48 protein-coding genes and 2 tRNA genes (1 of these 50 only partly in view) are annotated in these 57,204 nt (G+C 72.6%); 14 read left to right on the top strand and 36 right to left on the bottom strand.

The features are described 5' to 3' along the window. Positions 1–475 precede the first annotated feature (475 nt). From ACZ7G3_RS05550 to era, 6 genes are all read left to right on the top strand, one after another. Positions 476–1,549, top strand: coding sequence for a PhoH family protein (locus ACZ7G3_RS05550; protein ID WP_426598696.1), 1,074 nt, complete (start codon positions 476–478; stop codon positions 1,547–1,549). Between the two features lie 12 nt (positions 1,550–1,561). After that, complete coding sequence (ybeY, locus tag ACZ7G3_RS05555) at positions 1,562–2,059, top strand: rRNA maturation RNase YbeY (protein ID WP_426598695.1); 498 nt, start codon at positions 1,562–1,564, stop codon at positions 2,057–2,059. Beyond that, entirely contained in the window at positions 2,056–3,360 is a 1,305-nt protein-coding gene (locus ACZ7G3_RS05560; RefSeq protein WP_426598694.1) for a hemolysin family protein, read from the top strand. The genes ybeY and ACZ7G3_RS05560 overlap by 4 nt, the downstream gene beginning before the upstream one ends. Next, positions 3,357–3,716 (top strand): MmcQ/YjbR family DNA-binding protein, encoded by a 360-nt coding sequence (locus tag ACZ7G3_RS05565; protein WP_426598693.1) that lies wholly within the window; start codon positions 3,357–3,359, stop codon positions 3,714–3,716. The genes ACZ7G3_RS05560 and ACZ7G3_RS05565 overlap by 4 nt, the downstream gene beginning before the upstream one ends. A 128-nt stretch (positions 3,717–3,844) precedes the next feature. Beyond that, positions 3,845–4,198: a cytidine deaminase gene (locus ACZ7G3_RS05570; RefSeq protein WP_470923398.1), complete on the top strand. Its 354-nt coding sequence runs from the start codon at positions 3,845–3,847 to the stop codon at positions 4,196–4,198. Between the two features lie 258 nt (positions 4,199–4,456). After that, positions 4,457–5,410, top strand: coding sequence for a GTPase Era (era, locus tag ACZ7G3_RS05575; RefSeq protein WP_345625763.1), 954 nt, complete (start codon positions 4,457–4,459; stop codon positions 5,408–5,410). A gap of 482 nt (positions 5,411–5,892) precedes the next feature. On the opposite strand, the gene ACZ7G3_RS05580 is transcribed toward era, so the two are convergent. Beyond that, a complete protein-coding gene (locus ACZ7G3_RS05580; RefSeq protein ID WP_470923972.1) occupies positions 5,893–7,026 on the bottom strand; it encodes a carbohydrate kinase family protein in 1,134 nt (377 codons plus the stop codon). A 453-nt stretch (positions 7,027–7,479) separates the two neighbouring features. Between ACZ7G3_RS05580 and ACZ7G3_RS05585 the strand changes: the two genes are divergently transcribed. Further along, a complete protein-coding gene (locus ACZ7G3_RS05585; protein ID WP_470923400.1) occupies positions 7,480–8,835 on the top strand; it encodes an MFS transporter in 1,356 nt (451 codons plus the stop codon). Between the two features lie 21 nt (positions 8,836–8,856). Here ACZ7G3_RS05585 and ACZ7G3_RS05590 read toward each other — a convergent pair whose 3' ends face one another. The 5 genes from ACZ7G3_RS05590 to ACZ7G3_RS05610 form a co-directional block, all read right to left on the bottom strand. Then, the gene (locus ACZ7G3_RS05590) at positions 8,857–9,855 is read right to left on the bottom strand and encodes an adenosine deaminase (RefSeq protein WP_470923402.1); all 999 of its coding nucleotides are present in this window, start codon (positions 9,853–9,855) and stop codon (positions 8,857–8,859) included. A gap of 20 nt (positions 9,856–9,875) precedes the next feature. Continuing rightward, positions 9,876–10,781, bottom strand: coding sequence for a ribonuclease Z (locus ACZ7G3_RS05595; protein WP_470923404.1), 906 nt, complete (start codon positions 10,779–10,781; stop codon positions 9,876–9,878). A gap of 14 nt (positions 10,782–10,795) precedes the next feature. Further along, complete coding sequence (locus tag ACZ7G3_RS05600; RefSeq protein ID WP_426519766.1) at positions 10,796–11,149, bottom strand: histidine triad nucleotide-binding protein; 354 nt, start codon at positions 11,147–11,149, stop codon at positions 10,796–10,798. Positions 11,150–11,476: 327 nt separating this feature from the next. Continuing rightward, positions 11,477–14,683 carry a S41 family peptidase gene (locus tag ACZ7G3_RS05605; RefSeq protein WP_470923406.1) on the bottom strand — a complete coding sequence of 1,069 codons (3,207 nt, stop codon included), beginning with the start codon at positions 14,681–14,683 and terminating at the stop codon, positions 11,477–11,479. 79 nt (positions 14,684–14,762) lie between these two features. Beyond that, positions 14,763–15,278: a hypothetical protein gene (locus ACZ7G3_RS05610; RefSeq protein WP_426598686.1), complete on the bottom strand. Its 516-nt coding sequence runs from the start codon at positions 15,276–15,278 to the stop codon at positions 14,763–14,765. A 71-nt stretch (positions 15,279–15,349) separates the two neighbouring features. On the opposite strand from ACZ7G3_RS05610, the gene ACZ7G3_RS05615 reads away from it, so the two are divergent. Continuing rightward, positions 15,350–15,706, top strand: coding sequence for a hypothetical protein (locus tag ACZ7G3_RS05615; protein ID WP_470923408.1), 357 nt, complete (start codon positions 15,350–15,352; stop codon positions 15,704–15,706). A gap of 220 nt (positions 15,707–15,926) precedes the next feature. On the opposite strand, the gene ACZ7G3_RS05620 is transcribed toward ACZ7G3_RS05615, so the two are convergent. From ACZ7G3_RS05620 to hrcA, 4 genes are all read right to left on the bottom strand, one after another. After that, positions 15,927–16,676, bottom strand: coding sequence for a 16S rRNA (uracil(1498)-N(3))-methyltransferase (locus ACZ7G3_RS05620; RefSeq protein ID WP_470923410.1), 750 nt, complete (start codon positions 16,674–16,676; stop codon positions 15,927–15,929). Then, positions 16,673–17,797 (bottom strand): nitronate monooxygenase, encoded by a 1,125-nt coding sequence (locus tag ACZ7G3_RS05625; RefSeq protein WP_470923412.1) that lies wholly within the window; start codon positions 17,795–17,797, stop codon positions 16,673–16,675. Before ACZ7G3_RS05625 ends, ACZ7G3_RS05620 begins: the two co-directional genes overlap by 4 nt. A gap of 100 nt (positions 17,798–17,897) precedes the next feature. Beyond that, positions 17,898–19,037, bottom strand: coding sequence for a molecular chaperone DnaJ (dnaJ, locus tag ACZ7G3_RS05630; RefSeq protein WP_470923414.1), 1,140 nt, complete (start codon positions 19,035–19,037; stop codon positions 17,898–17,900). Continuing rightward, entirely contained in the window at positions 19,038–20,054 is a 1,017-nt protein-coding gene (gene hrcA, locus ACZ7G3_RS05635; RefSeq protein WP_398130541.1) for a heat-inducible transcriptional repressor HrcA, read from the bottom strand. It abuts the gene before it with no gap. Between the two features lie 184 nt (positions 20,055–20,238). Between hrcA and ACZ7G3_RS05640 the strand changes: the two genes are divergently transcribed. Both ACZ7G3_RS05640 and ACZ7G3_RS05645 read left to right on the top strand, forming a co-directional pair. After that, positions 20,239–21,063, top strand: a complete 825-nt coding sequence (locus ACZ7G3_RS05640) for an MBL fold metallo-hydrolase (protein ID WP_470923416.1) — start codon at positions 20,239–20,241, stop codon at positions 21,061–21,063. An 84-nt stretch (positions 21,064–21,147) separates the two neighbouring features. Continuing rightward, on the top strand, positions 21,148–21,960 hold the full coding sequence (locus tag ACZ7G3_RS05645) for a DUF3097 domain-containing protein (RefSeq protein ID WP_426598681.1): 813 nt from the start codon (positions 21,148–21,150) through the stop codon (positions 21,958–21,960). A 142-nt stretch (positions 21,961–22,102) separates the two neighbouring features. On the opposite strand, the gene hemW is transcribed toward ACZ7G3_RS05645, so the two are convergent. From hemW to lepA, 4 genes are all read right to left on the bottom strand, one after another. After that, positions 22,103–23,335 (bottom strand): radical SAM family heme chaperone HemW, encoded by a 1,233-nt coding sequence (hemW, locus tag ACZ7G3_RS05650; protein ID WP_470923419.1) that lies wholly within the window; start codon positions 23,333–23,335, stop codon positions 22,103–22,105. 27 nt (positions 23,336–23,362) lie between these two features. Continuing rightward, positions 23,363–25,726, bottom strand: coding sequence for a SpoIIE family protein phosphatase (locus ACZ7G3_RS05655; protein ID WP_470923421.1), 2,364 nt, complete (start codon positions 25,724–25,726; stop codon positions 23,363–23,365). Positions 25,727–25,997: 271 nt separating this feature from the next. Next, positions 25,998–27,875, bottom strand: a complete 1,878-nt coding sequence (locus tag ACZ7G3_RS05660) for an AMP-dependent synthetase/ligase (protein WP_470923423.1) — start codon at positions 27,873–27,875, stop codon at positions 25,998–26,000. A gap of 327 nt (positions 27,876–28,202) precedes the next feature. Beyond that, complete coding sequence (gene lepA / locus ACZ7G3_RS05665) at positions 28,203–30,071, bottom strand: translation elongation factor 4 (protein WP_426598676.1); 1,869 nt, start codon at positions 30,069–30,071, stop codon at positions 28,203–28,205. Between the two features lie 308 nt (positions 30,072–30,379). Between lepA and rpsT the strand changes: the two genes are divergently transcribed. Beyond that, positions 30,380–30,646, top strand: coding sequence for a 30S ribosomal protein S20 (gene rpsT / locus ACZ7G3_RS05670; RefSeq protein ID WP_055416861.1), 267 nt, complete (start codon positions 30,380–30,382; stop codon positions 30,644–30,646). Positions 30,647–31,083: 437 nt separating this feature from the next. Here the strand turns inward: rpsT and holA are convergent, their stop codons facing one another. From holA to leuS, 9 genes are all read right to left on the bottom strand, one after another. Then, positions 31,084–32,073: a DNA polymerase III subunit delta gene (holA, locus tag ACZ7G3_RS05675; RefSeq protein WP_426598675.1), complete on the bottom strand. Its 990-nt coding sequence runs from the start codon at positions 32,071–32,073 to the stop codon at positions 31,084–31,086. A gap of 75 nt (positions 32,074–32,148) precedes the next feature. After that, on the bottom strand, positions 32,149–32,394 hold the full coding sequence (locus ACZ7G3_RS05680; RefSeq protein WP_426519800.1) for a hypothetical protein: 246 nt from the start codon (positions 32,392–32,394) through the stop codon (positions 32,149–32,151). A 195-nt stretch (positions 32,395–32,589) separates the two neighbouring features. Then, positions 32,590–33,471, bottom strand: a complete 882-nt coding sequence (locus ACZ7G3_RS05685; RefSeq protein ID WP_426598674.1) for a YceI family protein — start codon at positions 33,469–33,471, stop codon at positions 32,590–32,592. Positions 33,472–33,705: 234 nt separating this feature from the next. Continuing rightward, positions 33,706–34,533, bottom strand: a complete 828-nt coding sequence (locus ACZ7G3_RS05690; protein ID WP_470923426.1) for an arylamine N-acetyltransferase family protein — start codon at positions 34,531–34,533, stop codon at positions 33,706–33,708. A gap of 4 nt (positions 34,534–34,537) precedes the next feature. Beyond that, on the bottom strand, positions 34,538–37,237 hold the full coding sequence (locus ACZ7G3_RS05695; protein WP_470923428.1) for a ComEC/Rec2 family competence protein: 2,700 nt from the start codon (positions 37,235–37,237) through the stop codon (positions 34,538–34,540). Beyond that, complete coding sequence (locus ACZ7G3_RS05700) at positions 37,234–38,430, bottom strand: ComEA family DNA-binding protein (protein ID WP_470923430.1); 1,197 nt, start codon at positions 38,428–38,430, stop codon at positions 37,234–37,236. The genes ACZ7G3_RS05695 and ACZ7G3_RS05700 overlap by 4 nt, the downstream gene beginning before the upstream one ends. Positions 38,431–38,584: 154 nt before the next feature. Then, complete coding sequence (locus tag ACZ7G3_RS05705) at positions 38,585–39,430, bottom strand: DegV family protein (protein WP_426598671.1); 846 nt, start codon at positions 39,428–39,430, stop codon at positions 38,585–38,587. A 73-nt stretch (positions 39,431–39,503) separates the two neighbouring features. After that, positions 39,504–40,271, bottom strand: a complete 768-nt coding sequence (locus ACZ7G3_RS05710; protein ID WP_470923432.1) for a hypothetical protein — start codon at positions 40,269–40,271, stop codon at positions 39,504–39,506. 404 nt (positions 40,272–40,675) lie between these two features. Then, positions 40,676–43,576, bottom strand: coding sequence for a leucine--tRNA ligase (leuS, locus tag ACZ7G3_RS05715; RefSeq protein WP_470923433.1), 2,901 nt, complete (start codon positions 43,574–43,576; stop codon positions 40,676–40,678). Positions 43,577–44,166: 590 nt separating this feature from the next. Here leuS and ACZ7G3_RS05720 point away from each other — a divergent pair. Together ACZ7G3_RS05720 and ACZ7G3_RS05725 are read left to right on the top strand one after the other, a co-directional pair. Continuing rightward, positions 44,167–45,399 carry a cytochrome b/b6 domain-containing protein gene (locus tag ACZ7G3_RS05720; RefSeq protein ID WP_470923435.1) on the top strand — a complete coding sequence of 411 codons (1,233 nt, stop codon included), beginning with the start codon at positions 44,167–44,169 and terminating at the stop codon, positions 45,397–45,399. 253 nt (positions 45,400–45,652) lie between these two features. Further along, a complete protein-coding gene (locus ACZ7G3_RS05725; protein WP_470923436.1) occupies positions 45,653–47,263 on the top strand; it encodes an NADH-ubiquinone oxidoreductase-F iron-sulfur binding region domain-containing protein in 1,611 nt (536 codons plus the stop codon). A 76-nt stretch (positions 47,264–47,339) separates the two neighbouring features. Here the strand turns inward: ACZ7G3_RS05725 and ACZ7G3_RS05730 are convergent. From ACZ7G3_RS05730 to ACZ7G3_RS05775, 10 genes are all read right to left on the bottom strand, one after another. Continuing rightward, a tRNA-Ala gene (locus ACZ7G3_RS05730) sits at positions 47,340–47,412 on the bottom strand. Positions 47,413–47,548: 136 nt separating this feature from the next. Then, positions 47,549–47,782 carry a hypothetical protein gene (locus tag ACZ7G3_RS05735; protein ID WP_003976229.1) on the bottom strand — a complete coding sequence of 78 codons (234 nt, stop codon included), beginning with the start codon at positions 47,780–47,782 and terminating at the stop codon, positions 47,549–47,551. Positions 47,783–47,785: 3 nt separating this feature from the next. Further along, on the bottom strand, positions 47,786–47,959 hold the full coding sequence (locus tag ACZ7G3_RS05740) for a hypothetical protein (protein WP_426598666.1): 174 nt from the start codon (positions 47,957–47,959) through the stop codon (positions 47,786–47,788). Positions 47,960–48,160: 201 nt separating this feature from the next. Beyond that, a tRNA-Ala gene (locus ACZ7G3_RS05745) sits at positions 48,161–48,233 on the bottom strand. A 119-nt stretch (positions 48,234–48,352) separates the two neighbouring features. After that, positions 48,353–49,024: a histidine phosphatase family protein gene (locus ACZ7G3_RS05750; RefSeq protein WP_426598665.1), complete on the bottom strand. Its 672-nt coding sequence runs from the start codon at positions 49,022–49,024 to the stop codon at positions 48,353–48,355. After that, positions 49,021–49,467, bottom strand: a complete 447-nt coding sequence (gene rsfS, locus ACZ7G3_RS05755; RefSeq protein WP_398130560.1) for a ribosome silencing factor — start codon at positions 49,465–49,467, stop codon at positions 49,021–49,023. The genes ACZ7G3_RS05750 and rsfS overlap by 4 nt, the downstream gene beginning before the upstream one ends. 83 nt (positions 49,468–49,550) lie before the next feature. After that, entirely contained in the window at positions 49,551–51,413 is a 1,863-nt protein-coding gene (locus ACZ7G3_RS05760; RefSeq protein WP_470923440.1) for an LCP family protein, read from the bottom strand. A 17-nt stretch (positions 51,414–51,430) separates the two neighbouring features. Then, positions 51,431–52,141 (bottom strand): nicotinate-nucleotide adenylyltransferase, encoded by a 711-nt coding sequence (gene nadD / locus ACZ7G3_RS05765; RefSeq protein WP_426598663.1) that lies wholly within the window; start codon positions 52,139–52,141, stop codon positions 51,431–51,433. A gap of 57 nt (positions 52,142–52,198) precedes the next feature. After that, a complete protein-coding gene (locus ACZ7G3_RS05770) occupies positions 52,199–52,366 on the bottom strand; it encodes a hypothetical protein (protein WP_426519830.1) in 168 nt (55 codons plus the stop codon). Between the two features lie 123 nt (positions 52,367–52,489). Next, a complete protein-coding gene (locus tag ACZ7G3_RS05775; RefSeq protein ID WP_426598662.1) occupies positions 52,490–52,651 on the bottom strand; it encodes a hypothetical protein in 162 nt (53 codons plus the stop codon). A gap of 142 nt (positions 52,652–52,793) precedes the next feature. Here ACZ7G3_RS05775 and ACZ7G3_RS05780 point away from each other — a divergent pair, with 142 nt between their 5' ends. Then, a complete protein-coding gene (locus ACZ7G3_RS05780; protein ID WP_426598661.1) occupies positions 52,794–53,954 on the top strand; it encodes a M48 family metallopeptidase in 1,161 nt (386 codons plus the stop codon). A 319-nt stretch (positions 53,955–54,273) separates the two neighbouring features. Here ACZ7G3_RS05780 and ACZ7G3_RS05785 read toward each other — a convergent pair whose 3' ends face one another. From ACZ7G3_RS05785 to ACZ7G3_RS05795, 3 genes are all read right to left on the bottom strand, one after another. Then, positions 54,274–55,344, bottom strand: coding sequence for an SCO2583 family membrane protein (locus ACZ7G3_RS05785; RefSeq protein WP_426603288.1), 1,071 nt, complete (start codon positions 55,342–55,344; stop codon positions 54,274–54,276). Between the two features lie 85 nt (positions 55,345–55,429). Then, positions 55,430–55,999 carry an SCO2584 family spore wall biosynthesis protein gene (locus tag ACZ7G3_RS05790; protein ID WP_470923443.1) on the bottom strand — a complete coding sequence of 190 codons (570 nt, stop codon included), beginning with the start codon at positions 55,997–55,999 and terminating at the stop codon, positions 55,430–55,432. Positions 56,000–56,152: 153 nt separating this feature from the next. Further along, positions 56,153–57,204, bottom strand: partial view of a glutamate-5-semialdehyde dehydrogenase gene (locus tag ACZ7G3_RS05795; protein WP_470923444.1) — the 3' portion only. It continues 235 nt past the right edge of the window; only the last 1,052 of its 1,287 coding nucleotides appear in the window; its start codon lies beyond the right edge, outside the window; its stop codon occupies positions 56,153–56,155.

The raw sequence follows: 57,204 nt of genomic DNA on the forward strand, positions 1-57,204 counted from the left end.
CACGGATCACGGACGGTACGCGCGCCGGTTCGGGCCGGTGCACGTCGACTTCGGGACGCGCGGGCGCACGCCAAGGCGCCGTACCGCCGGTTCCGGGACGTGATCCGCGCGCAACGCGGATCAGGGATCAGGGATCCGGAACCACGGATCACGGACGGTACGCGCGCCGGTTCGGGCCGGTGCACGTCGACTTCGGGACGCGCGGGCGCACGCCAAGGCGCCGTACCGCCGGTTCCGGGGCGTGATCCGCGCGCAACGGTGAGTACCGGCCGGGCGGGCGGGGAGCACCGGCGGGGCGGGCGCGTGAGCATCGGCCGGGCAAGCGCGTCCGCACCGGCCGGGCAAGCGCGTCGGCACCGGTCGGATAAAAGGTCTCGGCGCTGTCGGCGGGGAGTCGTACGCTGGAGGAAGCAGACCACACCCGTCACGCGGCGCACGCCGCAGAGGAGGATGTGCAGGCCTCGAGCGCCGGCCCATGACTCAGACACCCTCAGCTCACACCCCCGCGCAGGGACAGGCGAGAGCACAGTTCACCGTCCCCGCCCAGCACCCCATGGTGACCGTGCTGGGATCAGGCGACTCCCTGTTGCGCGTGATCGAGAAGGCCTTCCCGGCGGCCGACATCCACGTCCGGGGAAACGAGATCAGCGCGGCCGGCGACAACCATGACGTCGCCCTCATACAGCGCGTGTTCGACGAGATGATGCTGGTGCTCCGCACCGGACAGCCGATGACGGAGGACGCAGTGGAACGCTCGATCGCCATGCTCAAGGCGAGCGAGAACGGGGAGAGCGACGGCCAGGAGACCCCGGCCGAGGTGCTCACGCAGAACATCCTGTCCTCGCGCGGCCGCACGATCCGCCCCAAGACGCTGAACCAGAAGCGGTACGTCGACGCGATCGACAAGCACACCATCGTCTTCGGCATCGGCCCCGCGGGCACCGGCAAGACCTACCTGGCGATGGCCAAGGCGGTGCAGGCCCTGCAGTCCAAGCAGGTCAACCGCATCATCCTGACCCGCCCGGCGGTCGAGGCCGGCGAGCGGCTCGGCTTCCTGCCGGGCACGCTCTACGAGAAGATCGACCCGTACCTGCGCCCGCTGTACGACGCGCTGCACGACATGCTCGACCCGGACTCGATCCCGCGGCTGATGGCGGCGGGGACGATCGAGGTGGCGCCGCTGGCGTACATGCGCGGCCGCACGCTGAACGACGCCTTCATCATCCTGGACGAGGCGCAGAACACCAGCCCCGAGCAGATGAAGATGTTCCTGACCCGCCTCGGCTTCGACTCGAAGATCGTGATCACGGGTGACGTGACGCAGGTCGACCTGCCCGGCGGCACGAAGTCCGGCCTGCGGCAGGTGCAGGACATCCTGGAGGGCGTCGACGACGTCCACTTCTCCCGGCTGTCGTCGCAGGACGTCGTCCGGCACAAGCTGGTGGGCCGTATCGTCGACGCGTACGAGCAGTACGACAGCAGGAACGGCACCGAGAACGGTGGTCACAAGGGCCACGGCAAACACGGTGCCAAGGCCAAGGGGAAGTAGACCAGCACGACCATGTCGATCGACGTCAACAACGAGTCCGGAACCGAGGTCGACGAGCAGGCGATCCTCGACATCGCCCGCTACGCGCTCGCGCGGATGCGCATCCACCCGCTCTCCGAGCTCTCGGTGATCGTCGTGGACGCCGACGCCATGGAGCAGCTCCACATCCAGTGGATGGACCTGCCGGGTCCGACGGACGTCATGTCCTTCCCGATGGACGAGCTGCGTCCGCCGGCGAAGGACGAGGACGAGCCGCCGCAGGGACTGCTCGGCGACATCGTGCTCTGCCCGGAGGTCGCCGCCAGGCAGGGCACCGAGGCACCGACGCGGCACTCCATGGACGAGGAGCTCCAGTTGCTCACCGTCCACGGGGTGCTGCACCTGCTCGGTTACGACCACGAGGAGCCGGACGAGAAGGCCGAGATGTTCGGTCTGCAGGCCGCCATCGTGGACGGCTGGCGTGCGGAGAAGGGCCTGACCGGCCCGTCCCCGGCCCCGACCGTCTCATGAGCCTCCCGCTCATCGCCGGCGCGGTCGCCCTGGTGGTGATCGCCTGGCTCGCCGCGTGCGCGGAGGCGGGGCTCGCGAGGGTCTCCAGCTTCCGCGCCGAGGAGGCCGTACGGTCCGGGCGGCGCGGCGCCGGGAAGCTCGCCAAGGTCGCCGCCGACCCGACGCGCTACCTCAACGTGGCGCTGCTGGTCCGCGTCGCCTGCGAGATGGCGGCCGCCGCGCTGGTCACGTACGCCTGTCTGAAGCAGTTCGACGGCACCGGCGAGGCGCTGGTGATCGCCATCGCGGTGATGGTGCTGCTGTCGTACGTGGCCGTCGGGGTCTCCCCGCGCACCATCGGACGCCAGCACCCGCTGAACACCGCGACCGCGGCGGCGTACGTCCTGGTGCCGCTGGACCGGATCATGGGCCCGATCCCGTCGCTGCTCATCCTCATCGGCAACGCCCTCACCCCCGGCAAGGGCTTCCGCCGCGGCCCGTTCGCCTCCGAGGCGGAGCTGCGCGCGCTGGTCGACTACGCCGAGAAGGAGTCCCTGATCGAGGCCGAGGAGCGCCGTATGGTGCACTCGGTGTTCGAACTGGGCGACACGCTCGTGAGGGAGGTCATGGTCCCGCGGACCGACCTCGTCGTCATCGAGCGCTACAAGACCATCCGGCAGGCGCTCACCCTCGCCCTGCGCTCCGGTTTCTCGCGGATACCGGTCACCGGTGACAGCGAGGACGACATCGTCGGCATCGTGTACCTGAAGGACCTGGTCCGCCGGACGCACATCAGCCGGGAGGCGGAGAGCGACCTCCTCTCCACGGCCATGCGGCCGGCGTTCTTCGTGCCCGACACCAAGAACGCCGGCGACCTGCTGCGCGAGATGCAGAAGGAGCGCAACCACGTCGCCGTCGTCATCGACGAGTACGGCGGCACCGCGGGCATCGTCACCATCGAGGACATCCTGGAGGAGATCGTCGGCGAGATCACCGACGAGTACGACCGGGAGCTCCCGCCGGTCGAGGAGCTGGGCGAGGACCGCTTCCGGGTCACCGCCCGCCTCGACATCGGCGACCTGGGTGAGCTGTACGGCCTGGAGGAGTTCGACGACGAGGACGTGGAGACGGTGGGCGGTCTGCTGGCGAAGGCACTCGGCCGGGTACCGATCGCCGGTGCCTCGTCGATCGTGGAACTGCCCGACGCCCGCGAACTGCGGCTGACGGCGGAAGCCGCGGCGGGCCGCCGGAACAAGATCGTGACGGTGCTGGTGGAGCCGGTGGGCACGGTGGAACCGGCGAAGGAGGCCGTGCCGGAATGACCCCCGGGCAGCTGCGCGACTTCTGCCTGTCCTTCAACGCCGCCGTGGAGGACTTCCCCTTCGGTCCGGAGATCTCGGTCTTCAAGGTGCTGGGCAAGATGTTCGCGCTGTCCTTCCTGGACGGGCGCCCGCTCACCGTCAATCTCAAGTGCGACCCGGACGACGCGATCCGGCTGCGCGCCGGCCACCCGGGACTGGTCGTCCCCGGCTGGCACATGAACAAGCGGCACTGGAACACGGTGACCGTGGACGGCGGGCTCCCGGACCGTGTCGTGCGGGAGCTGGTCGAGGACTCCTACGACCTGGTGGTCGCCGGACTGCCGCGCGCGGAACGGCTCCGGCTCGACCGGCCGTGACGGAGGCGCCGGACCGGGAACGGGCGTCGTGCGCGGTGCCGGACGAGGGCCCCCGTGGCGGTGTCTCCCCGGCCCGGGGCGGGACCCCGTGGCGGTACGAGGGGCCGGCGGCTACGTATGCTCGGCCCATGACCGACACCAGCGCGCTCGACCCCGAGGACCGCAAGATCGTCACCCTGGCCCGTTCCGCGCGGGCCCGCAACGGCGTGCCCGAGGGGGCCGCCGTACGCGACGAGACCGGCCGTACCTACGTCGCCGGGACCGTCGACCTGGACTCCCTGAAGCTGAGCGCCCTGCGGACGGCGGTGGCGATGGCGGTGGCGTCCGGCGCGAAGTCACTGGAGGCGGCGGCCGTGGTGACGGAGGCGGAGTCGGCGTCGGAGGAGGACCTGGCGGCGGTACGGGACCTGGGTGGTTCCGGTACGCCGGTGCTGGTGGCCTCGCCCGACGGGACGGTGCGTGACACGGTGACCGCGGGCTGACCAAGGCCGTACGCCTGCTTCTCGCGCCCGACGGACTGACCCGCTTTCCGGAGCGGGTCACTCCGCGGTGACGGGGTCAGTCCGCGGTGCGGTGGTCAGTCGCGGTGTCAGGGTCAGTCCGCGGTGTCGGGGGCGGTCCCGGACTCCGGCGTGACGAATCGAGAGACGAAGCGTAGACGCCGGCTCCCCGGCGCCCTGCCTCGGGGCGACCGCGGAGGTGGTACGGCGCGGCTCCGGGGATCAGGGACAATGGGCGCCATGAGCGTTCGTACCCAGTCATCCGAAGAGTCGGCCGAAGCTGTCCACAGGGCCGGTTTCGCCTGCTTCGTGGGCCGCCCCAACGCGGGCAAGTCCACCCTCACGAACGCTCTGGTCGGGCAGAAGGTGGCGATCACCTCGAACCGTCCGCAGACGACCCGGCACACCGTGCGGGGCATCGTGCACCGCCCGGAGGCGCAGCTCATCCTGGTGGACACCCCGGGGCTGCACAAGCCGCGCACGCTGCTGGGCGAGCGGCTCAACGACGTCGTGCGGACGACGTGGGCCGAGGTGGACGTCATCGGTTTCTGCCTGCCGGCGAACGAGAAGCTGGGCCCCGGTGACCGCTTCATCGCCAAGGAACTGGCCGGGATCAAGAAGACCCCGAAGGTCGCGATCGTCACCAAGACCGACCTGGTGGACTCCAAGACCCTGGCGGAGCAGCTGATCGCGATCGACCAGCTCGGCCAGGAGCTGGGGATCACCTGGGCGGAGATCGTCCCCGTGTCGGCCACCGGCAACCAGCAGGTGGACCTGCTCGCGGACCTGCTGACCCCGCTGCTGCCCGAGGGTCCCGCGCTCTACCCCGAGGGCGACCTGACCGACGAGCCCGAGCAGGTGATGGTCGCCGAGCTGATCCGGGAGGCCGCGCTGGAGGGCGTACGGGACGAGCTGCCGCACTCCATCGCGGTGGTCGTGGAGGAGATGCTCCCGCGCGAGGACCGCCCCGCCGACAAGCCGCTCCTGGACATCCACGCCAACGTGTTCATCGAGCGCCCCAGTCAGAAGGGCATCATCATCGGCCCCAAGGGCAAGCGCCTGAAGGACGTCGGCATCAAGTCCCGCAAGCAGATCGAGGCGCTGCTCGGGACCCCGGTCTTCCTGGACCTGCACGTGAAGGTCGCCAAGGACTGGCAGCGCGACCCGAAGCAGCTGCGGCGGCTCGGGTTCTGACCCGCCCCGGCGGCCCGGCCGCACGGACGGACACCCGGGGCCCCGCCCGGCCGCACGGACGGACACCCGGGGCCCCGCCCGGCACGCCTGCCACGCGGCGGCAGCCGCACACCGACACAGCCTGGACCTGCACGTGAAGGCCGCCAAGGACCGGCCGCGCGACCCGGAGCAACTTCGGCGGCTCGGCTTCTGACCCGGCCCGGCAGCCCGGCCGCACGGACGGACACCCGGGGCCCCGCCCGGCCGCACGGACGGACACCCGGGGCCCCGCCCGGCCGCACGGACGGACACCCGGGGCCCCGCCCCGCACGCCTGCCACGCGGCGGCAGCCGCACACCGACACAGCCTGGACCTGCACGTGAAGGCCGCCAAGGACCGGCCGCGCGACCCGGACCAACTTCGGCGGCTCGGCTTCTGACCCGGCCCGGCAGCCCGGCCGGCCGAAGTGCTCGGCTTCTGAGGGCCGCCCGCGGCCCGGCCGGTCAGGCCGGCGGGCGGAAGCCGATGGTCGGGACCGCGCGGCGCAGGGGCCACGAGCCGGGCAGGTCGTCCGGGACCAGGTCGGCCAGGAACGCGTAGCGGCTGAGGGCCGTCGGGTCCTGGCTCTCGACCGACTGGACCTTGCGCCACCAGGTCGCGATCTCGCACCAGCCGGGCGCGGACAGGGAACCGCCGAACTCCTGGACCGAGAGGGCCGCGGTCAGACCGGCGAAGGCGAGGCGGTCGGCCAGCGGCCAGCCGGCCAGGGTGCCGGTGACGAAACCGGCGACGAAGACGTCCCCGGCGCCGGTCGGGTCCAGGGCCTCCACCTCGATGGCCGGGACCTCGGCGCTCTCCCCCGTACGCCGGTCCACCGCGTACGCGCCGTCCGCGCCGAGGGTGACCACGGCGAGCGGCACATGCTCGGTCAGGGCGTGCGCGGCGGCACGGGGGCAGCCGGCGCCCGTGTAGCGCATCGCCTCGGCCGCGTTCGGCAGGAAGGCCTCGCAGTGCGCGAGGTCGGGCAGCCCCGCCAGGTCCCAGGCGCCGGTGTCGTCCCAGCCGACGTCGGCGAAGACACGGGTGCCCCGCGCGGCGGCCTGGGCGATCCAGGGGGCGCGGACGCCGGGCGTGAGGGAGGCGACGGCGGCGCGGGCGCGGGGCGGGCAGGTGGGGGACGGTTCCTCCGGCGGCGGTTCGTGGCCGTGGGAGACCATCGTGCGCTCCCCCTCGTACGCCATCGAGACGGTCACCGGCGAGTGCCAGCCGGGCACGGTGCGCGAAGGGGTCAGGTCGATGCCCTCGCCCTGTGCGAGGGCGTCCCAGCAGTAGTCGCCGTAGTGGTCGTCGCCGAAGGCGGCCGCCAGCGAGGTGCGCAGGCCCAGGCGGGCCAGCGCCGTCGCCATGTTCGCCACGCCTCCCGGGCTCGACCCCATCCCGCGCGCCCAGGACTCGGTCCCGCGCACCGGGGCGGAGTCGAGCCCGGTGAAGACGACGTCGAGGAAGACGGTGCCGGTCAGGTACACGTCCCAGGGCGGGTCCTGCGGGGTGCGCAGGGCGGCGAGGGGATCGACGTGGGGATGGTGGAGCGACGTCTCGTCCGGGACGTGGCGGTGTGTTCTCTCGTCGGCGGGCATGACGGGCATGGCCGGCACGCCGGAGTCGGTGGACGCGGCGGAGGCGGTGGACGCCGGCGCGGTGGACGCGGTGGACGCCGGCGCGGTGGACGCGGTGGAGGCTGGCACGGTGCGCTCCCTGGCATGGTGCGGACCCCGCCAGTGTGCACCACGCCGCCGACCGTGCGACGGCGTTCGCACCGGGGGTGCCAGGCGGCGGATCGTCGCGGGGACGCGGGAGATCAGGGCCGAGAGGGAGGCCGTGATTCCGGCCGGGGACGGGCCGGTTCACTGGAAGTGGCGACCCCGGCTACCCAGGACGGAAACCAACAAACACATATGTGATGTAGATCACATCTTCTCGTCTGTTTCGCGGCTCCCCGCGCTTGATACAAATTGCCCGCGCGTTCCGTTCGTCGACGGTCGTCGCCCCCTCCCCTCCCCACCCTCCTTCCGCATGCCCTGGGAACGCCCGTGTTCGCCCCCCGCACCGCACCCTGGCCCCTCGTCGCCCTTTTCACGGCCGGGTACCTTCCTCCGTATCTGCTGCCCACCACCGTCGGCAGACTCGACACCGGCCTCGCGCTGACCACCACACAGGCGGGTGCCGTCGGCAGTGCGCTCCTGCTGAGTTCGGCGACCGCGGGCCTGCTGCTCGCCTCCCGGGTGCAGCGGATCGGCGCCCGCACGCTGGCCCGGTTCGGCCTCGTCCTGGCCGCCCTCGGCTACGGCGCCGCCTCGCTGACCACCGCCGTGCCCGCCGTCGTCGCCGGCGCGGTCCTGGGCGGCTTCGGCTCCGGTACGGCCACCACGGTCGCCGCCACCCGGATCGCCGCCGAGCAGGATCCGCACCGCGCCTCCACGCTGGGGCTGCTGAGCGTGTCCGCGCTGGCCGGCGCGGTGTACCTGACGGTGCCGCAGCTCGGCCGGGCGCACGGACTGCCGCTGGCCGCGATCGCCCTGACCGCTCTCGCGGCATGGCCGCTGACCGGCCGGCTGCCGGGCGGGACCGCCACGTCACCGGCCGCGCCCGGCACCGGCACCGGCACCACCGCCCCGCTCCCCCGCCGCCGCTCCGGGCTGGTCCTCGCCGCCACCGTGCTGTGCTGGTCCCTCGCGCAGAACTCCCTGTGGGGCGTCAGCGGCCGGATCGGGCTGACGCAGGCGCAGCTGGGCGACGCCGCCCTCGGGGTCGTCCTCGCCGCCGCGCTGGGCGCGGGACTCGTGGGCGTGCTGGTGGCGGGTGCGCTCGGGCCGCGGCTGGGGCGTGCGATGCCCATCGGGGCCGGGACCGTGGTCATCGCCGGCTGCATCGTCCTGACCGCGTCCGCGACCACCCCCACCGCCTTCGCGGCCGGGGAGATCGCCTGGAACACGCTGTACCCGGTGGTCCTGTCGTACCTGATCGGCCTCGCCGCCTCGCTCGACCCGCGCGGCCGCTGGGCGGTGCTCGTCGGGTCGGCGTCCTCGCTGGGCACGGCGGCCGGGCCGCTGACCGGCACCGCGCTGTCGGCGCAGGCCGGGTATCCGGTCATGGGCCTGGTCCTCGGCGCCGGTCTGCTGCTGGTCGCCGCGCCGATGACCGCCGTCGCCCTGCACACCGGCGGGCGTCCGCTGCTGCCCGGCGCGATCCGCCGCCGCGGTGGCGCCCCGGCCGCCCTGGTCGCCGCCGCCACCGGCACGCCCAGCGGTGCCGTACCCGAGGTCGGTGCCGCGGAGCAGCCGGTCGTGGAGATCCCCGTGGACGCGCAGGCAGTCCCCCTCCGGCGCGCCTACGGCACGGCGGGACCCCGGCAGGCGGCGGCCGCACCGGGGTCCGGGACGGGCTGAGTCAGGCGGAGGAGGGCCGCGTCACGCGGACGGGAACTCGTACGCCTCCACCTCGGCGAGGTACCGCGCCCGCAGTTCCTCGTCGTCCTCCAGGAAGGAGGCGAGGAAGGAGTTGCGGGCCAGCCCCCGCAGCCGCTCCTCGGTGAGGCCGAGGGCCTGGCGTACGGCGTCGAAGTTGTCGCCCGCGTAGCCGCCGAAGTAGGCCGGGTCGTCGGAGTTGACCGTGCACATGAGGCCCGCGTCGAGCATCGCGGGCAGCGGGTGGCCGGCGAGGGTGTCGACCGTGCGCAGCCGGACGTTGGACAGCGGGCAGAGGGTCAGCGGGACGCGCTCGCGCACCAGCCGCTCGACCAGTGCCGGGTCCTCCACCGAGCGCAGGCCGTGGTCGATCCGCTCGACGCCGAGGACGTCCAGGGCCTCGACGACGTACTCCGGCGGCCCCTCCTCGCCCGCGTGCGCGACCCTGCGCAGGCCGAGGGCGGCGGCGGCCTCGTACACCTCGCGGAACTTGACCGGCGGGTGGCCGACCTCGGCGGAGTCCAGGCCGACACCGGTGATGCGGTCGAGGTACGGCTTGGCCGCCTCGAGGGTCTCCAGCGCCGATTCGGCGGACTCGTCGCGCAGGAAGCACATGATCAGCCGGGTGGAGACGCCGTGGTTCTCCCGGCTGCGGCCGAGCGCCCGCCACAGCCCCTCCACGACCGTGCCCATCTCCACGCCCCGGGCGAGGTGCGCCTGCGGGTCGAAGAAGATCTCGGCGTGCCGCACGCCCTGCGCGGCGGCGCGGGCGAGGTAGGCGTTCGCGAGGTTCTCGAAGTCCCGCTCGGTGCGCAGGACGGCCATGAGCTCGTAGTACAGGTTCAGGAAGGACTGGAGGTCCTCGAACCGGTACGCCTCGCGCAGCGCGTCCGTGTCCGCGTAAGGCAGGGACACACTGTTGCGGGCGGCCAGCTCGAAGGCCAGCTCGGGCTCCAGGGTGCCTTCGATGTGGAGGTGCAGTTCAGCTTTGGGCAAAGACATCAGAGAATCGTACGACCGGTTTACCGCCGTTTCGGAACCGGGACTCTCAGTAGGTCGTGCGCCACGGTCAGCTCACCCTCGTAGCCGGCCGCCCGTGCCTGCCGCTCGAACTCCTCCGGATCCGAGTAGCGCTGGCTGAAGTGGGTGAGGACCAGGTGCCGTACGCCCGCGTCCCGGGCGACCCGCGCGGCCTGGCCGGCGGTGAGGTGGCCGTGGTCGGTGGCGAGGGTCTCGTCCTCGTCGAGGAAGGTGGACTCGATGACCAGCAGGTCGCAGCCCTCGGCGAGCGCGTGCACGCCCTCGCACAGCCGGGTGTCCATGACGAACGCGAACCGCTGGCCGCGGCGGATCTCGCTGACGTCGTCGAGCGGGACTCCGTTCAGCGAGCCGTCGCGCTGGATGCGGCCCACGTCGGGGCCCTTGATGCCGTGCGCGGCCAGGCGTTCGGGCAGCATGCGGCGGCCGTCGAGCTCGGTGAGGCGGTAGCCGTACGACTCGACGGGGTGGGAGAGCCTGCGGGCGTCGAGCGTGTAGGCGGGGGTGACGGCCAGGACGCCGTCGGTGTCGGCCGGTGCTTCGGTGAGGGCGACCGTCTCGCGGTAGGCGGTGGCGTACCTCAGGCGGTCGAAGAAGCGCTGCCCGGAGCGCGGGTAGTGGGCGGTGACCTCGTGCGGCACCTGGTCGAGGTTGATGCGCTGGATGACGCCGGCGAGCCCGAGGCTGTGGTCGCCGTGGAAGTGCGTGACGCAGATCCGGTTCAGGTCGTGGGCGGCGACCCCGGCGCGCAGCATCTGGCGCTGCGTGCCCTCGCCGGGGTCGAACAGGATGCCCTCGCCGTCCCAGCGCAGCAGGTAGCCGTTGTGGTTGCGGTGCCGGGTCGGGACCTGGCTGGCGGTGCCGAGGACGACGAGTTCACGTACGGACATCGTGGCTCGTCCCGTTATCCGGGGGGCCACTCGAGGCCGCGGCCGCCGAGGACGTGGGCGTGGGTGTGCCAGACGGTCTGGCCGGCGCCGCTGCCGGTGTTGAAGATGGTGCGGTAGCTGTCGAGCTTCTCCTGGTCCGCGACCGCCCGGGTCTCACGCAGGACGTCCGCGGCGACCTCCGGGGCGCCGGCGGCGAGGGCGGCGGCGTCCCGGTAGTGGGCCTTCGGGATCACCAGGACGTGGGTGGGGGCCTGGGGGTTTATGTCCCGGAAAGCGACGGTCGTCTCGGTCTCGCGGACGATCGTCGCGGGGATGTGGCCTGCGACGATCTTGCAGAACAGGCAGTCGTCCTGTGGCTCGCCGGACATGGTCCGCTCCTTACGGTGGTGATCTTCTGGGGGCATCGTAGCGAGCGCCGGTGCGCGGGGCGCCACGCGCCGGGGCGTACGCGGGGTGGGGCCTACGCGGGGTGGGTGTGCTGCCCGCGCCGGCGGGGCGGACGCCGGGTGGACGTGCCATCCGCACCGACGCGGCGGACGCCGGGTGGACGTGCCATCCGCACCGACGCGGCGGACGCCGGGTGGACGTGCTGCCCGCGCCGGCTCCCCGGGTGCCCGGGACGGCGGCCCGCGCCGGCGGGGTGCCGCCGCGCCCGCCCGAGCCGCCCCGCGGCACGAGTGGGCGCGGCCGCGCGGCTAGGGCAGGCCCGGTGGCGTCTTGGCAGGGGTTTCCTCCAGTGCCGCCAGCGCGAGCCGGATCGCCTCGTCCAGTTGCGGGTCGCGGCCCGCCGCGTGGTCCTGGGGGCGCTGCGGGACCTCCACGTCCGGCTCGACGCCGTGGTTCTCCACGCCCCAGCCGTAACCCTCCATCCAGAACGCGTACTTGGGCTGGGTGATCAGCGTGCCGTCGACCAGGCGGTAACGGCTGTCGATGCCGATGACGCCGCCCCAGGTGCGGGTGCCGACGACCGGGCCGATGCCGAGCGCCTTGATCGCGGCGTTGACGATGTCGCCGTCGGAGCCGGAGAACTCGTTGGCGACGGCGACGACCGGGCCGCGGGGCGCGTCCAGCGGGTAGCTGGCGGGCCGCATGCCGCGCGGCAGGTCCCAGCCGACGATGCGCCGGGCGAGTTTCTCGACGACCAGCTGGGAGGTGTGCCCGCCGCGGTTCTCCCGGACGTCGACGACCAGGCCCTCGCGGGCCACCTCGATCCGCAGGTCGCGGTGGATCTGGGCCCAGCCGGGGGCCTGCATGTCGGGGACGTGGAGGTAACCGAGCCGTCCGCCGGACTTCTCGTGGACGTAGGCGCGGCGGTCGGCGACCCAGGCGTGGTAGCGCAGGGGCTCCTCGTCGGCGAGGGGGACGACGACGGCGTGCCGGAGTGCACCGCCGCCGGACGGGGCGATGGTCAGCTCGACCGGCTTGCCGGCGGTGCCGACCAGCAGCGGGCCGGGCCCGGTGACGGGATCGACGCCCTGCCCGGCGACCGCGACGATCGCGTCCCCGGCGCGCACGGCGACACCGGGCGCGGCGAGCGGGGAGCGGGCGTCGGGGTCAGAGGTCTCCGAGGGCAGGACGCGGTCGATGCGCCAGGTGCCGTCCTCGTGGCGGGAGAGGTCGGCGCCGAGCAGGCCCTGCCGGGCGCCGCCGCCGTGGCCGCCGCGCGGGACGACGTAGGCGTGCGAGGTGCCGAGTTCGCCGTGCACCTCCCAGAGGAGGTCGACCAGGTCGTCGTGGGTGGCGAGGCGGTCGAGGACGGGGCGGTAGCGGTCGAGGACGGCGTCCCAGTCGACGCCGTTCATGTCGGGCCGCCAGAAGTGGTCCCGCATGACGCGGCCCGTCTCGTCGAACATCTGGCGCCACTCGGCGGCCGGGTCGACGGTCTGCCGTACGCGGCTCAGGTCGACGGTGATGTTGGTGTCGCTGTCCTCGTCGGCGGAGGCCCGCCGGTCGCTGGGGACGACCTTGAGGCGTCCGTCGGCCCACAGCAGCACCCGCTTGCCGTCGCCGCTGACCTCGAAGTGGTCGGCGTCGCCGGCGAGGTGCTCGACGCGCTGCTGGGCGAGGTCGTAGCGCTCCAGCTCGGTGTGCGGGTCGGCGTCCTCCGGGGTGGCGCGGGAGGCGCCGAGGACGCCGGTGACCGGGTGGCGCAGCCACAGGACGCCGTCCTTGGCGGCACGCAGCCGGGAGTAGCGGGCGGCCTCCACCGGGAACGGCACGATGCGGTCGGCGAGGCCCTCGATGTCGATCCGGGTGGTCGGGGTGCCCTCGCTGTCGGGGGTCTCGTCCCGGTCCGGGGTCTCGAAGGGGCGTCCGTGGCGCTGCGGGCCGAAGGGCGAGGGGGTGGTCGCGGCCAGCGTGATCAGGTACGGGCGGGCGCCCTCGACGAAGGCCAGGTCGAAGACGTGCTCGTCGTAGACCGGGTCGAAGGAGCGGGTGGAGAGGAAGGCGAGGTGCTTGCCGTCCAGGGTGAAGGCCGGCGAGTAGTCCTTGAAGCGCAGCGGGGTCGCCTCGCTCACCGACAGGTCGGTGGTGCCCGCGAGCTTGAGCTGGCGCAGCGGGCTCGGGCCCGGGTGGGACCAGGCGAGCCAGGCGGAGTCGGGCGAGAAGACCAGTCCGGAGGCGTCGCCGTCCTCGCTGCGGTCGACCTCGCGGACCTCGCCGGTCTCGCGCTCGACGAGCAGGACGCGTCCGTCGTGCGAGGCGACGGCGGCGCGGCTGCCGTCCGGTGCCATGGCGAGGCCCAGGACGCGGCCGAGCTGTCCGGCGGCGAGGCGCCGCGCGGTGGCGCCGGGCGCCAGTCCGGTGGCGGGCGCGAACTCCAGGGCGTCGTCGCCCTCCGCGTCCGTCACCCACACCACCCATTCCTCGCCGTCGGCGCGGAAGGTGCGCGGCAGCCGGGTGCGTACGCCGGGCGTCGCCGCGAGCGCGCGGGCCGGGCCGGCGCGGTGGGTGACCCAGTGCACGCCGCCGCGTACGGCGACGGCGCTGCCGCGCGCCGTGTGGTCGGGTGACGCGGAGCCGAACCAGCGGGCGGCGTTCACCGGGTACGCCTGGAGGTCGACGCGGGCGCCGCCGAGCCGGATGTCGAGCCGGCGCGGCTCTGCGCCGTCCAGGTCGTCCAGCGTCCACAGTTCACCGGCGCTGGAGTAGACGACGCGGGTGCCGTCGGTCGCGGCGTGCCGGGCGTAGAAGCCCTCGAGGGGGGTGTGCCGGCGCAGGTCGGAGCCGTCGGCGAGGGAGGAGTAGAGGGCGCCGGTGCCCTCGTGGTCGGAGAGGAACGCGATCCGGTCGCCGACCCAGAGGGGGTACTCGATGTTGCCGTCGAGGTCGCTGTGCAGCCGTACGAACTCGCCGGCCTCCCCGTCGCCGTCCCCGTCGATCCACAGCTTGCCCGCCGTGCCGCCCCGGTAGCGCTTCCACCAGGCGGCCTCGCGGCCCATCGGCACGGACAGCAGCACGGTGCGCGGCCCGTACGCGACGTCGCCGACGGGCCCGTACGGCAGGGTGGCGGCGGGTCCGCCGTCGAGCGGGACGGCGCGGGCCCAGCTGCGGCGCAGGCTGGCCTGCCCGTGGGCGCTGAGGGCGAGGACCTGACCTTGCGGGGTCCAGCCGCGCACCTGGGTCTTCGGGCTGCCCCAGTGGGTGAGTCTCTTGCCGGGGCCGCCGTCGACGGGGGCGATGTGGACCTCGGGGGCGCCGTCACGGGTGGACGTCCAGGCGACCGTGGTGCCGTCGGGTGAGATACGCGGGTGGTTCACGGGCACGTTGTCGGCGCTGACCCGCCAGGCCCGGCCACCGTCGAGCGGGGCGAGCCACACGTCGTCCTCGGCGGTGAAGGCGACCAACTCGCCGTGCGGGTGCGGAAAACGGAGGTAGGCAGTCGCTGCGGGCTGTGTCACCCCTTCACCCTATGCAGGGGCGGGGTCCGCCGACAGAGGTTCGGATCACTTACCGGCCACGGCACGCGCGCCGTGGCCGCTACTTGCCCCGCACCGGCCGGCAGTGCGGGTCGTCCGGACACCAGATGGTCCGGGTGACGGTCACCGTGGGCCCGGGCTGCTGCGGGGAGGGCCGGTTCGCGGGCGGGGCGCTCGTGGCGTCGCAGTTGCCCAGCCCCTGGACGCGGAACAGCTCCTTGCCGTCCACCTCGCCGGTCAGCACGCCACGCACACAGGCGCCGTTGACGACCCGGGTCACCTCGCCGTCGACGGCGATGTCCTTCCCGTCGCCGGTCTCCCCCTCGCAGTCGACGGAGGCGACGGTGTCCTCGCCCGCCGAGGCGGTGGCGCCGTCGTCCCCGAAGGACGCGGTACAGGTGAGCCACCGCACGTCCGCCTTCCGCCGCTCCAGTTCGCGTGTCGCCGTCTGGTCGGTCGTGTACGCCACCGACGCGGAGCTGAGTCCGCCCGGTTCACACGCGGTGGCACCGCCGACGGCGACGATCACGCCGACGACGACCGGAGCCACCCGCCAAATCCGCCTCGATGCCCCCATGAAGGGCAGCCTGCCACCGGTGCGGTGCGGACGGTAGGGCGCATACGGCCACTCCTCACTACCGTGGGCGCATGCACAGCGGACGTCGGCGCAGAAGGCTCGTCGTGGACGAAACGACCGCCTACGTGTGGTCGGTGCGTCACCGTCACAGCCGCACGGGACCCTGCCAGGAGGTACTCAGCCTCTCCCGGGACGGGACGACGACCCGTCTGCTGTTCCCGGGCGGCGAGGGACGGTTCGTCCCCGACGGCTTCCTGCCCTCGGGCTGCGTGGCCATGGGGGACGCGTCGCTCAACCTGCACGAACCCGGTGTCGTACGGGGTTTCGTCGACGAGGCGGCGCGGTGCGGACTGCTCGGCCGGTCCGCGGACCTGGACGGCTGGGAACTGTTCCCGGCGGTCGCCGCGACCCGCGCCGGGGACGGCTGACGGCTGACGGCCCGCAACGCGGACGACTGCCCCGACCGTCGGGGCCGGCAGCCCGCACGGCGGACGGCTGACCCACCCGGCGGGGGCGACAGCCCGCACGGCGGACGGCTGACCGGCACCGCCGGCGGCCGACACCATCAGGACCAGCAGTCGGCGTCTCAGGACCAACGGCCGGCACCGTCACGACCAGCAGGCGCCGCTCAGGCCGACGGCCGGTGTCTCAGGACCAGCGGCCGGTGCGGGCCAGCAGGACGGCGGTCGCGGCGGTACCCGCGGTGGAGGTGCGCAGGACGCTGCGGCCCAGGCGGTAGGGCTTGGCACCGGCCTGCGCGAAGAGCGCCAACTCCTCCGGTGAGACCCCGCCTTCGGGGCCGACGACGAGCACGATGTCGCCGGTGGTGGGGAGTTCGACGGCGGCCAGGGGCTCTTCGCCGCTCTCGTGGAGTACGGCGGCGAAGTCGGCGTCGGCCAGAAGTGAGGCAACCTGCTTGCTCGTCGCCGCGTCCGCGACGTCGGGGAAGCGGACCCGGCGGGACTGCTTGCCGGCCTCCCGGGCCGTCGCCCGCCACTTGCCGAGCGCCTTCAGGCCGCGGTCGCCCTTCCACTGCGTGATGCAGCGCGACGCCGCCCAGGGCACGATCGCGTCGACGCCGACCTCGGTCATCGTCTCGACGGCCAGCTCTCCGCGGTCACCCTTGGGCAGGGCCTGGACGACGGTGATACGGGGCTGCTCCCCGGGCTCCTCGTGAACGCTCTCCAGGCCGGTGACGACCAGGCGGTCCTTGCCCTCGGCTGCCTTCACCACGCCCTCGGCCCAGCGTCCGCGTCCGTCGGTGAGGACGACGTCCTCGCCGGCCCGCAGCCGCTTCACGGAGACGGCGTGCCGTCCTTCGGGGCCGTCCAGGACGTACTCGCCTCCGGTCAGGTCCCCCGGCTGGAGGGAGTCGACCACGAACACCGGCGCCGTCATCGGCCCGTACCTCCCGTCGCGAACGCCGACAACGCCGTCCCCGCGGCGGCGAGTTCGGCGGCCAGCACCTCCACCAGCTGCCCGGCGGGCAGTTCCCGGGCCATCCGGTGGCCCTGTCCCGCCCAGAGCGCCATGCCCTGCGCGTCGCCCGCCTTCGCCGCCGCCTTGCGCAGCGGCGCGGTGAGGTGGTGCACCTCCGGGTAGGCGGCGGGGGCGTAGGGGCCGTGCTCGCGCAGGAAGCGGTTGACCAGACCGCGGGCGGGGCGGCCGGAGAAGGCCCGGGTCAGTTCGGTGCGGACGAACAGCGGGTTGGTCAGTGCCTGCTTGTGCAGGGCGTGCGCCCCGGACTCGGGGGTGGCGAGGAAGGCGGTGCCGAGCTGGGCGGCGCTCGCGCCGGCCGCGAGGACGGCGGCGATCTGGCCGCCGCGCATGATGCCGCCGGCCGCGACGATCGGCAGGCTCACCGCCTCCCGGACCTGGGCGACCAGCGACAGCAGTCCGGTGCCGGCGGTGCCGCCCGTCTCCGGGTGGTCCCGGTGGGTGCCCTGGTGGCCGCCCGCCTCGACGCCCTGCGCGATCACCGCGTCCGCGCCGGACCGCTCGACGGCCCGGGCCTCCTCCGCGGTGGTCGCGGCGGCCAGGGCGAAGGTTCCGACGCGGTGCAGTGAGTCGACGACCTCACGGCTCGGGACGCCGAAGTGGAACGACACCACCGGCACCGGGTCGTCCAGCAGCACGGCGAGCTTGGCGTCGTAGCCGTCGTCCCGGCCGCATTCGGGATCGCCGAGTTCCGTCTCGTACCAGGCGGCCTCACCGGCCAGCTGGTGGGCGTAGACGCCGACGGCGGAGGCGTTGAAGGGCGCGGCGCCGGTCCCTCCGGTGCCCGCACCGGGCGTCTCCGGCTGCGGCACGAAGAGGTTGACGCCGAAGGGGCGGTTCGTCAGTCCCCGCAGCTGCTTGATCTCCTGGTACATCCCGTCCGCGGTCTTGTACCCGGCGGCGAGGAATCCCAGCCCGCCCGCATCGCAGACCGCGGCGGCGAGCTGCGGCACGGAGACGCCGCCCGCCATGGGTGCCTGCACGATCGGGTAGGGGAAGAGATCGGTCAGTGCGGAGGACATGACCGCATGTTTTCACGTCCGGTGAGCAGGTCCGAATCCGGGCTTCCGTCGGCATACGCCAGGAGCATCCCCATCGGGAGGCTCCTGGCGGTGGCCCGTGTCAGCGCCCGTTGAAGGCGTCCTTCAGCCGCGAGAACAGTCCTTGCTGCCCGGGCTGGAACTGCCCCTGCGGGCGCTCCTCGCCGCGCAGCTTGGCCAGCTCGCGCAGCAGGCGTTCCTGCTCGGGGTCGAGCTTGCTCGGGGTCAGGACCTCGACGTGGACGATGAGGTCGCCCCGGCCGCCGCCGCGCAGGTGGGTGACGCCGCGGCCGTGCAGCGGGATCGACTGGCCGGACTGGGTGCCCGGGCGGATGTCGACCTCCTCCATGCCGTCGAGGGTCTCCAGCGGCACCTTCGTGCCGAGGGCCGCCGCCGTCATCGGGATGGTGACCGTGCAGTGCAGGTCGTCGCCGCGCCGCTGGAAGGTCGAGTGCGGCAGCTCGTGGATCTCGACGTACAGGTCGCCGGCGGGGCCGCCGCCGGGGCCGACCTCGCCCTCGCCCGCGAGCTGGATCCGGGTGCCGTTGTCGACGCCGGCCGGGATCTTGACGGTCAGGGTGCGCCGGGAGCGGACCCGGCCGTCGCCCGCGCACTCGGGGCACGGGGTCGGGACCACGGTGCCGAAGCCCTGGCACTGCGGGCAGGGGCGGGAGGTCATGACCTGGCCCAGGAAGGACCGGGTGACCTGCGACACCTCGCCGCGGCCGCGGCACATGTCACACGTCTGGGCGGACGTGCCGGGCGCCGCGCCCTCGCCGTTGCAGGTGTTGCAGACGACCGCGGTGTCGACCTGGATGTCCTTGGTCGTACCGAACGCGGCCTCGTCCAGCTCGACCTCGATGCGGATCATGGCGTCCTGGCCGCGGCGGGTGCGCGAGCGCGGCCCGCGCTGCGACGCCGTGCCGAAGAACGCGTCCATGATGTCCGAGAAGTTCCCGAAGCCACCCGCGCCGAAGCCGCCCGCGCCACCGCCGCCGCCGGCCTGCGAGAGGGGGTCGCCGCCGAGGTCGTAGACCTGCTTCTTCTGCGGGTCCGACAGCACCTCGTAGGCGGCGTTGATCTCCTTGAACCGCTCCTGGGTCTTCGGATCGGGGTTGACGTCCGGGTGCAGCTCGCGGGCGAGCCTCCGGAACGCCTTCTTGATCTCGTCCTGGGACGCGTCGCGGCGTACGCCGAGTACGGCGTAGTAGTCCGTGGCCACCTACGACTCCGCCAGGATCTGTCCGACGTACCGTGCCACTGCGCGTACCGCTCCCATCGTTCCCGGGTAGTCCATGCGGGTCGGTCCGACCACGCCGAGCTTGGCAACCGCCTCGCCGCCCGAACCGTAGCCCACCGACACGACGGACGTTGAGTTGAGTCCTTCGTGGGCGTTCTCATGACCGATCCGTACGGTCACGCCCGGATCCTTCGCCTCGCCGAGCAGCTTGAGGAGCACGACCTGCTCCTCCAGCGCCTCGAGGACGGGTCGGATCACCAAGGGGAAGTCGTGCCCGAAGCGGGTCAGATTGGCGGTGCCGCCGATCATGAGCCGCTCCTCGTTCTCCTCGACCAGCGTCTCCAGGAGAGTGGAGAGCACGGTGGAGACCGTACCCCGGTCCTCGGCCTCGAAGGCCTCCGCCAGGTCCTCCACCAGGCTCGGCACGTCCGAGAAACGGCGCCCGGCGACGCGGCTGTTGAGCCGTGCGCGCAGGTCCGCCAGGGACGCCTCGCCGAACGGCGCCGGGCAGTCGACCATCCGCTGCTCGACCCGGCCGGTGTCCGTGATCAGCACGAGCATCAGCCGCGCGGGCGCCAGGGAGAGCAACTCCACGTGCCGCACGGTCGAGCGGGTCAGCGACGGGTACTGCACGACGGCGACCTGCCGGGTCAGCTGCGCGAGCAGCCGCACCGTGCGGGCCACCACGTCGTCGAGGTCGACGGCGCCCTCCAGGAAGTTCTGGATGGCGCGCCGCTCGGGCGCGGTCATCGGCTTGACGCCGGCCAGCTTGTCGACGAAGAGCCGGTAGCCCTTGTCGGTCGGGATGCGCCCGGCGCTGGTGTGCGGCTGGGCGATGAACCCCTCGTCCTCCAGGGCCGCCATGTCGTTGCGCACGGTGGCCGGGGAGACGCCGAGGTTGTGCCGCTCGGTGAGGGCCTTGGAGCCGACCGGTTCCTCGGTGCCGACGTAGTCCTGGACGATGGCGCGCAGCACCTGGAGCCTGCGTTCGCTGAGCACTCGCGCACACCTCCTGAATTCGTCGCCCACCCGGCGTCTTGCCTGTCTCACTGTCTGTCCCTGGCACTCACGGTGCGCGAGTGCCAGACTTCCCCGGCCCAGTGTACGGCCGTGGGGTACACACCCGGCAAGGCCGGGGGCACGCCGCCGTGCGGGCGGGTGCCGTACCGCTAGCGTCGTCGCCGTGACGGTGACTTGGGAAGACCTGGGGTGGGAGAGGGTGGCGGCCGGGGTGGGACGGCGCCGGCTGCCGGTGTGGGACTGCACGGCGGGGCTGGTCGTCGGCGTGGGCGCGGCGCTGGTGGTGGACGCGGGGTCGAGCCTCGGCGAGGGCGCCCGGCTGCGCGCCCAGGCGCGGGAGCTCGCCGGTCACGGTGTGACACATCTCGCGCTGACCCACCCGCACTTCGACCACGTCTTCGGCGCCGCGGCGTTCACGGGCGCGGGGGGCCCGGACGTCGCGGGGGGCTCGGGGGCCGCGGAGGTCGCGGGGGGCTCGGGGGCCAGAGAGGTCGCGGAAGGCATGGAGGTCGCGGAGGTATACGGCGCGGCGGGTACGGACGCCGTGTTCGCGCGGGGCGGACAGGGGCGGGAGGCGCTGCGGTCGGACGCGGTGGCCGAGGGGCTGGACGCGCGGCGGGCCCAGGAGGCGGCCGACGCGCTCGTCCGCGTCCGCCACGAGGTCCGCGGCGAGTGGACGCTCGACCTGGGCGGCGGCCGGCAGGTCCTGCTCGCCGACGTGGGCCCGGGGCACACCGCCCACGACCTCGCGGTGCTGGTGCCGGGCGACCCGGCGGTCGTCTTCTGCGGGGACCTGGTCGAGGAGTCGGGGGAACCGCAGGCGGGCCCGGACGCCGTACCGGAGCACTGGCCGGCCGCGCTGGACCGGCTGCTCGCCCTGGGCGGCGAGGACGCTCTGTACGTCCCCGGTCACGGAGCGGTGGTGGACGCGTCCTTCGTGCGGGCCCAACGGGACGCGCTGGCCGCCCGGTTCGGCGTCTCGCGCTGATCATGGCGCATGGGGTTCGGCGTCGCACCGGGTTCGGCGTGTCGTGTCGATCACGGCGCGCCCGCTCCTCGTATCGTCATCAGAATGCGCCAGTACTCCGCCGACCTGACCCCTCCGTGGAAGAAACCGCAGCCGGTTCCGGAGGTCCCGGCCGATCCCGGCCTGGTGGTCGAGGAGCCCGGCACCGGTTTCTGCGGCGCGGTGACCGGCTGCGAGGCGGGCACGGTGACCCTGGAGGACCGCTTCGGCAAGCGCCGGGTCTTCCCGATGGAGCCGCGCGGCTTCCTCCTTGAGGGGCGGGTGGTGACGCTGGTCCGCCCCTCCTCCGGTCCGACGCGACCCTCCCGTACGGCGTCCGGGTCGGTCGCCGTCCCCGGCGCACGGGCACGGGTCGCGCGCGCCGGGCGCATCTACGTCGAGGGGCGGCACGACGCCGAGCTGGTCGAGAAGGTGTGGGGCGACGACCTGCGTATCGAGGGGGTCGTCGTGGAGTACCTGGGCGGCGTGGACGATCTCCCGTCGATCGTCGCCGAGTTCGCCCCCGGTCCGGACGCGCGGCTCGGGGTCCTGGTGGACCACCTGGTGCCGGGTTCCAAGGAGTGGCGGATCGCGGAGGCGGTGACCAGCGAGCACGCGCTGGTCGTGGGGCACCCGTACATCGACATCTGGGAGGCGGTGAAGCCGTCGTCCCTGGGGATTCCCGGCTGGCCGCGGGTGCCGCGCGGGCAGGACTGGAAGACGGGGGTGTGCCGGGCGCTGGGGTGGCCGCCGGAGAACACGGGCGCGGTGTGGCAGGCGATCCTGGCGCGGGTGGGGTCTTACAAGGACCTGGAGCCGCAGCTGCTGGGGCGGGTGGAGGAGCTGATCGATTTCGTCACGGGCAGCGGTGGGGCCTGACGCCGGGGCAGGTGCCGAAACCACTGGTGTCCAGCTCGATTCCCAGGACGTCCAGCGCAACCGGTTCACCGAACTTCGCGATGTGCTGCGTCCGGTAGTCGGCTTGCTCCCCCTTTCCGTCGGGATCCGTCAACAGGACGCATCAGTCCACCAGGTCCCGCACCACCGCATCGGCCAGCAACCGCCCGCGCAGCGTCAGCACCGCGCGCCCGGCCTCGTAGGGCTCTTCCTGCAGCAGCCCCTCGCCCAGCGCCCGGCGCGACGCCGCGAGCCCCGCCTCCCGCAGCAGCGACAGCGGAACCCCTTCCCTCAGCCGCAGCTCCAGCAGGACGCGTTCCACCCGCCGGTCCTCGTCCGTGAGGATCTCGCGTCCGGCGCCCGGCGACTTCCCGGCCGCCAGCGCGCCCGCGTACGCCCCCGGGTGCTTCACGTTCCACCAGCGCACCCCGCCCACGTGCGAGTGCGCGCCCGGTCCCGCGCCCCACCAGTCGGCGCCCCGCCAGTACAGCTCGTTGTGCAGGCAGCGGCCCGCGTCGGAGGTGGCCCAGTTCGACACCTCGTACCAGTCGAAGCCCGCCGCCGACAGCGTCTCCTCGGCGATCAGGTACCGGTCGGCGTGGACGTCGTCGTCGGTCATGGGGACCTCGCCGCGCCGGATGCGGCGGGCGAGCTGGGTGCCCTCCTCGACGATCAGGGCGTACGCCGAGACGTGGTCCGGTCCGGCCCCGAGCGCCGCGTCGAGGGAGGCGCGCCAGTCGTCGTCGGTCTCGCCGGGGGTGCCGTAGATCAGGTCGAGGTTGACGTGGTCGAAGCCGGCCGCGCGGGCCTCGGCGACGCAGGCCTCCGGGCGGCCCGGGGTGTGGGTGCGGTCCAGGATCTTCAGGACGTGCTGCTTCGCGCTCTGCATGCCGAAGGAGATCCGGTTGAAGCCGCCCTCGCGGAGGGTGGCCAGGTACGCCGGGTCGACGGACTCCGGGTTGGCCTCCGTCGTGATCTCCGCGTCCGGCGCGAGACCGAACTCGTCGCGGATCGCGTGCAGCATCCGTACCAGGTCGCCGGCGGCCAGCAGGGTGGGCGTACCACCGCCGACGAAGACCGTGCGGACCTCGCGGGGGTCGTCACCGAGGACCTTGCGGGCCAGGCGGACCTCGTCGGTGAGCGTCTCGGCGTAGTTGTCGCGGGAGGCGAGGACGCCGCCGGTGCCGCGCAGCTCGGTCGCGGTGTAGGTGTTGAAGTCGCAGTATCCGCAGCGGGTCGCGCAGTACGGCACGTGCAGGTAGAAGCCGAGGGGGCTGTCGGCGGCGCCGGCGAGCGCGGACGCCGGGAGGGCGCCGTCGGCGGGGACGGGTTCGCCGTCGGGGAGTGCGGAGGGCATGCGTTCCATTGTCCCGTACGGCGACAGCTACTCGGCCTGGAGCACCAGCAGGGCCAGATCGTCCTCCGGGGGCCGGGGCCCGAACTCGTGCACCAGCCGCCTGATGCGCTCGGCGACCAGCCCGGCGTCCAGCCCCGCGCATCCGGCGAGCGCGGTGGCGAGACCGTCCCCGTCGTCGAACTGGCGGGACCCGCTGCGCCGCTCGGTCACCCCGTCCGTGACGCAGAGCAGGGTGTCGCCGGACCCCAGCTCGAAGGTCTCGCTGGTGTACGTCGCGTCCTCGACGACCCCGAGCAGGGTCTGCGGCTGAGCGACCGTGCGCACCGTGCCGTCGGGGCCGAGGAGCAGCGGCAGCGGGTGCCCGGCGGAGGCGAGGGTGCAGCGGACGCCGCCGTCGAACGGGACCAGTTCGCCGTAGAGCAGGGACAGGAAGCGGGTCTGCGGTCCGTCGCCCGGGGCAACCGGAGGGCCGGTGGCGACCAGGGCGCGGGCGGCGGCGTCCGCGGCTTCCGTGGCGTCGTCGAGGAGGAGCTGGTTGAGGCGGTCGAGGACGTCCGGGACGTCGTACTCCTCGCGGGCCAGCAGGCGCAGCCAGGGCCGGGCGAGACCGATGACGACGGCGGCCTCGGGACCTTTGCCCTGGACGTCGCCGACGGCGAAGCACCAGCGGCCCTCGCCGGCCGGGAAGAGGTCGTAGAAGTCGCCGCTGGGTCCGCCCTTGTCGCACGGTTCGTAGACGAGGGCGCTGCGCACGCCGGGGATCTCGGCGACGGCGCCGGGCAGCAGGCCGCGCTGGAGGACGGCGCTGATCGTGGCCTGCCGGGCGTACTGGCGGGCGGCGCCGATGGCGAGCGCCACCCGGCGGCTGAGGTCCTCGACGAGGCCGGTGATCTCGTCGGGGAAGCCGGCGGTGCCGGCCCGCCCGATGACCAGGGTGCCCAGCGGCCGGCCGCCGGCGACCAGGCGGTAGGCGAGCGCGGCGCCGTGCCTGTCGTCCGGGCCGAGCGCGTCACCGGGCCAGGGGTGGGCGACGGGGCCGGAGCGCCACGGGTCGCGGGAGCGGGGCGGGTCCTTCTCCAGGGCCAGGCGCAGTTCCTCGATGCGGCTCTCGCCGGCATGCCAGACGCGGGCCAGCCGCGCTCCCACGGCCGCCCCCGGCTCGTCGCTCCAGGCTCCCCGGCCCAGGGACTCGTCCTCCAGCCACACACCGCACCAGTCGGCGAGCCGCGGCACGATCAGCTGTCCGGTGAGGGAGGCGACCAGGTCCTCGTCGAGCTGCCCGGCGAGGAGGTCGGAGGCTTCGGCGAGGAAGGAGAGGGCACCGCGGCCCAGCCACTCCCGGTCCCGGAGACCGCGCCGCCGGCCGGCGAGGGCCGCACCGTCGTGCCAGTCCGGCCACCGCGTGGTGCCCGAGCGGTCGGGGTCCTCGGTGAGGCCGGGGGTGTGCCCGGGCTGGGGACGTTTCCTTCGCCGGGGGCGCTGGGGGGCTCCTCCACCGCGGGGGGTTTCTTCACCGCGGGAGGCTTCTCCACCGCGGGGGCCTTCCGGACGGCCGGGGTCTCCCCCGCGCTCGGATCCGCCTCCCCCTCGCTCGGATCCGCCTCCCCCGTGCTCGGGATCTGCCCAACCACCGTCTCCCGGGGCTTCCGGGGCTCCCGGGCCGCCGTCTTCCGGGACTCCCGAACCGCCCGAGCTTCGATGGTCTCCGAAGCCGCCGTGGTCTCCGAAGCCGCCGTGGTCTCCCGAGCCGCCATGGTCTGCCGAGCCGCCGTGGGGCATGGGCGGCGTCCGGCCGCCGGGGGCCTCCGCCGGCGGGTCCGCGGCCGGGCACTCGGTGCGCAGCAGACCGCGGCCCCCGGTGTACGCCTCGGTCTGCTCGACGGCCTCGGAGCCCGCGGCCGGCAGCCGCGCCCACACCGTCTTGGTGCCCGGACGGTACGTGATCCCCCAGGCCTCCGAGAGCGCGGCGACGAGCCGCAGACCGCGTCCGTACTCCGGGAGCTCGTGCGGCGTCTCGTCGCCGCCGCCCCTCGGCGCGCGGGCGGGGTGGTGGTCCGTGGCCTCGACGACGAGGGTGCCCGTCTCCTCGAGGCGGCAGACCACCTCGACGTCGGTGCCGGCGTGCACCACGGCGTTGGTGACCAGCTCGCTGACGACCACCAGGGCGTCGGCGGCGAGATGCCCGGTCAGCTGTTCCGTGCCGGGCAGGCCGAGCGCGGACCAGTCGGCGAGCGCGGCCCGTACCATCTCGCGGGCCGCGCCCGGCGCCAGGGAGCTCCCGAGCAGGGTCACGTGCGCCCGCGCGCACTCCTGGGCGGATGCGTCAACAGCGTGCGCGAGCACCCCGCTGGCGCGGGAAACGGTCTCCCGTTGCGTCGGAATGGCCCCCATGGACGGCTCCCCGGGCAGTTCGTGCGAATAACTTCGCGTCGATGCCGACAGAGTGACAGACCGACCCCGTCCATAAGCGTGGAGTTACCGAAGTGGGCCGCCATGAGTGAGAACCGTGCCGGGCGAACGCTCGAAGACAGCCGGAAGGCGACCAGTTTCGGACATCAGGCGTGCGGGCTGTGACACCCGCACGCTCTACGCGCCTCACGCGCCCGCGCCATGCCCCGCTCCGCCCGTGCCCACACCGCGCCCCGCCCGCGTTACGCCCGCGTCACACCTCCCGGGAGCCGTCGTACATCTCCTCGATCAGGTGCTTGTACTCCCGCTCCACCACCGGCCGCTTGAGCTTCAGGCTCGGTGTGATCTCCCCGTGCTCGACGTCGAGGTCGCGGGGCAGCAGGCGGAACTTCTTGATGGTCTGCCAGCGCTGGAGGCCCTCGTTGAGCTGCTTGACGTAGCCGTCGATCATCTCCACGGTCGCGGGCGCCGCGACGATCTCCGCGTACGGCTTGCCCTCCAGGCCGTTCTCGTTCGCCCACTGGGTGATCGCGATCTCGTCGAGGGCGATGAGGGCGGTGCAGAAGTTCCGGTCGGCGCCGTGCACCAGGATGTTGGAGACGTACGGGCAGACCGCCTTGAACTTGCCCTCGACCTCGGCGGGCGCGATGTACTTGCCGCCCGAGGTCTTGATGAGGTCCTTCTTGCGGTCGGTGATGCGCAGGTAGCCGTCGGGCGAGAGCTCGCCGATGTCGCCGGTGTGGAACCAGCCGTCCGACTCCAGCACCTCGGCGGTCTTCTCGGGCAGCTTGTGGTAGCCCTCCATGATGCCGGGGCCGCGCAGCAGGATCTCGCCGTCGTCCGCGATGCGCACCTCGGTGCCGGGCAGCGGCTTGCCGACCGTGCCGGTGCGGTAGGCCTCGCCGGGGTTGACGAAGGACGCGGCGGAGGACTCGGTGAGGCCGTAGCCCTCCAGGATGTGGATGCCGGCGCCGGAGAAGAAGTAGCCGATCTCGGGTGCGAGGGCCGCCGAGCCGGAGACGCAGGCGCGCAGGCGGCCGCCGAAGGCCTCGCGGATCTTGGCGTAGACGAGCCTGTCGGCGATGCCGTGCTTGGCGGACAGGCCGAAGGGAGCGCTCGCGGTGCCGGTGCGCTTGAAGTTGTCCTGGGTGACCTTGGCGTACTCGCGGGCGACGCCGGCGGCCCACTGGAAGATCTTGTACTTGGCTCCGCCGCCCGCCCGGGCCTTGGCTGCGACGCCGTTGTAGACCTTCTCGAAGATGCGCGGCACGGCCGCCATGTAGGTCGGCCGGACGACCGGCAGGTTCTCGATGATCTTGTCGACGCGGCCGTCGACGGCGGTGACGTGACCGGCCTCGATCTGGCCGGAGGTCAGCACCTTGCCGAAGACGTGCGCGAGCGGCAGCCACAGGTACTGCACGTCGTCGCCGGTCACCAGGCCGGTCGCGGCGATCGCCTTCGCCATGTAGGACCAGCAGTCGTGCGGGAGGCGGACGCCCTTGGGCCGGCCGGTGGTGCCGGAGGTGTAGATGAGGGTGGCGAGCTGGTCCTTGGTGAGCGCGCCGACCCGCTCCTTGACCAGTTCCGGCTCCTTCTCCAGGCGGGCCGTGCCGAGCGCCTCCAGTGCGCCGAGGGTGAGGATCCAGTCCTCGGTGGTGTCGGCGCCGGTCGCGTCGATCACCACCACGTGGGTGAGCTCGGGCAGCTCCGCCTTCTTCTCCCTGGCCTTGGCCAGTTGCGCGGCGTCCTCCGCGATGAGGACCCGGCTCCCGGAGTCGGAGAGGATGTACGCGGACTCGTCGACGTTGGTCTGCGGGTAGACCGTGGTCGTCGCCGCGCCCGCGCACATGATGCCGAGGTCGGCGAGGATCCACTCCAGCCGCGTAGCGGAGGCGAGTGCCACGCGCTGCTGCGGCCGGACGCCCAGCTCGATCAGGCCGGCCGCGATCGCGTAGACCCGTTCGGCCGCCTGCGCCCAGGTCAGCGACTTCCAGTCGTCCGGACCCTCGCCCGCGGCCGACGGCACCGGGTAGCGGTACGCCTCGGCGTCCGGCGTGGCCGTCACCCGTTCCAGGAAGAGTCCCGCCACGGAGGGCGGACGGTTCTCGATCAGTGTCTGTGTGTCGCTCACGACATCCTCCGTGGGCCCGCGACGCTGCGGCCTGCTCGATACGGCCGGCTCGGATGCGGCTGGTTCAGGTGTGACTGGTTCAGGTGTGACTGGTTCGCTCTCGGGCGGTTCTTCAGACGTTGTTTAACTCACGAGTAACTAACGGGCAGGCATCAGCGTAAAGGGCGACCGGCCCGTGCGTAAGCCTCCGCGCCCTGTCACTTCGTACGAAGGCCACCACGAAGGCCACCCGTGACATGCGAAGGGGCCCGTCGCGCTTTCGCACGACGAGCCCCTTCGTGTCCGTTTCGCCCGGGCGGGCGGGACGCGCCGCGAGGACGGTCGCTGTTACTTCTTGCCCTTGCCCGACCCCGCGCTGTCATCACTGGACAGGACCGCGATGAAGGCCTCCTGCGGGACCTCCACGGAACCCACCATCTTCATCCGCTTCTTGCCCTCCTTCTGCTTCTCCAGCAGCTTCCGCTTACGCGAGATGTCACCGCCGTAGCACTTGGCGAGGACGTCCTTGCGGATGGCGCGGATGGTCTCGCGGGCGATCACCCGGGAGCCGATGGCGGCCTGGATGGGCACCTCGAAGGCCTGGCGCGGGATGAGCTCGCGCAGCTTGGCGACGAGCCGCACCCCGTACGCGTACGCCGCGTCCTTGTGGGTGATCGCCGAGAAGGCGTCCACCTTGTCGCCGTGCAGCAGGATGTCGACCTTGACCAGGCTGGAGGTCTGCTCGCCGGTGGGCTCGTAGTCGAGGGAGGCGTAACCGCGGGTCTTCGACTTCAGCTGGTCGAAGAAGTCGAAGACGATCTCCGCGAGGGGGAGGGTGTAGCGGATCTCCACCCGGTCCTCGGACAGGTAGTCCATGCCGAGCAGGGTTCCGCGCCGGGTCTGGCACAGCTCCATGATCGCCCCGATGAACTCGGTCGGCGCCAGGATCGTGGCGCGCACGACCGGCTCGTAGACCTCGTTGATCTTGCCCTCGGGGAACTCGCTCGGGTTGGTGACGGTGTGCTCGGTGCCGTCCTCCATGATCACGCGGTAGACCACGTTGGGCGCGGTGGCGATCAGGTCGAGGCCGAACTCGCGCTCCAGCCGCTCGCGGATCACGTCGAGGTGCAGCAGGCCCAGGAAGCCGACGCGGAAGCCGAAACCGAGTGCCGCGGAGGTCTCCGGCTCGTAGACCAGGGCGGCGTCGTTGAGCAGGAGCTTGTCCAGGGCCTCGCGCAGCAGGGGGTAGTCCGAGCCGTCCAGCGGATACAGGCCGGAGAAGACCATGGGCCTGGGGTCCTTGTAGCCGCCGAGCGCCTCCTCGGCGCCCTTGTGCATGCTGGTGACGGTGTCACCGACCTTGGACTGGCGGACGTCCTTCACGCCGGTGATCAGGTATCCCACCTCGCCGACGCCGAGGCCGTCGGCGGCGAGCATCTCCGGCGAGTTGGTGCCGATCTCCAGCAGCTCGTGCGTGGCGCCGGTGGACATCATCCGGATCCGCTCGCGCTTGTTGAGCTGGCCGTCGATGACACGGACGTACGTCACGACACCGCGGTAGGAGTCGTAGACGGAGTCGAAGATCATCGCGCGGGCGGGGGCGTCCTTGACGCCGACCGGGGGCGGAACGTCGGCGACGACCTTGTCCAGCAGCGCCTCGACCCCGAGGCCGGTCTTGGCGGAGACCTTGAGCACGTCGGCGGGGTCGCAGCCGATCAGGTTGGCGAGTTCCTCGGCGAACTTCTCGGGCTGCGCGGCCGGCAGGTCGATCTTGTTCAGCACGGGGACGATCGTGAGGTCGTTCTCCATCGCCAGGTAGAGGTTGGCGAGGGTCTGGGCCTCGATGCCCTGGGCGGCGTCGACGAGGAGGATGGTGCCCTCGCACGCGGCCAGCGACCGCGAGACCTCGTAGGTGAAGTCGACGTGCCCCGGCGTGTCGATCATGTTGAGGATGTGCGTGCTGCTCTTGTCGTGGGTGGGGGCCCACGGCAATCGCACCGCCTGGGACTTGATCGTGATGCCGCGCTCGCGCTCGATGTCCATGCGGTCGAGGTACTGGGCGCGCATCTGCCGCTGCTCCACCACACCGGTCAGCTGGAGCATCCGGTCGGCGAGCGTGGACTTGCCGTGGTCGATGTGCGCGATGATGCAGAAGTTGCGGATCAGCGCCGGGTCGGTACGGCTCGGCTCGGGCACATGGCTGGGGATCGCGGGCACGCAGGGTCCTGATTCTTGAGGCGTCCGCAGTGTCTGCGGTCTCGGGTCGGATCGATACGTAGCTTCCATCGTCCCACGGGTGGGGAGCTGGGATGGGTTTGGGACGGGTTGAGGTCGGGGGGAGGCCTGATCGGGGGCCGGGTCGGGACCGGGTCGGGACCGGATCGGGACCGGGATTGGGCTGCTCGACGGGCCGCTGGTAGTGTGGGTGGCTGTGTCTCTTGCCCTCTCAGCACGAGGCGCACCTTCAAGAAATCATCGGCACGTGACCCTCGCGGTCCCGTGCCTGACCCTGCAAAGGCTCATTCGTGGCGAACATCAAGTCCCAGATCAAGCGGAACAAGACCAACGAGAAGGCCCGGCTGCGCAACAAGGCCGTCAAGTCCTCTCTGAAGACCGCGATCCGCAAGGCCCGTGAGGCCGCTGCCGCGGGTGACGTCGAGAAGGCCACCGAGTACCAGCGCGTCGCTTCGCGCCAGCTCGACAAGGCCGTCTCCAAGGGCGTCATCCACAAGAACCAGGCCGCCAACAAGAAGTCGGCGCTGGCGACGAAGGTCGGCGCTCTCAAGGGCTGAACCCCTTATCTGGTCTGATCGCCGGAAGGACCCAGAGCGGGCCCTCTCTCATCCGCTCCCGTCCGGCACCCAAGGATCCATGCGCGGCCTGCGTTCGCCACGCGGGCATGGATCCGCAGAGCTTGATCCGAAGGCCCCGGTGGCCGTCCTTCCCCAGGACGGCCACCGGGGCCTTCGGTCTGCCGGGGTTCGGGACCGACGGGGGCGGGGCTCACCGGGACGGGCGGGGCAGGCCACAGCGGGCGAGGCTGAATTGGACGGACAAGGCAGACCGATGCGGACGAGGCTGAACTGGACGGACAAGGCAGACCACGGCGAGCGGCGCTGACCAGGCGGGCCGGCTGCCCAAGGCAGGCGAGGCTGAACGGGACGCTGGGCTGATCCGGGCTGACCGGGCTGACCGGGCTGACCGGGCTGACCGGGCTGACCGGGGCGACTTACGCCCGGCCTCGCGACCGCGCCGCCCGCGCGATGGTCACCACGGCCTTCTCCAGGGCGTACTCGGGATCCTCCCCGGCGCCCTTCACCCCTGCGTCCGCCTCGGCCACCGCGCGCAGGGCCACGGAGACGCCGTCCGGTGTCCAGCCGCGCATCTGCTGCCGGACGCGGTCGATCTTCCACGGCGGCATACCCAGCTCGCGGGCGAGGTCGGCGGAGCGTCCACCGCGGGCGGAGGACACCTTGCCGATCGCCCGCACGCCCTGCGCCAGCGCGCTGGTGATCAGCACCGGGGCCACTCCGGTCGCCAGCGACCAGCGCAGCGCCTCCAGTGCCTCCGCCGCACGTCCCTCGACCGCCCGGTCGGCGACCGTGAAGCTGGAGGCCTCGGCCCGTCCGGTGTAGTACTGCCCGACGACCGCCTCGTCGATCGTGCCCTCGATGTCCGCGGTCAGCTGGGACACCGCGGAGGCCAGCTCCCGCAGGTCGCTGCCGATCGAGTCGACCAGCGCCTGGCACGCCTCGGGGGTGGCCGATCGCCCGATGGTACGGAACTCCGCCCGTACGAACGCCAGCCGGTCGGCGGGCTTCGTCATCTTCGGGCAGGCCACCTCGCGCGCCCCCGCCTTGCGGGCGGCGTCCAGCAGGCCCTTGCCCTTGGCGCCGCCCGCGTGCAGCAGCACGAGGGTGATCTCCTCGGCGGGTGCGCCGAGGTAGGCCTTCACGTCCTTGACCGTGTCGGCGGACAGGTCCTGCGCATTGCGTACGACCACGACCTTGCGCTCGGCGAAGAGCGAGGGGCTGGTGAGCTCGGCGAGCGTGCCGGGCTGCAACTGGTCGGGGGTCAGGTCGCGTACGTCCGTGTCGGCGTCGGCGGCCTTCGCGGCGGCCACCACCTCCTGCACGGCACGGTCGAGCAGGAGGTCCTCCTGGCCCACGGCAAGGGTCACCGGGGCGAGAGGGTCGTCATTCGCAGTCTTCCTGGCCATCGCGACAAGCATCGCACGCACCACTGACAGCGCGTGCCGGCCCGACGGGACTCCCCTGGCTGCGCCGGCCAGGAGCTAGGGCTCCTCGCGCCAGCCCTCCCACTCCCCGGCGAACTCGTCGAGCTCGCCGGGGTCCAGCCGCTCCCGCTCGTCACGCAGGACGACGAGCCACTGGGCGTCCTCGGCGTCGTCCTCGCCGGCCAGGGCGTCCCGGACGATCCGGGGCTCCTCGTCGACCCCGAACCGCTCCCCGAGCGCCTGGGCCGCCTCCTCCGCGGCATCGCGGTCGGGCAGCACCAGCACATGTCTCACATCGCTCACGGGTGCCATTGTCCGACACCGCGTGGCGGCCGGGCAGTCGGGCGGGACTGCGGGCGCCGCTCGCCCCTCGGGCACGATCTGGTCCAGCCCTTGGGCACGATCTGGTTCAGCTCTTGGGCACGATCTGGTTCAGCCCTCGGCGCGACCCGGTTCAGCCCTCGGCGCGATCCGGTTCAGCCCTCGGCGCGATCCGGTTCAGCTCTTGGGCACGATCTGCACGTCGAGGTCGATCCTGATGCTGGGGCCGACCACGGCGATGCCGCGCGCCAGCATCGTCTGCCAGCTCACCGTGAAGTCGTCGCGGTGCAGCTCGGTGGTGGCGCGGCAGGCCGCCCGCACCTCGCCCTCCATCCCGTTGCCGAGACCGAGGTACTCGGCGTCCAGGGTGACGGTGCGCGTCACGCCGTGCAGGGACAGCGCCCCCGAGACGGCCCACCGGTTGCCGCCCCGGTGCGTGAACCGGTCGCTGTAGAACTCCAGGGTCGGATACCGCTGGACGTCCAGGAAGTCCCCCGACCGCAGGTGGTCGTCACGCATCTGCACGTTGGTGTCGATGGACGCCGCGTCGATGACCACGTGCATCGCCGACTGCTCCATGTCGTCGGCGATCCGCACCGCGCCCGCGAACGAGTTGAACCGGCCGTGGATCCGGGCCAGCCCGATGTGCCGGGCGGTGAACGCGATCGACGAGTGCGCCGGCTCGATCTCCCAGTCGCCCGGCGCGGGCAGCTCCGGGGGCTGGGCCACCTGCAGGGTCACGTCGCCGAGCGAGGCCAGCGCGTCCTCGGTGACGGTCGCGGACGCCCGGTACGGCGTGTAGCCCTCGGCGGACACCGCGAGCCGGTACTCCCCCGCGGGCACCGTCGCCACGAACGAACCGAAGGGGTCCGTCCCACCGCTGACCACCTTGCGTCCCATGGTGTCGCTGACCGCGAACTCCGCGTTGGGCACCGGCTCGTTGACGGGATCGAGAACCCGGCAACTCAGCACTCCGGCGTTCGGCGGGGTCCGCACCGCCGCCAGAGGACCCGTCCGTTGCATCCGCTTCGTTCGGCTTCCCAGCCAACGGCCGATCATCTACGACACCCTCTGCACGAGTGAGAAATTGTTGACGAAGTAACATTCGATCACCGATGAGGCTTTCGAGGCAACACGGGGTCACATCACAGGAAACCGGCGCATGTGCCGGGAGTACTCACGAGTAGCCCCCTCTGTGGCCCGAAGCGGCCGCCCCGGGCGGCATTCCGCACAGCCGGCGCGGAGTCGCCTCGCGGCGGGCGTCGGGTCGCGTCGCGGAAGGCACCGGTGGCCTCACAACCGGCGCACGGCCGGCACCCGGTCGAGGGCGATACCGAAGCGGTCCCGGTACGCCGCGAGCACCTCCTCGTTTGTGTCCAGCTCACGCTCCTCCCGTCTGCCGTCGGCCGCCGTGGTCATGAGCCTGCGGCCGCTGAGCGTGACCCTCCCTCCGTCCTCCGTGACCCGCGAACAGACCGGCGACTGGAGGAAGTGCGACTGGGGCGAGGTGCTGTGCCACCACGCGCCGGACACGAAGTCGCCGAGCACCCGCGGGCGCAGCTCCACCCGGTACACGGGTTTCCCGTCCCGCAGCACGTCCAGGTCGGCGGCACGCGCGGAGTCGTGCCCGCCGCGCACCCCGGCCTCGTCCGGGCCCGCCTCGACGACCTGGAACGTCCCGCCGGGGTCCTCCTGCTCACCCCGCTCCCCGAACGCCAGGGGGCCGTGGCTGTGCGCCCCGAACCCGACGTCCGCCAGCCAGTCACCCCCGTCCACGGTCCGCACCCGCAGCGCCAGGTGGTCGTAGGGGATCCCGAGCCGGCCCCCGTCCCCGTACACCCGCGCCGCCAGCAGGGTGACCTCGTACCCGAGCGCCGCGAGCAACGCGCCGAAGAGGCCGTTGAGTTCGTAGCAGAACCCGCCCCTGCGTGCGCCCACCACCTTGTCCAGCAGCCGCTCCTCCTCCAGCGCGATCTCCTCTCCCAGATGGACGGACAGGTTCTCGAAGGGCACGCTGCGCAGATGACGCAGATGCAGGTCACGCAGGGCCTCGACGGTGGGCCACGCCGCGTACTCGGCTCCGAGGCGGGCTAGGTAGGCATCGACCTGGGCTTGATCCATGCCCTCAGTCTCCCGCCACCCGCAACGCCCTGCCCGTGCCGGTGACCGCCAGGGCCCCGTCCCGGTCCGTCCGCAGCACCATCGCCCCCTGGGCCCGCAGCGCCTCGACCGTGCCGGGAGCCGGGTGGCCGTAGGTGTTGTCCTCTCCGCAGCTGATGAGTGCCAGCCGTGGGGCCACCTTCCGTATGAGGTCCGGGTCCTGGTGGGCGGAGCCGTGATGGGCCACTTTCAGCACGTCGACCCCTTCCAGCGCCGCTGCCGCCGGTGATCTCGCCAGCTCCTGCTGTGCAGGGGGTTCCAAGTCGCCGAGGAGCAGCAGACGCAGGCCCGCCGTCCGCACCAGGAGGGTGACGCTGGCGTCGTTGGGGCTTTCCGTGGTCGTCGGGGAGCCCGGCACCCTGGTCGTCGGTGGGCTCGGTGGTGGCCACACCACCTGCCAGGACAGCGGGCCGGACCGCCGCTGCTCCCCGGCGGCGGCGTGCCGCAGGGGAATCCGCCGTGCCGCAGCCTGTCTGCGGACGGACTCGGCCTGGTCCGCGGGCTCCTGGAGCGCGGTCGTCTCGATCGCACCCACCGAACGCCCCCGCAACACCCCGGGCAGGCCCGCCACATGGTCCGCGTGGAAGTGGGTCAGCACCACGAGCGGGACGCGGGTGATGCCGAGCGAGCGCAGACACTGGTCGACCAGCGCGGGGTCGGGCCCGGTGTCCACCACCACGCCCGCCCCCTCACCCGCCGCGAGCACCATGGCGTCGCCCTGGCCCACATCGCACATCACCATCCGCCAGCCCGGCGGAGGCCACCCGGTGATCACCCGGGCCAGTGGCGGCGGCCGCACCACCACCAGCACGAGCAGCACCGCGCAGACACCGCACCACCAGGGGTGTCTCAGCAATCGCCGGCCGACGATCAGCACGCCCACCGTGGCAAGGGCGAGCAGCGCCGCCCCGGCCCAGTTGCCCGGCCAGTCCACACCCGCGCCGGGCAGCGCGGCCCCGGTGCGGGCGATCGCCGCGATCCACTCGGCCGGCCAGCCTCCGCACCAGGCCAGCCCCTTGGCCACCGGCATCGCCACCGGTGCCGTCGCCAGCGCCGCGAAGCCGAGCACCGTGGCCGGGGCGACCGCGAACTCGGTGAGCAGGTTGCACGGCACCCCCACCAGGCTCACCCGTGCCGACAGCACGGCGACGACCGGCGCACACAGGGCCTGCGCCGCGCCCGCGGCGGCCAGCGCCTCGGCGAGCCGAGGCGGAACCCGGCGCCGGCGCAACGCCACGCTCCACCTCGGGGCCAGCGTGAGCAGCGCCCCGGTGGCCAGCACGGAGAGCAGGAAGCCGTAACTGCGGGCCAGCCACGGGTCGTACAGCACCAGCAGCAGTACGGCCGTCGCCAGCGCGGGGAGCAGCGACCTGCGGCGTCCGGTGGCCAGGGCAAGCAGGGCTACGGACCCGCAGGCGGCGGCCCGCAGCACGCTCGGGTCGGGCCGGCACACGACGACGAAGCCGAGTGCGAGCACGCCGCCGAGCAGCGCGGTCGTCCGCAGGGAGAGTCCGAGTCGGGGCGCCAGCCCCCGGCGCTCGCTGCGCTGGGCCAGTCCGGGCGGTCCGAGCAGCAGGGCGAGCACGATCGTGAAGTTGGCGCCGGACACCGCCAGCGTGTGCGCGAGGTCGGTCTCCTTGAACGCCTCCTCCAGCTCCGGCGTGATGCGCGAGGTGTCCCCGACGACCAGGCCCGGCAGCAGCGCCCGCGCGTCCGCCGGCAGACCGTCGGTGGCCTCCCGCAACCCGGCCCGCAGCCGTCCCGCCAGCCGCTGCGCCCCCGACGGCTCGGCCACCACCTCCGGCCCCTCCCGGCCGTCCCGCACCCGCAGCACGGCGGCGATCCGGTCCCCGGTCGCCCTCGGGGGCGCCGTCCGGGCGGTGACGCGGAGCCGCGCGGTCGGCAGCAGTCCCAGCCAGCGCGCGGTGCCGGGCCCGGCACGGGTGAGCCGCGAGTCCTCCGGATCGCCCGGGTCGCCCGCGTGGCCTGCGGAAGCGGGTCCCCGTCTCTCCTCGCCGTCCCCCGCATCGATGAGCATCAGCACCGGCGTCCGTGTCATCACCTCCGTGCCTCCGGCATCCGTCACCCGCCGCACGTCGGCCTCGATCAGTACGGTGGGCGGCACGGCACGGTTTCCCCGGACGCGGGGCCGGGTGAGGCGGGGATCGGCGGTGACCTCCACCTCGGCAGTCACGGTGGCGTACTGCCGCGCCAGCGCCGGCACGGGCCCACGGCGCAGGTCCGCGCCGTGCAGCGCGGCCGAGACGGCGGACGCGGCGACGCAGAGGAGCAGCGCGGCGACCGACGCGTGACGCCGTCCGCGCGTCGTGCGCCGCCTCCGCGCCCTCGGCAGCAGTACTCCGGCCAGGATCAGCCCGGCGGTGGCGACTCCCACGGCCCACCCTGGCGGCGCGTCCAGCATCAGCGCCGCCGTCGCCCAGGCTGCGAGCGCCGGCGGGACCAACCGCAGGTCCGTAGGCCCCTCCTGTCGGGGATGGGCCGCGCCGAGCCGGTGCCCGGAAGCGGCGTGCACGGCCGCGCGCGGGGACGCCGTCCGGTCGTGGGGTGCCCCCGGCCCGCTCGGCCGACTCGTGTCCGGGCCCAGGTCCGGGCTCAGGTCCAGGCTCGTGTCCGGGCCCCGGTCCGGGCCCAGGTCCGGGCTCATGGCCGCACGAGATTCCGCAGGTCGGCGAAGCGGCGCTCACCGATGCCGTTGACCTCGCGCAACTCGTCCACCGAGCGGAAACCGCCGTGCTGGGTGCGGTAGTCGATGATGTGCCGGGCCAGCACGGGACCGACGCCCGGCAGGGTGTCGAGCTGATCGGCGGTAGCCGTGTTGAGGGAGACCGGCCCCGCGGGCGCCCCTCCCGCCGCCGGACCGCCCGGCCCGCCGAGCCCGCCCGGGGCGGTGCCGCCCGGGGCGGTGCCGCCCGGGGCGGACCCCGTGACCGGCGCGGGGGCGCCGACGATCACCTGCTCTCCGTCCACCAGGAAGCGTGCCTGGTTCAGCCCGTCGGTCCTGGTGCCGGATCGCACGCCTCCGGCGGCACGCAGGGCGTCCGCTACGCGTGAGCCCGCCGGAAGGCGGTGGATTCCGGGCTTGCGGACCTTGCCGCCGACATCCACCACGATCTCGGCCCCGACCGTGGCGGTGGCCGTACCTGTGCCCATGGCCGTGCCCTTGCGCGATCCGGGCGCGGAGTCTCCTCCCGCACCCTCTCCCACTCCCTGCGCGCCGTATGCCGCCGCTTCCCGCACCACCTCAGGTGCCGCCACGGGCTGGGTGCGGCCGGTCCAGAAGTGCTGCACGGCGAAGACCGCGGCGACGACGAGCAGCACCGTGAGCGCGGCCACACTGCGCCGCTCCAGCCCGCACCGTGTCTGCAGCCACACCGGCATCCGCTCCCGCAGCGCCTGTCCTGCCCGCTCCCGCCAGACCGTCATGGCGGCGTCCGGTGGCGTCCCTTCTTCTCGCGCCGCTTGCTCCGTCCTCCGCGACGGCGGCCCCTTCCCCGATCCGCCCCGCCGGCCGGCGTGTTCGGCGTGTTCGGTGCGTTCGGTGTGCCGGGCCCGCCCTACACGTTCGGCATGCTCGGTGTGTCCGGTGTGTCCGGTGTATCCGATGTGTTCGGCATAGTCGGCTTGTTCGGCACGTTCGGCACGTTCGGCACGTTCGTCGAAGAGTGCCGCCGCCCGCCGCCGGAGTTCCTCCTCCGGTGCATGACGGCGCCCGTGCCGTGCCCGGCCGAGGGAGCGGGAAGGGGACGAGTGGCGTTGGCGGAGCCGGCCGTCGGAAGCCGGTGCGCGGCCCGGGCCGCTGGTCGCGGCCGCTGTGCGTGAGCGTGATCGAAGAGCCATGCGACGAGGATCGGACACCGCGCCACAACTGCGATGATCATGCTCAATTCCCGGGGACTACCTACAGGTTGTGGACAACTCCGGTACCCCACACGGGTGATACAACGACTCCCCCTCCACGTCGACGAGACCCACACGGCCTCGCGCCGCTCCCTCACCGCGACGAGACGACAACTCCGAGCAGCCCGGGCCCCGTGTGCGCCCCGATCACCGCGCCGACCTCGCTCACGTGGAGGTCGGCCAGCCCGGGCACCCGGTCCCGCAGGCGGTCCGCCAGAGCCGACGCCCGGTCCGGGGCGGCGAGATGGTGGACGGCGATGTCGACCGGTGCGCTGCCCGCCCGGTCGGCGACGATCTCCTCCAGCCGGGCGATGGCCCTGGACGCCGTCCGGACCTTCTCCAAGGGCTCGATCCGGCCGCCGTCCAGTTGCAGCAGCGGTTTCACGGCGAGCGCGGAACCGAACAGCGCCTGGGCCGCCCCGATCCGGCCGCCGCGGCGCAGATAGTCGAGGGTGTCGACGTAGAAGTAGGCGGAGGTGCCCGCGGCGCGCTTCTCGGCGGCCGTGACGGCCTCGTCCACCGTGCCGCCCGCCTCCGCCGACTCGGCCGCGGCGAGCGCGCAGAATCCGAGGGCCATCGCGATCATCCCGGTGTCCACGACGCGCACGGGGATCGCCGCCTCGCGCGCGGCGACGACGGCCGCGTCGTGCGTGCCGGAGAGCTCGGCGGAAAGGTGCAGGGAGATGATGCCCTCGGCGCCGGACTCGGCGATCCTGCGGTAGGTCTCGGCGAAGAGTTCGGGGCTGGGGCGGGAGGTGGTGACCGGCCGCCGCTTCTGCAGGGCCTGGGCCAGCGAACGGGTCGAGATCTCGGTGCCCTCTTCCAGGGCCCGGTCGCCCAGGACGACGGTCAGGGGTACCGCGGTGATGCCGTGCCGCTCCATCGTCCGGGCCGGGAGGTAGGCCGTTGAATCCGTGACGATAGCGACATGGCGGGACATGAGCTGGAGGCTACCTGGCGCAGCCCCCGTACGGCAGCCCGGCCTCGACGACCGGGCGTTCACAGGGCTGTGATCAGGTCGTGTTCTCCGGACGGGCCTTCTTCTGCCAGGGATAGACGGGGCGCGCGGCGGGCGGGGTGATGGCGGGCCTGGCGGGCTCCTCCGCCGGCTCCTGCCTCGAGGCCGGCGAGGTCGGCGATGCCTGCGGGGTCTCCGGCCGGCTCTGCCGGGCGGTGGGGGCGTCGGTGGCGGGAGCCTCGGGCCAGGACGGCGGCGCGGCGGCGGGACCCGTCTCCGTCTCCGTCCAGTGCCGCAGGGCGCCGGCCTCGACGTCGATCTGTGCGCTCAACGAGTCCAGGTCGTCGTCCGCGAAGCGGCGGGCCCGGTCACGGGCCGCCCAGCGCAGGGACTCCGCCGACCGGGTGATCCGCTCGGTGCGCTCGCGCAGCGCGGGAAGGAGCCCCCCGAGCGTGACGCGATCCGGGTCCGACTCCAGCCGCCTGAGCTCGGCGTCGAGTTCGAATCCGTGCGCGCTGAGCCGGTCGAAGAGGGCGAGGGATTCCTTGAGGGACTCGTCCTCGGCCACGCCCGCGTGCAGCGCGTCCTGAGTGGCCCGCATCGACGTGCGCAGCGTCAGCCGCAGCTGGGCGAGCTCGCCCGCCGGCCCCGGCTGGACCAGGGACTTGGCCCGCAGTGTGTGGTCCTCGACCGTGCGGCGGGCCTGGGTGATGCCACGGTCCACGCTGCGCTTGGCGGCGCCGACGGCCTTCACCGTGGCGTAGGCGCCCAGTACGAGGGCGAGCACGAAGAGCAGGGCGAATACCGTGATCACTGCTTCCACGAAGCTCCTCCTCCGAGCGTCCGGCCCGCGCACCGGCAGGCCGCGGCGCTCTCCGCGCCGCTCTTCCACGGTAAACGCAGCGGGCAGGCCCAGGGTTCCGATCAGAACCCCGAACCTGCCCGCATTCAACCCTGAACCGGCCCGCATCCGACCCCGAGCCTGCCCTGAGGGAACCCCGGACCCCCGGACCCCAGCCTCACCCCAGCCCCAGTCCAGCCCCCGGACCACCCGGACCACCCGGACCACCCGGACCACCCGGACCACCGGGACCACCCGGACCACCGGGACCATCCGGAGCACCGGGACCACCGGCCCCCGCGAACACCGGCCCTCAGAAGCACCCGGAACACCGGCCACCCGAAGAGCCCGGTCCAGAGGCCCTGCCCCTCCGAGTGCCCCTCCGCCTACGCGGGAACGATGTTCACCAGCTTCGGCGCCCGCACGATCACCTTGCGGATCCCGGCCCCGTCCAGCGCGGCCACGACCTTCTCGTCGGCCAGCGCCGCCTTCTCCAGGTCCTCCTCGGAGATGGACGGGGAGACCTCCAGCCGCGCCTTGACCTTGCCCTTGATCTGCACGACGCAGGTCACGGTCTCGTCGACGACGTAGGCCGGGTCGGCGACGGGGAAGTCCTGGTGGACGACCGAGTCCGTGTGCCCCAGCTTGCGCCACAGCTCCTCGGCGACGTGCGGGGCCAGCGGCGCGACCAGCAGCACCAGGCGCTCGGCGACCGTGCGCGGGACCGTGCCCCCCACCTTCGTCAGGTGGTTGTTCAGCTCGGTGACCTTGGCGATGGCGGTGTTGAACCGCATGCCCTCCAGGTCCTGCCGCACGCCGTCGATGGCCTTGTGCAGGGCGCGCAGGGTGTCCGCGTCGATGTCGGCCTCGGCGACGTCCGCGACCGTCACCTCACCGGTGTTCTCGTCGACGACGTTGCGCCACAGCCGCTGCAGCAGCCGGAACTGGCCCACCACCGCGCGCGTGTCCCACGGCCGGGAGACGTCCAGCGGACCCATCGCCATCTCGTACAGGCGCAGGGTGTCGGCACCGTACTCGGCGCAGATCTCGTCGGGGGTGACCGCGTTCTTCAGGGACTTGCCCATCTTGCCCAGCAGCCGGGAGACCTTCTCGCCCTGGTAGTAGTAGGCGCCGTCGCGCTCCTCCACCTCGGCGGCCGGCACGGCGATGCCGCGGCTGTCGCGGTAGACGTAGGCCTGGATCATGCCCTGGTTGAACAGCTTGTGGAACGGCTCGGCCGAGGAGACGTGCCCCAGGTCGAACAGGACCTTGGACCAGAAGCGGGCGTACAGCAGGTGCAGCACGGCGTGCTCGGCGCCACCGACGTACAGGTCGACGCCGCCGTGCGGCAGGCCCTCGCGCGGGCCCATCCAGTACTGCTCGATCTCCGGGTCGACCAGCCGCTCGCCGTTGTGCGGGTCCAGGTAGCGCAGCTCGTACCAGCAGGAGCCGGCCCAGTTGGGCATGGTGTTGGTCTCGCGCCGGTACCTGCGCGGGCCGCGGCCGTCGCCCAGGTCCAGGGTGACGTTGACCCAGTCCTCGTTGCGGGACAGCGGGGTCTCGGGCTTGGTGTCGGCGTCGTCCGGGTCGAAGGTGCGCGGGGAGTAGTCCTCGACCTCGGGCAGCTCCAGCGGCAGCATCGACTCGGGCAGGGCGTGCGCGACGCCGTCCTCGTCGTAGACGATCGGGAAGGGCTCGCCCCAGTAGCGCTGGCGGCTGAACAGCCAGTCGCGCAGCCGGAAGTTGACGGTGCCCTCTCCGGCGCCGGTGCGCTCCAGCCACTCGGTGATGCGCTCCTTGGCCTCGACGACGGGCAGGCCGTCCAGGCTGATCTCGTCGTTGGACGAGTTCATGATCTTCGCGTCGTACGACCCGAAGGCGTCCTCCCACGTGGCCGGGTCGGTGCCCCGGCCGTCGGTCGGCTCGACGATGCAGCGGATCGGCAGCTCGAAGGCGCGCGCGAACTCGAAGTCGCGCTGGTCGCCCGCCGGGACGGCCATGATCGCGCCGGTGCCGTAGCCCATCAGCACGTAGTCGGCGATGAAGACGGGGACCTGTTCGCCGTTGACCGGGTTGGTCGCGTAGGCGCCGATGAAGACGCCGGTCTTGTCCTTGGCCTCGGCCTGCCGCTCGACGTCGGACTTGGACGCGGCCTGCGCGCGGTACGCGGCGACGGCCTCGGTCGGGGTCGCGTGACCGCCGGTCCACACGTCGTGCGTGCCCTCGGGCCAGGCGGCCGGGGTGAACTTCTCGACCAGCGGGTGCTCGGGCGCCAGCACCATGTAGGTCGCGCCGAACAGGGTGTCCTGGCGGGTGGTGAAGACGGTGATGCGCTCGCCGTCGACGGGGAAGTCGACGCGGGCGCCCTCGGAGCGGCCGATCCAGTTGCGCTGCTGCAGCTTGATGGCCTCGGGCCAGTCCAGCTCGTCCAGGTCGTCCAGCAGCCGGTCGGCGTAGGCGGTGATGCGCATGTTCCACTGGCGCAGCTTGGACTTGAAGACGGGGAAGTTGCCGCGCTCGGAGCGGCCGTCGGCGGTGACCTCCTCGTTGGCCAGTACGGTGCCCAGGCCGGGGCACCAGTTGACGGGCGCGTCGGAGGCGTAGGCCAGACGGAAGCCGCCCAGCACGTCGGCGCGCTCGGCGTCGCTCAGGTCACTCCACGCGCGCCCGGGGTGGCCCGGGACCGCCCGCTCACCCGACTCGAACTGGGCGACCAGCTCGGTGATCGGCCGTGCCTTGCGCGCCTCCTGGTCGTACCAGGAGTTGAAGATCTGCAGGAAGATCCACTGGGTCCACTTGTAGTACTCGGGGTCGATCGTGGCGAACGACCGGCGCTTGTCGTGGCCCAGGCCCAGCCGGCGCAGCTGGCTCTGCATGTTCTTCATGTTGGCCTCGGTGGACACGCGCGGGTGCGTGCCGGTCTGCACCGCGTACTGCTCGGCGGGCAGGCCGAAGGCGTCGAAGCCCAGGGTGTGCAGGACGTTGTGGCCGGTCATCCGCTGGAAGCGGGCGAAGACGTCGGTGGCGATGTAGCCCAGGGGGTGGCCGACGTGCAGGCCCGCACCGGAGGGGTACGGGAACATGTCCATGATGAACTTCTTGGGCCTGGCGACCAGCTCCGCGTCGCCCGCCAGGTCACCCTTGGGGTTCGGCGCGGCGTACGTCCCCTCGGCGTCCCAGAAGTCCTGCCAGCGTGCCTCGATCTCGGCGGCCATGGCAGCCGTGTAGCGGTGCGGCGCGGCGTCCGCCGTCACGGGGGCGGTCGCCGCGGGGTTCGTCTCGCTCATGATCCTCAAAGCTCCATCGATCGTCTCTGCCAGCGGCTGCGACATTCAAGACCAGCGGCTGTGAATGCCGGGAAATGAAAAATCCCCTCGCACAGGAGGGGACGCCGCGCCGATTCCGGCCACCGGACTACGACCGGGGTCGGGACTGATCAGCGCGGCTCGCTAAGCAGAAGGCGTACGGCACGCATGGCGTCAGGGTACCGCAGTCGTCGATCGGGTCGCGAGGTGCTTCCGGCGGTCCGCACCACGCCTCCCGCCACACCTCCCCGCCGCACCTCCCCGCCGCCTCACGGCCGGTGATCGTGAACCGGGGCCAATGGTTACTTCGCGTAACGACCACTATGGGGACATCACTACGAGCGCATTGTCATTTGATAACAACGCAATAACTCAAACCTCGTACCCGCGGGTATGGCGCCACTTAGAGTGCGGCAGCGGGACCGCTACCCCGAACCGCTCCGGAGTTGCCCCATGAACCCTCCACACGCTCCACACCCTTCACGCCCTCCCGCCCTTCCCCTGAGCCACCCCCTCGGCAGCCGCTCGCACCCGCACCCTCCCCGCGCGTCCGTGACGTGGGGAGGCCTGCCGTGGTGACGAACGACAGCACGGCGGACGACACCTTCGCGGAGTTCCTCGACTTCGGCGCCGGCGTCCTCTCCCTCGTCCTCCTCAGCTGCTCGGTGATCTGGGGACTCGTCGCCCAGGACCGGATCGTCCTCGACGCCCGCCGGCGGATCCTGGCCCAGGCGGTACACCGGACCACCGCGGTCGCCTCGGTCGTCTTCCTGCTGTTGCACATCGGGGTCAAGCTGGCACGGGAGCACACCACCTGGGTCGCCGCCGTGGTCCCGTTCGGGCTGCTCGCCACGGACGACGAGTCGTTCGGGGGGCGAGGCGTGCTCATCGGCTTCGGCACCCTGGCCAGCATGCTCATGCTCTTCGTGGGCGTCACCGGCGCCCTGCGCAACCGCTTCGCGTCCCCGGCGCCCGCGGCCGCCCGCTGGCGGGCCATGCACATGCTGGCCTACCCGGCGTGGTGCCTGGCGCTGCTGCACGGGCTCTACGCGGGGCGCGCGGCGAAGCCGGTCTTCCTGATCCTGTACGGCCTGTCCATGCTCGGCGTCATGGCGGCCCTGGCACTGCGCGCGGCGCCCCGCCCGGTCAAGCGCAAGGTCGCCGACCGGATCGCGGGCCTCCTGGGGGCCGGCGAGCGGCCGGTCCGCGAGGAGCCCGCGGAGGGCCGGGGCCGGGGGACGGACACCGCCGCGCTGCCGGGCTACGAGCGTGCCGGGGCACCGCGAGCGGGCGGGGTCTCCGCACCGCTGTACGCGCCCGCCGAGCGCCTGACCCCGCGGGAACCGGCGGGCGGGTTCGCGGCGGCCTACCGGGCCGTGTCCGGCCCCTCGGGCGCACACCGGCGGCCGCTGACGGCCGACACGACCGCGTCCGCCCCACCGCCGGACATGCGGCCCACCGAGGCGATGCCCTTCGCGGACGGCGCCGGCAGTACCTCGGGCAGCTGGCCCGTACCGTCCCCGCCGCCGGTCGGCGAGGCACCCCGGTCGGTCTACGACCCGCTCGACGACACGGGACACACCATCCCGGTCTACGGCGATACGGACACCTCGGGCCACGGCTCGAGTGACGTGCGCGACACCCGTGAGGTGAACGCGGTCCACGACACGTACTACCCGGGCGACACGTACAACAGCGGTCCCGCCACCGAACCGGTCCCCGGTGCGCCGTCGTCGTCCTACGACTTCGACGCACCGGGTTCCGGCGAACCTTGGAACACGCCTTCCGCCGGAGGCCTCAACTGACCCCCCTGCCCCCTCACCCTCTGCCCCCTCACCCTCTGCTCCCGCTGACCCCTCACCCTGTGCCCCCTGTGCCCCCTGTGATCCTTCTGCTTCCTCTGCCCCATCCGCCTCCTCTGCCAGCTGACAGGAGATTCCTGGCTCACGCCGCCTGCGGGTCAGCGACCCAGCAGGTCTTCCACGACCGACACCAGCCGGGTCGCAACCAGCCCGGTCTGATCCGGCCCGAAGGCCGGGGCACCTCCGGAGGAACGTGGTGAACGAGGCCCTGCCCGACGTCCCAGAAGTCCGTGTGGTCGGGCTTCCCCAGCTCACGTCGGGCTTCGACCTTGTCGAGCGCCTGGACCTGCCGATGCACCTCAAGGTGCACGGTCCGCTCGAACCGATGGGCGGGGAGCAGCTCGCGCAGCTCTCCGAACGCATCAACCTGAAGGGCCGCGGCGGCGCGGGCTTCCCCTTCCACAGGAAGCTGCGCTCGGTCGCCGAAGCCGCGATCAAGCGCGGCGTGCGGCCGGTCGTGGTCGTCAACGGCAGCGAGGACGAGCCGGCCTGCCGCAAGGACACGGTGCTCATCAACCGCGCCCCGCACCTGATCCTGGACGGCGCGCTGCTGTGCGCCGAGGCCATGGGCGCCCGCACCCTCGTCATCGGGGTCACCCGTGAGTCCACGCAGCGCTCCATGGAGGCCGCCCTCGCCGAACGCGGACTGAACAACGGACGCCGCTCCGCCCTCCGCGCGCGCGTGCAGCGCAATCCGGTACGGATGGTCACCGGCGCGGCGGCCTCGCTGATCCGCTCCATCGACGGCGGCCCGGCGATCCCGCCCGGCCGCAAGGTCAGCGCGTCCCGCAGCGGCGTCGGCGGCGCGCCGACCCTGCTGTCCAACGCCGAGACGTTCGCCCAGCTGGCGATCGCCGCCCGCATCGGCCCGGAGCGCTACGGCAACACCGGCCTGTACGACGAGCCGGGCACCGTCATGCTCACCGTCTCCGGGGCGGTGGCCCGCCCCATGGTCGTCGAAGTGCCGACGGGCGTGCCGCTGCGCTACGTCCTCCAGCTGGCCGGCGCCCCGCCGGTGCCGCAGGGCGTGCTGACCGGCGGCTACCACGGCAAGTGGATCGACGCGGCGACCGTCGGCGAGGCGATCGTCTCCCGCGACTCCCTGCACCAGGTGGGCGGCTCGCTCGGCGCGGGCGCGATCCTGCCGATCGGTCAGGACACCTGCCCGCTGGGCGAGTCGCTGCGGGTGGCGCAGTGGCTGGCACAGGAGAGCGCGGGCCAGTGCGGCCCCTGCTACCTGGGCCTGCCGGCCGCCGCGCGCGGCCTGGAGGACATCCTGAACGGCGGCGGCCCGGCCGCCCTGGAGGCGGTCAAGCAGGTCGCGAGGAACGTGAAGCGGCGCGGCGCCTGCTCGCACCCGGACGGCTCGGCGATGTTCCTGGAGTCGACCGTCAAGGCGTTCACGGACGATCTCGCCGCCCATGTCCTCGGCAACGGCTGCGGGCGGCCCGTGGAGGGCGTCCTGCCGCTCTTCGAGGGCGGCACCCCGGCGGGCGGCCCGGGAGGCGGTGGGGAGGAGGGCGGGCCCAGCCGCCAGAAGATCTACGTCGACTGGACGCTGTGCCGGGGCCACGGTCTGTGCGCGGACATCCTCCCCGAGGTCTTCCAGCTCGGCGCCGACGGCTTTCCGACCGTCGCGCAGGCCGACGTGCCGCGCTTCGCGGAGGCCAAGGCGGTCCGCGCGGTGCGCCGCTGTCCGGCGCTCGCCCTGCGCATCGAGGAGGACGGCCGCGGACAGGCCCCGTCCTCGCGGACCAGCCTGCCGGTCCTGTCCCCGGGGCGCGGCCGCCGGGCACTCGGCCGCTGACGCGGGAGGCGGCGCGGAAGGGACACATGAAGAAACCCCCCGGATCAGTGATCCGGGGGGTTTCTTCCTCTTCCTGTGGAGCTAAGGAGAATTGAACTCCTGACCTCCTGCATGCCATGCAGGCGCTCTACCAACTGAGCTATAGCCCCTTGCTGTCTGCCGCCCGGTTTCCCCGGCGGCGACGCCAACATTACACGGTCGACCGGGCACAACACCAAATCGTTTCCACTATGCCCGTTTTGCCCTCTTGCTCTGCTCTCCTGCGTGGACCGCCGGGCCGTACCGCTACGCCGTGACGAACGAATAGAACCGCTTGAGCGTGCAGTGCTCCTCGAGGAGCCGGCCGTAGATCGGCTCGCCCTCGAGTTCGCGGTACGTCTCGATCGGGTCGCCTTTTATGATCAGCGCCCGCGCGCACTCCTCGCACCAGTACTGGTAGTCCGGGTTGACCGGCTCCATGTCCCGCACGATCGGGGTGCCGCTGCCGCACCAGTCGCACTTCCGCCTGTGTGCACCCATCGATCAGCTCCAGCTGTGGCCGCAGGCCGTGCACACGTAGGAGATTCCGCCGTTGTCGCCGAGGACTTGGGCCACGTGCGCGGAACCGCAGGAAGGGCAGCGCAGACGGGTCGACGTGTCGCGTGTCACCGCTGAGCCGAGGAGGTGACCGACCTCCTCGCGGATGCTCGCAGGCATCGCCACTCCCTCCCGTCGGGTCGCGGTCCCCTTCCGGCCGTTTGATTCTGCCACGACCGGGCCAACACGGTCAGCGACGCCTCAGTACCAGTCCGGACACGGAGTCCCACCGGGGTATACGCCTGTGGGACTCCTGTTGCTCAAGCGGACGGATACGAAAAATCCCGTCCCCCGAAGGGGACGGGATTCGTCCGTGGGCTGTGGAGCTAAGGAGAATTGAACTCCTGACCTCCTGCATGCCATGCAGGCGCTCTACCAACTGAGCTATAGCCCCTGGTGCCACGCGGCTGAGCCACATGGTCTTTCGCTCCGCTCGGCGGGGCGAACAAGAAGAACTTTAGCCTGCGACCTGCCGGAAAGTGAAATCCGGGTCCCGGGCCCGCCGAGCGGGACTCAGTCGTCGTCGCCGAGCACCGGTTCCGGCAGCGTGCCGGCGTTGTGCTCCAGCAGACGCCAGCCGCGGGCGCCTTCGCCCAGCACGGACCAGCAGCAGTTGGTCAGGCCGCCGAGGCTCTCCCAGCTGTGCGGTTCCAGACCCAGCAGCCGGCCGATGGTGGTGCGGATCGTGCCGCCGTGGCTGACCACCACGAGGGTGCCGTCCTCGGAGAGCTTCTCGGCGTGCCGGAGCACCACGGGGGCGGCGCGGTCGGCCACCTCCGTCTCCAGCTCACCGCCGCCGCGGCGGACCGGCTCGCCGCGTTTCCACGCCGCGTACTCCTCGCCGTGCCGGGCGATGATCTCGTCGTGGGTCAGCCCCTGCCAGACGCCCGCGTAGGTCTCCCGCAGGCCCTCCTCCAAGGTCACCTCCAGGCCGGTCAGCGCGGCGAGCTCGGCGGCCGTGCTCGCGGCCCGGCTGAGGTCGGAGGCGACGATCGCGTCCGGCCTCAGGCCGACCAGCAGCCGGGCGGCGCGGCGGGCCTGGGCGACGCCGGTCTCGGTGAGGCCGACGTCCGTGGTGCCCTGGAAGCGGCGCTCCACGTTCCACGAGGTCTGGCCGTGCCGCCAGAGGATGACACGGCGGCCGCGGCCCGGCTGTCCGGCCGTCACCTCGCCGGTGGCGCTCATCGCCAGTCCCCGTCGGTCTCCGTCGCCTCCTCGGCGGCCCGGAGCCTGGCGTGCTCCTCGGCCTTGCCGCGGGTCGCCTTGGCGTCGGCGGGCAGCTCCAGCTCGGGGCAGTCCTTCCACAGCCGCTCGAGGGCGTAGAAGACGCGCTCCTCGCTGTGCTGGACGTGGACGACGATGTCGACGTAGTCGAGCAGGACCCAGCGGGCCTCCCGGTCGCCCTCGCGGCGTACCGGCTTGGTGCCGAGTTCCTTGCTGAGCCGTTCCTCGATCTCGTCGACGATCGACTTGACCTGGCGGTCGTTGGGCGCGGAGGCCAGCAGGAAGGCGTCCGTGATCGACAGCACGTCGCTGACGTCGTAGGCGATGATGTCGTGCGCGAGCTTGTCGGCTGCCGCCTGCGCGGCGGTGTTGATGAGTTCGATGGAGCGGTCGGTCGCGGTCACTGCCTGGCTTTCGGGTCGGCGGTCGGTTGACCTCAAGGGTCTCACGACCGCCGACGGCAGCCCACGTGATAATCACCCGCCGCCTACGACGCCGGTTCGTAGTCCTGGCCGAGGACCACCGACACTCTCGCGTTCGCGGAGACCTCGCCCTGGGTGACGGAGGCGGTGGGCAGGCCCAGGGTCTTGGCGACCTGGACGGCGTTCTCCTTGTCGGCGGCATCGGCGTAGACGACCTTCGACGACGCCTCGGTGCCGGACGCGGTGCCGCCCTCCAGGAAGGTGAAGCCGCCGTTGAGGAGGACGACGCGGGCCTTGCCGGCGCTGTCCTCGACGCCGGTGGCGTTGCGGACGGAGACGCTGACGGCCGCGTCCTTGTCGGGGCTCTTGGCGGTACCGCCCAGGACGTCCTTGACGATGCCGTCACCGGCTTCGGCGCTGAGCCTGCCGTCGTCCTGGACGGGCAGCAGCGCGGTCTCGAAGTCGCCGCCCTTGGCGAGGTCGGAGAGCCCGGCGAGGAAGGAGCCGAGGTCCTTCTCGGTCAGCGGCGGGTCGAGGATCAGCCCGAGGGTCTGGATGGTGGTCGTCGCGGCCGTGGGGTCCGAGGACAGCTTGCGCAGCACTCCCTGCATGACCTGCCCGAACCGCCGCAGTTCGGCGTCGGCCGCTTCGCCGGAGCCGCGGTGGGTGGCGTAGGCGACGGCCATCCTGCCGCTGAGGGTCTGCCCCTCGCCCTTGCGCACGAGGGGTGTGGCGCCCTTGTCCTTGACCTCCGGGTCGGGGACGTCGGTGTCGGTGTCGAGCTCGATGTTGCCGACCAGGTCGACGAGGATCTGGAGGTACGGCGTGTCCAGGCGCCAGGTGCCCTCGATGTCGGTGCCGAGGACCGAGTCGAGCGCGGTGCGGGTGGCGTCGGGGCCGGCGTCGTCGACGGACTCGGCGAGCGTGGTGGTGGTGCCGTCGTCGCCGGTCAGGGCGAGGGAGTTGGGCAGCAGCACGGCGGTGCCCTGCTTGGTGGTGGTGTTGTCCACGAGCAGCGCGGTGGAGGTGCCGCCGCCGCTGGTGTCGTGCAGGTGGACGGCGATCACGTCGCGCTTCTGGGCGCCGGCCGCCGTCGTACCGCCCGCCGTGTCGTCGGAGGAGGACGTTCCGGGGAGCTTTCCGGCGTACCAGAGGTAGCCGACACCGCCGACCGCGACCAGTGCCAGGACGACGGCCAGGGCGACGACGCGCGTGCGTGCGCGCCGCCGGGCCTCCTCGCGGCGCTCGGTGCGGTTCTCCGTGAACTTCATCCAGTCGATGACGTCCTCGGAGTCGTCGGTCGGCTCCTCGACGAAGGCGAACTGCTCGGTGCGGTACTCCCGGTCCCCGTCGGCTTCGGCGGTCTCCGCGGGGGCTTCCTCCGCGGGCTCCCCGGGCGGGCCCGCCTGCTGCGGGATGTAGGCGGTCTGCTCGGCGACCCGGGACTGCCCGCCGCCGGCCGCCGCCTGGCCGTGAGGGTCGTACGGGTCGTACTGCGGCGGCGTCGCCCGGCCGCCCTGCGGCCCGCCGGACGCGTAGCCGTCGTAGCCGGCGGGGGCGTCGGGGGCGTCGGAGGCGGAGGGCTGCCGACCGGTGTCGTAGCCGGGGACGGAGGACTGCCCGCCGGCCTCGTGGCCGGTCCGGGAGTCGTACGGGTCGTAGGGGGCGTAGGGGTCGTAGCCGGGGGCGGGTTGCTGCCCGCCCGCGGCGTACGGGTCGTAGCCCTGGCCGTAGCCGTACGCCTGCTGCCCGTACTGCTGGTCCCGCTGGTCCTGCTGTTGCGCGTACGCGTCGTACGGCTGCTGACCGCCCGGCCGGGCCGGGGCCTCGCCCTGGGCCTGGCGGTACACGGGTCGGCCGTACTCGTCGTATCCGACGAGTTCGTACGGGCCGCCGTCGTCGTACCCCGCGTCGTATCCGTCGTTCACCGGTGCCCCCTCTCGACTCACTCGCCGCGGTACAGCTCGCGCTTGTCGATGTAGCGCACGACTCCGTCGGGCACCAGGTACCAGACGGGGTCGCCCTTGGCGACTCTCGCACGGCAGTCCGTGGAGGAGATGGCGAGGGCGGGGACCTCGACGAGCGAGACGCCGCCCTTGGGGAGTCCGTCGTCCGTCAGGTGGTGGCCCGGCCGGGTGACGCCGATGAAGTGCGCGAGGGAGAACAGCTCCTCGCTGTCGCGCCAGGTGAGGATCTGGGCGAGGGCGTCGGCGCCGGTGATGAAGAACAGGTCCGCGTCCGGGTTGAGCGCGCGCAGGTCGCGCAGGGTGTCCACGGTGTAGGTGGGGCCGCCGCGGTCGATGTCGATGCGGCTCACCGAGAACTGCGGGTTCTCGACGGTCGCGACGACCGTCATCAGATAACGGTCCTCGGCCGCGGACACCGTGCGGTGGCTCTTCTGCCACGGCTGGCCGGTGGGTACGAACACCACCTCGTCGAGGTGGAACTGCGCGGCGACCTCGCTGGCCGCCACGAGGTGTCCGTGGTGGATCGGGTCGAAGGTGCCGCCCATGACGCCGAGACGGCGCTTGCCCGACGGCGTCGGTCCACTGCCCCGGCCGGTGGCGCGGGCGGGCACCGCGCGGCTGTGTGTGTCACGCGCCGGCGTGTTCGACGTGTCGTGCGCCGGACCGGTAGGCATGTCCTGCTCTCCCATGCGTGCAGACCCTACCGGCCCGACCCGAGAGCTCCTGCCGCCCCCACAACCCCGCGCTCAGCGGTCGCGGTTGAACCGGGTGGTGATCCACAGCAGGAGCATCAGCGCGACGAACGCGCCGATGCCGGTGACGTAGGGGTTCAGGCTCTGATGGTTGCCGCTGTGCTCTGCGCCGCCCTCGGAGGCGAGGGTGACAAACTGGGCAGCGGTGCTGTGGAAGCTCATCTTCGGCAGGACCTATCCGGTGTGGGCGGGATAAAGACGTCCGCTCATCGTATGCGGGCACCTCGCGGACGATCACGCCGACTCCGCCGTTGGGACCGGGCCGGGGGGAACCTTCGGGTCGCCTCAGTCGTCCTTCCGCTTGTACCCCCGCAGCAGGAACCACGCGGTCAGCACACAACCCACCACCATCACGATCAGCACGACCCGCAGCAGATTCCCCGGACCTTGCTGCTCGGCCGCGGTCACCGCCGAGGCGAGCCAGTCGGTGTGGGGGGTGTACTCCATGACGTGGACTCCTTCGTTGCACTGCCCGTCCACGGTATCTCCGCCTAGGCTGGGCTCGGCTTCGGGGGAGCAAAGGGCCATACAAGGGTTCGTAAAGGCCCAGACATACGCACAGGCCTCACACACGCACATGGGGGAAGACATGTCCGACGGCCACCAGCACAACGGGCACGAGAAGGTGCCGAGCAGGCAGCGCAGGCGCTTCCCCGGAATCTCCTCGCGTGCGTACGAGCATCCGGCCGACCGCAGCGCCCTGGTGGCGCTGCGCAAGCTGAGCGGCTTCGACACGGTCTTCAAGGCGCTGAGCGGCCTGTTGCCCGAGCGCAGCCTGAGGCTGCTGTTCCTGTCCGACTCGGTACGCGTCTCGGACCGGCAGTTCGCCCATCTGAACGTCATGCTGCGCGACGCCTGCTACATCCTGGACCTGGAGAAGGTCCCGGCGATGTACGTCAACCAGGACCCGAAGCCGAACGCGATGTGCATCGGCCTGGACGAGCCGATCATCGTCGTCACCACGGGCCTCGTCGAGCTGCTGGACGAGGAGGAGATGCGGGCGGTCATCGGGCACGAGGTCGGGCACGCGCTGTCGGGGCACTCGGTCTACCGGACCGTCCTGCTCTTCCTGACGTCCCTCGCCGTCCGGGTCGCCTGGATCCCGCTGGGCAACCTGGCGATCATGGCGATCGTGACCGCGCTGCGCGAGTGGTTCCGCAAGTCGGAGCTGTCCGCGGACCGCGCGGGTCTGCTGGTCGGTCAGGACCTGCAGGCCTCCATGCGGGGCCTGATGAAGATCGCGGGCGGCAACCACCTGCACGAGATGAACGTGGACGCGTTCCTGGAGCAGGCCGACGAGTACGAGGCCGGGGGCGACCTGCGCGACTCCGTGCTGAAGATCCTGAACGTGCTGCCCCGCTCCCACCCCTTCACCACGGTGCGGGCCGCCGAGCTGAAGAAGTGGGCGGCGTCGCGGGACCACCAGCGGATCATGGACGGTCACTACCCGCGGCGCGACGAGGACAAGGACACCTCGGTGCGGGACTCCTTCCGCGAGTCGGCGTCCAGCTACGCCACGCACGTGCGCGGCTCCAAGGACCCGCTGATGAAGCTGGTGAACGACATCGCGGGCGGCGCCGGCGACCTCGGCGACCGGATGCGCCGGGGCTTCGGCGGCTTCACGGCCTCCCAGCCGAGGCCGCCCAAGGACACGGACGGGCCGGCCGAGGGCCCGGAGGGGACCGGCGGCCCCGACGGCCCGAGCGGCCCGAAGGGCCCGGACGACCGCCCGCCGCGCGACGGCGCCTGAGCCCGGGGCGGGCGGGGAGGACCCGCCCTGCTCTGGAGGTGCGGGTGCCCGGCCCTGGAGGTGCGGGTGCCCGGCCCTGGAGGTGCGGGTGCCCGGCCCTGGAGGTGCGGGCGTGCCCGGACACGCCCGCAACGGCGACCGGCTGCCGCGGTGGGCACGAGTGAGAGCCCGCGTGGCGTGGGAGCACGCCCGCCGCCGTGCGGCCCTCGGTGGCCACCGGCGTCGCGCCCGTGCACGGACCCGTCCGCGCCCGTCGGCGAGCACCCGGTCGACCGACCCGTCCGTGCCCGTCGCCCCGGACGGGCGGCACGACCGGACCTCACACCCTCGGCTGTGCGCTCGCCGCGAGGGTGCCGCACAGGGCAGTGGCGCTGTCCGTGGCGTACGGGTCGGTGCCGGCGGGGGCACCGGTCCCGGCCGTCCGGCCCGCGAGCAGCGGGCGGAGGCGGTCCGCCGAGTTCTCGGCGCAGGAGAGCGGACCGGCCTGGACGTAGGAGGCGACGAGCTGCGTCTGGTGCAGCCGCAGGTCGTCCCGGTCGAAGCGGAAGCGCAGCTCGCGCCGGACGGTGAACAGCGACGTCTCGGCCCGGTCGTCACCCGCCGGCCGCAGCGGGTACACCATGGTGTGGTCGGCGCTGACCTCCAGCGTGGACGCGTCGCTCTCCACGGCCCTCAGACTGCCGTGCACCCGGATCTCGGCGTCGGCCAGCTCGGCACGGGCCGGGTCGAAGCGCACCAGCCATCCGGTGGGCGCGTGCCGGCCGTCCGCCGCGGGCCTCTCCAGGCTCTCGTCGAACTGGTCGAGCTGCTCCGGGTCCAGCAGCACCCGCACCGAACGGACCTCCCCGCCGAGGAGCACGTCCGGGTCGAGCGCCGAGCGGACGATGTAGTTCTTGGCGGTGGTCAGCGCGTTCAGTACCTGGTCGTCCGAGAAGTGCGCGGTGGACCGGTGGGCCGGCAGCGGGACGCCCTTCGCCGCGGACCGGAAGTCGGCGGCGGGGCTGTGCTCGTACAGGTGGGCGGCATCGTCGGCACCGGGCACCTTTCCCTGGGGGGCGAGCGGGACGACGGTCATCCGCACCGGCTCCGCCGCCCGCTGCGCCGCGGGGCTCTGGTACGGGTGCCGGACGCCCATGTAGATGGCGGTGCCGAAGGCGACGGCGATCAGCACGAGGAGGACCAGTGCCTGCCGGGACAGTCCGGCCCGGCGCAGCGGCGTACGGCGGCGGACGGCGGGCGCGTGGTCGGACAGGCGCTCCTGGGCGGAGAACTCCTCGAGGCGGGCAGCGCGGACGAACGACTCGTCGAAGACGACGGATCGGTACTCGTCCTCTCCGCCTCCGGGGCCGCCCTCGGGCGTCCCTCCGGGCGGGTCGCCAAGCCCTGCCATACCTTCAGGGTAGGTCTGCGGAAGGTCGCGTAAACGCGCCGGTGCAGGCCAGGTTGGGGCCGGTGCCCGGCATCCGGCCGGCAGGTCAGGGGGTGCGCGGAATGACCGGCACGGCGGGCTGGGAGTAGTCGGCGGAGGCGGAGGGGGTCACCGTTCCGCCCTGCTCGGGGCCGGTCGAGGCGGGGGGCGGTACCTGCTGCGTGTCGCCGCCCGAGGACGCGCCCCGGTAGACGGCCACGAAGGCCAGCGCGACCATGCCGACGCCCATCACGAGGGCGAGCATCCAGGCGACGGGCCGGTGCCAGCGGACCTGTTTGCCGTACGCCGCGGGAGCACCGTACGGGCGGTCGAGGAGGTCGCGGTCGTCGTCCGGGTCGTCGAGGTCGGGATCATGGCCGAAATCGCCGTACCCGTCGTCGTAGCGCTCGCCTCTGGAGCGACCGCGGCGGGCCGCTTCCGCCTCGGTGGCCTCGGCTCTGGCCTCGGCTGCGGCCAGGAGGCGTTCGACGGCGGTCGGCTCGTGCACCACGGCCGCCTGTACGAAGGCCTCGTCGAGCACCACGGAGGCGAACTCTTCGTCCGACATCCCGCGGTCATGATCGTCGTCGGGCTCCCAGCCGTCAGGGAACGGCCTACCCCCCACGTCCTCCGGCACGGGTACAGCGTAGACCTGGGGGGTCGATTTGGGCAGACGGCGGGGAAATTCATCCGGTGGGTGAGATGCCCCGATCGGATCACGGGTGTACCCGAGGGCGCGTGCCGTGCACATATGCCCCCGGCGTGCGTGCCCCGGCCGGGGACCTGCCCGTCAGCGCCGTACGTGCCCGTCACCGGTGACGATGTACTTGGTGCTGGTCAGCTCCGGCAGCCCCATCGGGCCCCGGGCGTGCAGCTTCTGCGTGGAGATGCCGATCTCGGCGCCGAAGCCGAACTGGCCGCCGTCGGTGAAGCGGGTGGAGGTGTTCACCGCGACCGTGGTGGAGTCGACCAGCTGGGTGAAGCGGCGGGCGGCCTGCTGCGAGGTCGTGACGATGGCCTCGGTGTGACCGGAGGTCCACAGCCGGATGTGCTCGACGGCCTTGTCGAGGGAGTCGACGACCGCCGCGGCGATGTCGTAGGACAGGTACTCGGTCTCCCAGTCCTCCGGTGTGGCCTCGACGGCCGTCACCTTGGAGTCCTCGGCGTACGCCATCACCCGCTCGTCGGCGTGCACGGTGACCCCGGCCTCGGCGAGGGCGTCCAGCGCGCGGGGCAGGAAGTCTGCGGCGATGTCCTGGTGGACCAGGAGGGTCTCGGCGGCGTTGCAGACGCTCACGCGCTGCGCCTTGGAGTTGATCAGGATGTCGACGGCCATGTCGAGGTCCGCCTGCGCGTCGACGTAGACGTGGCAGTTGCCGGTGCCGGTCTCGATGACGGGGACGGTGGACTCCTGGACGACCGTGTTGATCAGCGAGGCGCCGCCGCGCGGGATGAGCACGTCGACCAGGCCGCGGGCGCGCATCAGCTCGCGCACGCTCTCGCGGCTCTCGCCGGGCACCAGCTGCACGGCGTCGGCGGGCAGCCCGGCCCCGCCCACGGCGTCGCGGACCACCCGGACGAGGGCGGTGTTGGACTGGTAGGCCGAGGAGGAGCCGCGCAGCAGGACGGCGTTGCCGGACTTCAGGCAGAGGGCGGCGGCGTCGACGGTGACGTTGGGCCGGCCCTCGTAGATGATGCCGACCACGCCGAGGGGCACGCGGACCTGGCGCAGGTCGATGCCGTTGGGGAGGGTGTTGCCGCGCACGACCTCGCCGACCGGGTCGGGCAGCGCGACGACGTCGCGCACGTCGGAGGCGATGGCGCGGACCCGCTCCGGGGTCA

Source organism: Streptomyces sp. NPDC037271 (genome assembly GCF_055603605.1).

Coding starts and splice junctions, on each gene's coding strand:
- ACZ7G3_RS05550 (WP_426598696.1), top strand. CDS start 476: ATGACTCAGACACCCTCAGCTCACACCCCCGCGCAGGGACAGGCGAGA.
- ybeY (WP_426598695.1), top strand. CDS start 1,562: ATGTCGATCGACGTCAACAACGAGTCCGGAACCGAGGTCGACGAGCAG.
- ACZ7G3_RS05560 (WP_426598694.1), top strand. CDS start 2,056: ATGAGCCTCCCGCTCATCGCCGGCGCGGTCGCCCTGGTGGTGATCGCC.
- ACZ7G3_RS05565 (WP_426598693.1), top strand. CDS start 3,357: ATGACCCCCGGGCAGCTGCGCGACTTCTGCCTGTCCTTCAACGCCGCC.
- ACZ7G3_RS05570 (WP_470923398.1), top strand. CDS start 3,845: ATGACCGACACCAGCGCGCTCGACCCCGAGGACCGCAAGATCGTCACC.
- era (WP_345625763.1), top strand. CDS start 4,457: ATGAGCGTTCGTACCCAGTCATCCGAAGAGTCGGCCGAAGCTGTCCAC.
- ACZ7G3_RS05580 (WP_470923972.1), bottom strand. CDS start 7,026: ATGCCCGCCGACGAGAGAACACACCGCCACGTCCCGGACGAGACGTCG.
- ACZ7G3_RS05590 (WP_470923402.1), bottom strand. CDS start 9,855: ATGTCTTTGCCCAAAGCTGAACTGCACCTCCACATCGAAGGCACCCTG.
- ACZ7G3_RS05595 (WP_470923404.1), bottom strand. CDS start 10,781: ATGTCCGTACGTGAACTCGTCGTCCTCGGCACCGCCAGCCAGGTCCCG.
- ACZ7G3_RS05600 (WP_426519766.1), bottom strand. CDS start 11,149: ATGTCCGGCGAGCCACAGGACGACTGCCTGTTCTGCAAGATCGTCGCA.
- ACZ7G3_RS05610 (WP_426598686.1), bottom strand. CDS start 15,278: ATGGGGGCATCGAGGCGGATTTGGCGGGTGGCTCCGGTCGTCGTCGGC.
- ACZ7G3_RS05615 (WP_470923408.1), top strand. CDS start 15,350: ATGCACAGCGGACGTCGGCGCAGAAGGCTCGTCGTGGACGAAACGACC.
- ACZ7G3_RS05620 (WP_470923410.1), bottom strand. CDS start 16,676: ATGACGGCGCCGGTGTTCGTGGTCGACTCCCTCCAGCCGGGGGACCTG.
- ACZ7G3_RS05625 (WP_470923412.1), bottom strand. CDS start 17,797: ATGTCCTCCGCACTGACCGATCTCTTCCCCTACCCGATCGTGCAGGCA.
- ACZ7G3_RS05645 (WP_426598681.1), top strand. CDS start 21,148: ATGCGCCAGTACTCCGCCGACCTGACCCCTCCGTGGAAGAAACCGCAG.
- hemW (WP_470923419.1), bottom strand. CDS start 23,335: ATGCCCTCCGCACTCCCCGACGGCGAACCCGTCCCCGCCGACGGCGCC.
- ACZ7G3_RS05655 (WP_470923421.1), bottom strand. CDS start 25,726: ATGGGGGCCATTCCGACGCAACGGGAGACCGTTTCCCGCGCCAGCGGG.
- holA (WP_426598675.1), bottom strand. CDS start 32,073: ATGGCCAGGAAGACTGCGAATGACGACCCTCTCGCCCCGGTGACCCTT.
- ACZ7G3_RS05685 (WP_426598674.1), bottom strand. CDS start 33,471: ATGATCGGCCGTTGGCTGGGAAGCCGAACGAAGCGGATGCAACGGACG.
- ACZ7G3_RS05690 (WP_470923426.1), bottom strand. CDS start 34,533: ATGGATCAAGCCCAGGTCGATGCCTACCTAGCCCGCCTCGGAGCCGAG.
- ACZ7G3_RS05695 (WP_470923428.1), bottom strand. CDS start 37,237: ATGAGCCCGGACCTGGGCCCGGACCGGGGCCCGGACACGAGCCTGGAC.
- ACZ7G3_RS05700 (WP_470923430.1), bottom strand. CDS start 38,430: ATGGCTCTTCGATCACGCTCACGCACAGCGGCCGCGACCAGCGGCCCG.
- ACZ7G3_RS05705 (WP_426598671.1), bottom strand. CDS start 39,430: ATGTCCCGCCATGTCGCTATCGTCACGGATTCAACGGCCTACCTCCCG.
- leuS (WP_470923433.1), bottom strand. CDS start 43,576: ATGAGCGAGACGAACCCCGCGGCGACCGCCCCCGTGACGGCGGACGCC.
- ACZ7G3_RS05735 (WP_003976229.1), bottom strand. CDS start 47,782: ATGGGTGCACACAGGCGGAAGTGCGACTGGTGCGGCAGCGGCACCCCG.
- ACZ7G3_RS05740 (WP_426598666.1), bottom strand. CDS start 47,959: ATGCCTGCGAGCATCCGCGAGGAGGTCGGTCACCTCCTCGGCTCAGCG.
- ACZ7G3_RS05750 (WP_426598665.1), bottom strand. CDS start 49,024: ATGAGCGCCACCGGCGAGGTGACGGCCGGACAGCCGGGCCGCGGCCGC.
- nadD (WP_426598663.1), bottom strand. CDS start 52,141: ATGGGAGAGCAGGACATGCCTACCGGTCCGGCGCACGACACGTCGAAC.
- ACZ7G3_RS05770 (WP_426519830.1), bottom strand. CDS start 52,366: ATGAGCTTCCACAGCACCGCTGCCCAGTTTGTCACCCTCGCCTCCGAG.
- ACZ7G3_RS05775 (WP_426598662.1), bottom strand. CDS start 52,651: ATGGAGTACACCCCCCACACCGACTGGCTCGCCTCGGCGGTGACCGCG.
- ACZ7G3_RS05780 (WP_426598661.1), top strand. CDS start 52,794: ATGTCCGACGGCCACCAGCACAACGGGCACGAGAAGGTGCCGAGCAGG.
- ACZ7G3_RS05785 (WP_426603288.1), bottom strand. CDS start 55,344: ATGGCAGGGCTTGGCGACCCGCCCGGAGGGACGCCCGAGGGCGGCCCC.